Annotated in this window: 51 protein-coding genes and 1 tRNA gene (1 of these 52 only partly in view); 39 read left to right on the top strand and 13 right to left on the bottom strand. The window is 64.4% G+C overall.

From position 1 onward, the window contains the following. The 5 genes from tig to BEP01S_RS08530 all read left to right on the top strand — a co-directional run. Positions 1–36 carry the end of a trigger factor gene (tig, locus tag BEP01S_RS08510; RefSeq protein WP_039210727.1) on the top strand. It extends 1,326 nt beyond the left edge of the window, so the window shows 36 of its 1,362 coding nt (coding positions 1,327–1,362); its start codon lies off the left edge, out of view; the stop codon is at positions 34–36. 204 nt (positions 37–240) lie between these two features. Next, positions 241–837 (top strand): ATP-dependent Clp protease proteolytic subunit, encoded by a 597-nt coding sequence (locus BEP01S_RS08515; protein ID WP_039210730.1) that lies wholly within the window; start codon positions 241–243, stop codon positions 835–837. 26 nt (positions 838–863) lie between these two features. Next, on the top strand, positions 864–1,508 hold the full coding sequence (locus BEP01S_RS08520) for an ATP-dependent Clp protease proteolytic subunit (RefSeq protein ID WP_062242223.1): 645 nt from the start codon (positions 864–866) through the stop codon (positions 1,506–1,508). A gap of 196 nt (positions 1,509–1,704) precedes the next feature. Next, complete coding sequence (clpX, locus tag BEP01S_RS08525) at positions 1,705–2,988, top strand: ATP-dependent Clp protease ATP-binding subunit ClpX (protein ID WP_062242225.1); 1,284 nt, start codon at positions 1,705–1,707, stop codon at positions 2,986–2,988. Positions 2,989–2,999: 11 nt separating this feature from the next. Continuing rightward, positions 3,000–4,286 (top strand): MFS transporter, encoded by a 1,287-nt coding sequence (locus BEP01S_RS08530; protein ID WP_062242227.1) that lies wholly within the window; start codon positions 3,000–3,002, stop codon positions 4,284–4,286. Between the two features lie 54 nt (positions 4,287–4,340). Here BEP01S_RS08530 and BEP01S_RS08535 read toward each other — a convergent pair whose 3' ends face one another. The 3 genes from BEP01S_RS08535 to valS form a co-directional block, all read right to left on the bottom strand. Then, positions 4,341–4,757: an SRPBCC family protein gene (locus tag BEP01S_RS08535; RefSeq protein ID WP_062242229.1), complete on the bottom strand. Its 417-nt coding sequence runs from the start codon at positions 4,755–4,757 to the stop codon at positions 4,341–4,343. A 425-nt stretch (positions 4,758–5,182) separates the two neighbouring features. Continuing rightward, positions 5,183–5,875, bottom strand: a complete 693-nt coding sequence (locus BEP01S_RS08540) for an AIM24 family protein (RefSeq protein ID WP_062242231.1) — start codon at positions 5,873–5,875, stop codon at positions 5,183–5,185. 234 nt (positions 5,876–6,109) lie between these two features. Continuing rightward, on the bottom strand, positions 6,110–8,755 hold the full coding sequence (gene valS, locus BEP01S_RS08545; protein ID WP_062242233.1) for a valine--tRNA ligase: 2,646 nt from the start codon (positions 8,753–8,755) through the stop codon (positions 6,110–6,112). A gap of 186 nt (positions 8,756–8,941) precedes the next feature. Between valS and BEP01S_RS08550 the strand changes: the two genes are divergently transcribed. The 6 genes from BEP01S_RS08550 (at position 8,942) to ndk (ending at position 16,902) form a co-directional block, all read left to right on the top strand. Next, complete coding sequence (locus BEP01S_RS08550; protein WP_083532629.1) at positions 8,942–10,132, top strand: acyltransferase; 1,191 nt, start codon at positions 8,942–8,944, stop codon at positions 10,130–10,132. A 78-nt stretch (positions 10,133–10,210) separates the two neighbouring features. Further along, a complete protein-coding gene (locus tag BEP01S_RS08555) occupies positions 10,211–10,966 on the top strand; it encodes an SDR family oxidoreductase (protein WP_062242236.1) in 756 nt (251 codons plus the stop codon). A 312-nt stretch (positions 10,967–11,278) separates the two neighbouring features. Continuing rightward, complete coding sequence (gene ileS / locus BEP01S_RS08560) at positions 11,279–14,542, top strand: isoleucine--tRNA ligase (protein ID WP_062242239.1); 3,264 nt, start codon at positions 11,279–11,281, stop codon at positions 14,540–14,542. Beyond that, positions 14,539–16,038 (top strand): bifunctional folylpolyglutamate synthase/dihydrofolate synthase, encoded by a 1,500-nt coding sequence (locus BEP01S_RS08565; protein WP_082018990.1) that lies wholly within the window; start codon positions 14,539–14,541, stop codon positions 16,036–16,038. Before ileS ends, BEP01S_RS08565 begins: the two co-directional genes overlap by 4 nt. Continuing rightward, the gene (locus BEP01S_RS08570) at positions 16,035–16,400 is read left to right on the top strand and encodes a DUF4233 domain-containing protein (protein ID WP_039210748.1); all 366 of its coding nucleotides are present in this window, start codon (positions 16,035–16,037) and stop codon (positions 16,398–16,400) included. Before BEP01S_RS08565 ends, BEP01S_RS08570 begins: the two co-directional genes overlap by 4 nt. An 82-nt stretch (positions 16,401–16,482) precedes the next feature. After that, positions 16,483–16,902, top strand: a complete 420-nt coding sequence (gene ndk / locus BEP01S_RS08575; protein ID WP_039210750.1) for a nucleoside-diphosphate kinase — start codon at positions 16,483–16,485, stop codon at positions 16,900–16,902. A gap of 115 nt (positions 16,903–17,017) precedes the next feature. On the opposite strand, the gene BEP01S_RS08580 is transcribed toward ndk, so the two are convergent. Continuing rightward, entirely contained in the window at positions 17,018–17,665 is a 648-nt protein-coding gene (locus BEP01S_RS08580) for a vitamin K epoxide reductase family protein (RefSeq protein ID WP_062242241.1), read from the bottom strand. A gap of 299 nt (positions 17,666–17,964) precedes the next feature. On the opposite strand from BEP01S_RS08580, the gene BEP01S_RS08585 reads away from it, so the two are divergent. Continuing rightward, the gene (locus BEP01S_RS08585; RefSeq protein ID WP_062242332.1) at positions 17,965–20,943 is read left to right on the top strand and encodes an Rne/Rng family ribonuclease; all 2,979 of its coding nucleotides are present in this window, start codon (positions 17,965–17,967) and stop codon (positions 20,941–20,943) included. Between the two features lie 91 nt (positions 20,944–21,034). Here the strand turns inward: BEP01S_RS08585 and BEP01S_RS08590 are convergent, their stop codons facing one another. Then, entirely contained in the window at positions 21,035–21,928 is an 894-nt protein-coding gene (locus BEP01S_RS08590) for an SPFH domain-containing protein (protein WP_244882163.1), read from the bottom strand. 641 nt (positions 21,929–22,569) lie between these two features. Here BEP01S_RS08590 and BEP01S_RS08595 point away from each other — a divergent pair. From BEP01S_RS08595 to BEP01S_RS08645, 12 genes are all read left to right on the top strand, one after another. Beyond that, positions 22,570–24,099: an alanine/glycine:cation symporter family protein gene (locus tag BEP01S_RS08595; RefSeq protein WP_062242242.1), complete on the top strand. Its 1,530-nt coding sequence runs from the start codon at positions 22,570–22,572 to the stop codon at positions 24,097–24,099. A gap of 112 nt (positions 24,100–24,211) precedes the next feature. Beyond that, positions 24,212–24,529, top strand: a complete 318-nt coding sequence (locus BEP01S_RS08600; RefSeq protein WP_062242244.1) for a chorismate mutase — start codon at positions 24,212–24,214, stop codon at positions 24,527–24,529. 246 nt (positions 24,530–24,775) lie between these two features. Next, the gene (gene rplU / locus BEP01S_RS08605; RefSeq protein ID WP_025776790.1) at positions 24,776–25,084 is read left to right on the top strand and encodes a 50S ribosomal protein L21; all 309 of its coding nucleotides are present in this window, start codon (positions 24,776–24,778) and stop codon (positions 25,082–25,084) included. 15 nt (positions 25,085–25,099) lie between these two features. Then, positions 25,100–25,351: a 50S ribosomal protein L27 gene (gene rpmA / locus BEP01S_RS08610; protein WP_025776788.1), complete on the top strand. Its 252-nt coding sequence runs from the start codon at positions 25,100–25,102 to the stop codon at positions 25,349–25,351. A gap of 101 nt (positions 25,352–25,452) precedes the next feature. Continuing rightward, positions 25,453–27,018 carry a GTPase ObgE gene (obgE, locus tag BEP01S_RS08615; RefSeq protein ID WP_062242246.1) on the top strand — a complete coding sequence of 522 codons (1,566 nt, stop codon included), beginning with the start codon at positions 25,453–25,455 and terminating at the stop codon, positions 27,016–27,018. After that, positions 27,015–28,181 (top strand): glutamate 5-kinase, encoded by a 1,167-nt coding sequence (gene proB, locus BEP01S_RS08620; RefSeq protein ID WP_062242248.1) that lies wholly within the window; start codon positions 27,015–27,017, stop codon positions 28,179–28,181. The genes obgE and proB overlap by 4 nt, the downstream gene beginning before the upstream one ends. Positions 28,182–28,184: 3 nt before the next feature. Beyond that, positions 28,185–29,474 carry a glutamate-5-semialdehyde dehydrogenase gene (locus tag BEP01S_RS08625; RefSeq protein WP_062242252.1) on the top strand — a complete coding sequence of 430 codons (1,290 nt, stop codon included), beginning with the start codon at positions 28,185–28,187 and terminating at the stop codon, positions 29,472–29,474. 176 nt (positions 29,475–29,650) lie between these two features. Further along, positions 29,651–29,812 carry a hypothetical protein gene (locus tag BEP01S_RS16815; protein WP_155807341.1) on the top strand — a complete coding sequence of 54 codons (162 nt, stop codon included), beginning with the start codon at positions 29,651–29,653 and terminating at the stop codon, positions 29,810–29,812. A gap of 1 nt (position 29,813) precedes the next feature. Then, positions 29,814–30,419 (top strand): nicotinate-nucleotide adenylyltransferase, encoded by a 606-nt coding sequence (gene nadD / locus BEP01S_RS08630; RefSeq protein WP_035319614.1) that lies wholly within the window; start codon positions 29,814–29,816, stop codon positions 30,417–30,419. Continuing rightward, entirely contained in the window at positions 30,412–31,890 is a 1,479-nt protein-coding gene (locus BEP01S_RS08635; protein ID WP_062242253.1) for a hypothetical protein, read from the top strand. The genes nadD and BEP01S_RS08635 overlap by 8 nt, the downstream gene beginning before the upstream one ends. 52 nt (positions 31,891–31,942) lie before the next feature. Next, the gene (gene rsfS / locus BEP01S_RS08640) at positions 31,943–32,320 is read left to right on the top strand and encodes a ribosome silencing factor (protein ID WP_039210764.1); all 378 of its coding nucleotides are present in this window, start codon (positions 31,943–31,945) and stop codon (positions 32,318–32,320) included. Then, entirely contained in the window at positions 32,317–32,913 is a 597-nt protein-coding gene (locus BEP01S_RS08645) for a histidine phosphatase family protein (protein WP_062242255.1), read from the top strand. Before rsfS ends, BEP01S_RS08645 begins: the two co-directional genes overlap by 4 nt. A gap of 94 nt (positions 32,914–33,007) precedes the next feature. Here the strand turns inward: BEP01S_RS08645 and BEP01S_RS08650 are convergent, their stop codons facing one another. Next, positions 33,008–34,147, bottom strand: coding sequence for a glycosyltransferase family 4 protein (locus BEP01S_RS08650; protein ID WP_244882165.1), 1,140 nt, complete (start codon positions 34,145–34,147; stop codon positions 33,008–33,010). 122 nt (positions 34,148–34,269) lie between these two features. Between BEP01S_RS08650 and BEP01S_RS08655 the strand changes: the two genes are divergently transcribed. Genes BEP01S_RS08655 through BEP01S_RS08680 form a run of 6 tightly spaced genes read left to right on the top strand, consistent with a single transcriptional unit; the run spans position 34,270 to position 40,171 of the window. Beyond that, positions 34,270–37,308 (top strand): DUF4040 family protein, encoded by a 3,039-nt coding sequence (locus BEP01S_RS08655; RefSeq protein WP_062242257.1) that lies wholly within the window; start codon positions 34,270–34,272, stop codon positions 37,306–37,308. Beyond that, positions 37,305–37,637, top strand: coding sequence for a sodium:proton antiporter (locus BEP01S_RS08660; RefSeq protein WP_062242259.1), 333 nt, complete (start codon positions 37,305–37,307; stop codon positions 37,635–37,637). The genes BEP01S_RS08655 and BEP01S_RS08660 overlap by 4 nt, the downstream gene beginning before the upstream one ends. Beyond that, positions 37,634–39,151 (top strand): monovalent cation/H+ antiporter subunit D family protein, encoded by a 1,518-nt coding sequence (locus BEP01S_RS08665; protein ID WP_062242261.1) that lies wholly within the window; start codon positions 37,634–37,636, stop codon positions 39,149–39,151. Before BEP01S_RS08660 ends, BEP01S_RS08665 begins: the two co-directional genes overlap by 4 nt. Continuing rightward, complete coding sequence (locus BEP01S_RS08670) at positions 39,148–39,525, top strand: Na+/H+ antiporter subunit E (protein WP_306306259.1); 378 nt, start codon at positions 39,148–39,150, stop codon at positions 39,523–39,525. Before BEP01S_RS08665 ends, BEP01S_RS08670 begins: the two co-directional genes overlap by 4 nt. Continuing rightward, on the top strand, positions 39,522–39,782 hold the full coding sequence (locus tag BEP01S_RS08675) for a monovalent cation/H+ antiporter complex subunit F (protein ID WP_062242263.1): 261 nt from the start codon (positions 39,522–39,524) through the stop codon (positions 39,780–39,782). Before BEP01S_RS08670 ends, BEP01S_RS08675 begins: the two co-directional genes overlap by 4 nt. Continuing rightward, positions 39,782–40,171, top strand: coding sequence for a cation:proton antiporter (locus BEP01S_RS08680; RefSeq protein ID WP_062242264.1), 390 nt, complete (start codon positions 39,782–39,784; stop codon positions 40,169–40,171). Before BEP01S_RS08675 ends, BEP01S_RS08680 begins: the two co-directional genes overlap by 1 nt. 47 nt (positions 40,172–40,218) lie before the next feature. Here the strand turns inward: BEP01S_RS08680 and BEP01S_RS08685 are convergent, their stop codons facing one another. Together BEP01S_RS08685 and BEP01S_RS08690 are read right to left on the bottom strand one after the other, a co-directional pair. Continuing rightward, on the bottom strand, positions 40,219–40,941 hold the full coding sequence (locus BEP01S_RS08685; RefSeq protein WP_062242267.1) for an alpha-ketoglutarate-dependent dioxygenase AlkB family protein: 723 nt from the start codon (positions 40,939–40,941) through the stop codon (positions 40,219–40,221). A gap of 97 nt (positions 40,942–41,038) precedes the next feature. Next, positions 41,039–42,250, bottom strand: a complete 1,212-nt coding sequence (locus BEP01S_RS08690; protein WP_062242269.1) for an NAD(P)/FAD-dependent oxidoreductase — start codon at positions 42,248–42,250, stop codon at positions 41,039–41,041. A gap of 163 nt (positions 42,251–42,413) precedes the next feature. On the opposite strand from BEP01S_RS08690, the gene BEP01S_RS08695 reads away from it, so the two are divergent. The 3 genes from BEP01S_RS08695 to BEP01S_RS08705 all read left to right on the top strand — a co-directional run bounded on the left by BEP01S_RS08695 (position 42,414) and on the right by BEP01S_RS08705 (position 45,245). Then, positions 42,414–42,486 (top strand) — tRNA-Ala (locus BEP01S_RS08695). A gap of 120 nt (positions 42,487–42,606) precedes the next feature. Beyond that, entirely contained in the window at positions 42,607–43,959 is a 1,353-nt protein-coding gene (locus BEP01S_RS08700) for a GH1 family beta-glucosidase (RefSeq protein WP_082018992.1), read from the top strand. Continuing rightward, entirely contained in the window at positions 43,956–45,245 is a 1,290-nt protein-coding gene (locus tag BEP01S_RS08705) for an MFS transporter (RefSeq protein WP_083532631.1), read from the top strand. The genes BEP01S_RS08700 and BEP01S_RS08705 overlap by 4 nt, the downstream gene beginning before the upstream one ends. 59 nt (positions 45,246–45,304) lie before the next feature. On the opposite strand, the gene BEP01S_RS08710 is transcribed toward BEP01S_RS08705, so the two are convergent. From BEP01S_RS08710 to BEP01S_RS08725, 4 genes are all read right to left on the bottom strand, one after another. Beyond that, the gene (locus BEP01S_RS08710; RefSeq protein WP_039210787.1) at positions 45,305–45,847 is read right to left on the bottom strand and encodes a YdeI/OmpD-associated family protein; all 543 of its coding nucleotides are present in this window, start codon (positions 45,845–45,847) and stop codon (positions 45,305–45,307) included. A gap of 224 nt (positions 45,848–46,071) precedes the next feature. Beyond that, positions 46,072–47,586 carry a 3-hydroxyacyl-CoA dehydrogenase NAD-binding domain-containing protein gene (locus BEP01S_RS08715; protein ID WP_062242272.1) on the bottom strand — a complete coding sequence of 505 codons (1,515 nt, stop codon included), beginning with the start codon at positions 47,584–47,586 and terminating at the stop codon, positions 46,072–46,074. Continuing rightward, a complete protein-coding gene (locus BEP01S_RS08720; protein ID WP_062242274.1) occupies positions 47,583–48,494 on the bottom strand; it encodes a beta-keto acid cleavage family enzyme in 912 nt (303 codons plus the stop codon). Before BEP01S_RS08720 ends, BEP01S_RS08715 begins: the two co-directional genes overlap by 4 nt. Beyond that, positions 48,491–49,462 (bottom strand): TetR family transcriptional regulator C-terminal domain-containing protein, encoded by a 972-nt coding sequence (locus BEP01S_RS08725; protein ID WP_083532632.1) that lies wholly within the window; start codon positions 49,460–49,462, stop codon positions 48,491–48,493. The genes BEP01S_RS08720 and BEP01S_RS08725 overlap by 4 nt, the downstream gene beginning before the upstream one ends. Before the next feature lie 193 nt (positions 49,463–49,655). On the opposite strand from BEP01S_RS08725, the gene BEP01S_RS08730 reads away from it, so the two are divergent. After that, the gene (locus tag BEP01S_RS08730; RefSeq protein ID WP_062242276.1) at positions 49,656–51,029 is read left to right on the top strand and encodes a pyridoxal phosphate-dependent decarboxylase family protein; all 1,374 of its coding nucleotides are present in this window, start codon (positions 49,656–49,658) and stop codon (positions 51,027–51,029) included. A 59-nt stretch (positions 51,030–51,088) separates the two neighbouring features. Here BEP01S_RS08730 and yczE read toward each other — a convergent pair whose 3' ends face one another. Then, positions 51,089–51,775 carry a membrane protein YczE gene (gene yczE / locus BEP01S_RS08735; RefSeq protein ID WP_373277906.1) on the bottom strand — a complete coding sequence of 229 codons (687 nt, stop codon included), beginning with the start codon at positions 51,773–51,775 and terminating at the stop codon, positions 51,089–51,091. Between the two features lie 114 nt (positions 51,776–51,889). Between yczE and yczR the strand changes: the two genes are divergently transcribed. Genes yczR through BEP01S_RS08760 form a run of 5 tightly spaced genes read left to right on the top strand, consistent with a single transcriptional unit; the run spans position 51,890 to position 57,257 of the window. Further along, positions 51,890–53,380, top strand: coding sequence for a MocR-like transcription factor YczR (gene yczR / locus BEP01S_RS08740; protein ID WP_241897274.1), 1,491 nt, complete (start codon positions 51,890–51,892; stop codon positions 53,378–53,380). Between the two features lie 41 nt (positions 53,381–53,421). Next, on the top strand, positions 53,422–54,201 hold the full coding sequence (locus tag BEP01S_RS08745; protein WP_062242280.1) for a YggS family pyridoxal phosphate-dependent enzyme: 780 nt from the start codon (positions 53,422–53,424) through the stop codon (positions 54,199–54,201). Positions 54,202–54,218: 17 nt separating this feature from the next. Then, entirely contained in the window at positions 54,219–55,181 is a 963-nt protein-coding gene (locus BEP01S_RS08750; protein WP_062242282.1) for an arsenic resistance protein, read from the top strand. Positions 55,182–55,213: 32 nt separating this feature from the next. Further along, positions 55,214–56,677, top strand: coding sequence for an AlkA N-terminal domain-containing protein (locus BEP01S_RS08755; RefSeq protein WP_062242284.1), 1,464 nt, complete (start codon positions 55,214–55,216; stop codon positions 56,675–56,677). Position 56,678: 1 nt separating this feature from the next. Next, a complete protein-coding gene (locus BEP01S_RS08760) occupies positions 56,679–57,257 on the top strand; it encodes a methylated-DNA--[protein]-cysteine S-methyltransferase (protein ID WP_083532633.1) in 579 nt (192 codons plus the stop codon). The last annotated feature ends 47 nt before the right edge of the window (positions 57,258–57,304 follow it).

Genomic DNA, 57,304 nt, shown 5'->3' on the forward strand with positions numbered 1-57,304 from the left:
GACGAAGCACCTGCAGAAGCCGCCGAAGAGAACTGAGGACGAGCCGCCTCGGCGGTGGAATCCTGATGAGACGGTGGGTACGGATTGCGATCCGTACCCACCGTCTCTGCATCTGCGCAGGTCCCGATCACGCTGAGGGCGAACACAGGCCTCGCCGCGGACTAAAACCCGGGGGAGAGCGGTTAGAGTCCATAGCAAGCCATCCACAGAACACAGGAGTGAAACGTGAGCGCATACGACATGACAGCTCCCGTCGGCCTCGACGCCGGTGGGGGAATGGGTCTGGACGACCACATCTTCAATCGTCTTCTCAAGGAGCGCATCATCTGGCTCGGTTCGGAGGTGCGTGACGACAACGCCAACGCCATCTGCGCGCAGATGATGCTGCTTGCCGCCGAAGACCCCGAAGCGGACATCTCGCTCTACATCAACTCGCCCGGCGGATCCGTCACGGCCGGTATGGCCATCTACGACACGATGCAGTACATCAAGCCCGACGTCTCGACCGTGGCCATGGGCATGGCCGCCTCGATGGGTCAGTTCCTGCTGTCCTCGGGCACCCCGGGCAAGCGCTACGCCACTCCGCACGCTCGCATCCTCATGCACCAGCCTCTGGGCGGCATCGGCGGTACGGCCACGGACATCAAGATCCAGGCCGAACTGATCCTGCACATGAAGAAGCAGATGGCGGAGCTGACCGCTCAGCAGACCGGCAAGTCGCTCGAGCAGATCCTCAAGGACAACGACCGTGACCACTGGTTCACTGCCGAAGAAGCCCTCGAATACGGCTTCATCGACAAGATGGTCACCCGCGCGTCCGACGTCGAGAACAACTGAGCAGGAGTGAGGGAAGAATGAATTCAATGAACTTTATGCCGGGTTCGACGGCGTCGAACATGCCGCAGTCGCGTTATGTCATGCCGCAGTTCGAAGAGCGCACCCCCTATGGCTTCAAGCGCCAGGATCCCTACACCAAGCTGTTCGACGATCGTGTGGTGTTCCTCGGCGCTCAGGTCGATGACACGTCCGCCGACGATGTCATGGCTCAGCTGCTGGTCCTCGAATCGCAGGATCCGGACCGCGACATCACTCTCTACATCAACTCGCCGGGTGGTTCGTTCACTGCTATGACGGCCATCTACGACACGATGCAGTACATCAAGCCGGAGATCCAGACCGTCTGCCTCGGTCAGGCCGCCTCAGCCGCCGCTGTACTTCTGGCCGCGGGAACCCCCGGCAAGCGTTTGGCTCTGCCGAACGCTCGTGTGCTCATCCACCAGCCCGCGATGCAGGGGCAGGGTCAGGGGCAGGCTTCTGACCTTGAGATCCAGGCCGCTGAGGTGCTGCGGATGCGCGAATGGCTCGAGGGCACTCTGGCCAAGCACTCGAACAAGGAGGCCGCCCAGGTCTCGAACGACATCGAACGCGACCTCTTCCTCACGGCCGAGCAGGCCAAGGACTACGGTCTCGTCGACCAGGTGCTCTCTTCGCGCAAGAACGCGAACTGATCACCGCTCGGAGGACTGGGAAACGCTGAGAACGGGTTCGTGCGATTGCGATCGTGCGGACCCGTTCTCGGTTCCTACCTCCGACACACCGAGACGTGGCTGGGGGTTCGTGTCAGCCACGTATGGGAAGCTATTGAGGTACAGGAAACACGAGCGGTAGAGTTGGGGCCAAGCGTCCTGGCGAAAGGTTGTGACAGTGGCTCGCAGTGCGGACGGAGCAGACCTGCTCAAATGCAACTTCTGTGGGAAGTCTCAGAAGCAGGTTCGGAAACTCATCGCCGGACCTGGTGTTTACATCTGCGATGAATGCATCGGATTGTGCAATGAGATCATCGAAGAGGAGCTCAGCGAATCCAGTCCGGAGCAGGCCGAACTCGAGCTGCCCAAGCCTCGTGAGATCTTCGACTTCCTCCAGGAGTACGTGGTCGGTCAGGAACCGGCGAAGAAGGCACTGTCAGTAGCCGTCTACAACCACTACAAGCGCATCCGGTCCCTGCAGTCAGGTGACGAGAAGACCCTCGGCGGCAGCGACTCCGAGGTCGAGATTGCGAAGTCGAACATTCTGCTCGTCGGCCCTACCGGTTCGGGCAAGACCTACCTCGCCCAGTCGCTGGCCAAACGACTGAACGTTCCGTTCGCAGTCGCCGACGCCACAGCGCTGACCGAAGCAGGCTACGTCGGTGAAGACGTCGAGAACATCCTGCTCAAGCTCATCCAGGCCGCGGACTTCGACATCCAGCGTGCCGAACACGGAATCATCTACATCGACGAGATCGATAAGATCGCCCGCAAGTCGGAGAACCCGTCGATCACTCGTGACGTGTCCGGTGAGGGCGTGCAGCAGGCACTGTTGAAGATCCTCGAAGGCACTCAGGCATCGGTACCGCCGCAGGGCGGACGCAAACATCCGCACCAGGACTTCCTGCAGATCGACACGACCAATGTGCTCTTCATCGTCGCCGGCGCCTTCGCCGGGATGGAGGAGATCGTGGCCGGTCGCAAGGGCAAGCACGGCATCGGCTTCGGCGCCCTTCTGCAGTCGAAGAACGACGAAGAGGACCTCTACGCGGACATCCTGCCCGAAGATCTGCTCAAGTTCGGTCTCATCCCCGAATTCATCGGCCGTCTGCCGGTGCTGGCTACTGTGTCGAACCTCGACCGGGCCGCTCTCATGTCGATCCTCACCGAGCCGAAGAACGCACTGGTCAAGCAGTACCAGCGGATGTTCGAGTTCGACAATGTCTCGCTGACGTTCGAGACCGAGGCCCTCGAAGCTATCGCGGACCTCGCGCTGCTGCGCGGCACGGGAGCCCGTGGCCTGCGCTCGATCATGGAAGAGGTCCTGCAGCCGGTCATGTTCGATGTGCCCTCACGCGAGGACATCGCCGAGGTGGTCGTGACCAAGGATGTCGTCGAATCCAATGTCGCTCCGACCCTTGTGCCGAAGTCACGGAACAGGACGAATAAGAAGTCTGCCTGAGTCTCTGACTCATGGGACTGCTGGCTGACACGCGACCACTGCGCTATACGCCCTTCCGCAGGCTGTGGGTAGCCAACATCGTCACCGTCATCGGTGCGCAGATGACGGTTGTGGCGATTCCCGCCCAGATCTTCCACATCACCGGGTCCTCCGGCTATGTCGGGCTCGCCGGTGCGTTCGGCCTGGTCCCGCTCATCGTCTTCGGATTGTGGGGCGGTTCATTGGCCGACGTCTTCGATCGGCGAAAACTGCTTGTGATCTCGACCGTCGGGCTGATCATCACGAGCACGATTCTCGCGCTCCTTGCAGTGCTGAGCGTCGACAATGTCTGGTTGCTGCTGTCCGTGTTTTCGATGCAGCAGGCATTCTTCGGTCTGAATCAGCCTGCGAAGGGCGCTCTGATTCCTTCGATCGTCCCGCTCAACCTGCTGCCCGCCGCGAATTCGCTGAACATGACAGTGATGACCTTGGGTGCCGTGATCGGGCCTGTTCTCGGCGGCTCACTGATCCCGCTGTTCGGGTACCAGCTGCTCTACGTCATCGACGCCGTGTTCCTGTTCGCCACCCTCTATGCAGTGATTCGGCTTCCTTCGCTGCTGCCGCAGAAACAACCGGATACTCGCTCGGGGTTCAAAGGCATCGTTGACGGATTCCGGTATCTGCGGACGAACACCGTCGTCATGGTCTCGTTGCTGGTGGACATCATCGCGATGGTTTTCGGACTGCCGCGGGCTTTGTTCCCGCAGATCGCCGTCGAGACCTTCAACGGTCCGCCCGAGGGCGGAATCGTCTTCTCGCTGCTCTTCGCCGCTCTGGCCGCTGGGAGCGCATTGGCCGGGATCTTCTCGGGCTGGGTCTCACATGTGCAGCGTCAAGGACTCGCCGTCATCGTCGCCATTGCAGTCTGGGGCGCGGCGATGACGGTATTCGGACTCTCACTCGAGCTTGCGTCCGGTTTCTGGCTGACCGCGCTCGTCGTCGCACTGGCAGCGCTGGCGGTCGGCGGGGGAGCCGATATCGTCTCCGGCGCTTTCCGACAGACGATGCTGCAAGAAGCCGCGACCGATGCGATGCGTGGTCGGATGCAGGGAGTGTTCATCGTCGTCGTGGCCGGCGGGCCACGTGTTGCGGACGTCCTCCACGGCTCCGTCGCGGCCGTCACGAACACCACGGTCGCCGCGGTGGGCGGCGGCATAGCCGTCATCGTCCTCGTGCTCGCCTGCGCCGCGATCTTCCCGACATTTCGGAAGTACCGAGTCGAGCGCGACTACCGCGAGCACACCGTCCCCACAGTCTGACCTTCTGCCACCACGTCCGGGCGGGAAAGGCAGGGAGTCGTTCGGAGGCTCGGATCAGCGTATGTCGACGTTTTCGAGGGCCTGCTCCATCGCAGCCAGTATTCCTGGCCACCCCGATCCCATTCCCTTGAACGCCTGGAGTCCCATTGGAGTGTCGACGTCCAGCCCGGAATGAGCCAAGAACAAGCGTGTGCCCGTGCCCTCGGGGACAATCGTCCACGTCAGCGTCGAATCCAGGGTGCCTTCGGCAAATGTATAGGCGATGAGGCGCTGCGGATCGACCTTCGTGACGGTGCACGGCTGTTTCCCGAAGCCACCCATGTCGAGAGTGAAGGAATGTCCCACGACAGGGGAGATGTCACCTGCAGCCCACCATAGGGCCATGACATCCGGCTCGGTGAGCGCCCGCCAGACTGTGGCCGGGGAGTGGGAGAGGAACTGGTCGACTTCGATCGTGCGTTCGTCTGTCATGATCTGTGTCCTAGTCTGTGTCGTGATCGTTCGTGGATTCCGATTTTTCGAGGTCGTCGAGTGTCTGAGACAGATCACCGAGGCGGTCGCGCCAGCAGCGCTCGAAGGGATCGAGCCATTATCAACATTACGCACCGCTGCTCTCACCCCATCCTGCAAGCGGCAAAGCGCATCGAAAGTTTCGTATCCCTCACCCTGCGTGGCAAACCACCCCGTTGCAACTGGGCATTGAGAGATGGCTGGTGAGGGATGCGAGAATTGAGTGAGCGACCTTGGTCGGCGGATGGACCCGCTGAGACGACGACACCCCCCGGCTCGCTGCCATCGCAGCAGGTCGGGGGGTGTCACAGTGCCGTCCGGCAGCTCGGAGTTTGGGTGTCTGCCTGGTGGCCGGCGGGAGCGTCAGTCAGTGACTGACTCGTGCTTCAGCTGGTGGTGGCCGAGTAGACGGCGTTCTCCGCGGGCTGCACGACGACGAAGCCCGGGCCGTGGAAGGCCAGCTGCACGGACTCGCCGGAGCCGCGGCCGAAGAACGTACCGACGCTGACATCGGTCTTGATCTGCGGGGCCAGGGCCGACGACCAGCACACGGCTGCCTGCGGGTCGACGAAGGTCGGCTGCTGCGAGCAGTCGAGGACCATGGGCTCACCCTTGCAGCAGATGGCGGCGGTGCCCTGTCCGGCGAGTTCGAGGTTGAACAGTCCCGAACCGCTGACCATTGCCCCGACGCCGCCCTTGATGCGCTTGATCTCCCAGCTGAGGACATCGTCGAAGGCAAGCAGGTTCGAGGTGTTGACGGTCAGTGCGTCCTGCGGTCCCTCGAGCGCCATCATGAAGATGTTCGAGGCTTCCCGAGCGAAGAACACCTCTCCGTGTCCCTCCACGCGCATGACATTTCCGCCTTCGCCGGTGGCTGCCTTCTTCATGAACTGGCCGACCGACTTGGACCCCTGGTGGGTGAAATGGACATCACCCTGGTAGGCGACCATGGCCCCCTTGGTGGCGATCATCGGAGCGTTCGGCGTGACCACCGTACGCAGCATCTTGCTCGACTGGAGGGTCCACCGCTCCTGGTTCTGGATCTCGGCGTTGCGCTTGGAAAACAGTTCGCTTCTCACGGTTCTGGGGGCCTTTCGGTCGGGGAGAACTTCGGTACTTCTTCAGTGGTCGAGAACCATATTACGGGGGAGTGACCGCAGAACCGCGTCAATTCGTGTTTCCGTTCCGGAACATGCAAAGTGCCCCACGGCACCCGTTGCTCCGACTCTGCGAAGCAATGGCTGTCGTGGGGCTATGCGAGGACCGATCAGGTCTCGGGCCGGGCCGGACGCCAGAGGTCCGACCCGACGTCATCAGTCCTGTTCGACGAAGCTGATATCGGCGATGGTGATTTCCTCGCCGGCTTCCTCTGTCACCAGGGACTTGATGCGACCGGCGGCAGTGAGATCGCCTTCTGCTGCCTTGATCGCGGAGACGACGGAGGCCGGTGCCTGGATGGTCACCGAGGCGACCTCTGTCTTCTGCGAGACCTTGGCCTCGGTCTTCGTGCGGCGGATCTCGGTCAGGGCCGCAGCCACCGAAGCCAGCAGCTCGGGATCGACGGACGATCCCGGGTGGCTCAGTGCCTCATCGGCCGGCCACTGCGCACGGTGGACCGACCCGGTGCGCCACCAGGACCAGACCTCTTCGGTGACGAACGGCGTGAACGGCGCGAACAGGCGCAGCAGCACGTCCAGGGCGGTGGCCAGGGTGACGTGGGCCGACACCTGATCGTCGGTGCCCGAACCGCCATACGAGCGATCCTTGACCAGTTCGACGTAGTCGTCGGTGAACTCCCAGAAGAAGCTCTCGGTCACACGCAGAGCATGAGCGTAGTCGTAGGCGGCCATATGCGTTCCGGCCTGTTCGACGACGTCGGCCAGCTTCGCCAGCAGGGCCCGGTCGAGATCGTGCGTGACGGCTCCGAGCTGACCGATGAGGCCGGCATGCACGCCCTGAGCCAGAGCGAACTTCGACGCATTGAGCAGCTTCATCGCCAGACGGCGACCGATCTGCATCTGCGTGACGTCATAGGCGGTATCGGCGCCGAGTTTCGCACTGGCAGCCCAGTAGCGGACGGCGTCGGGACCGAATCCCGGCTTCGCCTCGCCGAGGATGTCCGAGGGCACGACCACGTTGCCCTTCGATTTCGACATCTTCTTCCGGTCCGGATCGAGGATCCAGCCCGAGAGTCCGGCATGCTTCCACGGGGCCGCATCATTGAGCGAGTTCGCCCGGACGACGGTGGAGAACAGCCAGGTGCGGATGATGTCGTGTCCCTGCGGACGCAGGTCGAACGGGAAGACCTTGTCGAAGAACTCCTCATCACGCGACCAGCCGCCGAGTAGCTGCGGAGTCAGCGACGACGTCGCCCAGGTGTCGAGCACGTCCGGGTCCGCGGTGAAGCCGCCTGGCACATCGCGCTGGTCGTCGGTGAAGCCGGCAGGCGCCTCGGCGATGGGGTCGCAGGGCAGCGATTCCGGAACGATCGGGTTCTCGTAGTCGGGCTGACCATCGGCGTCGAGGCGATACCACAGGGGGATCGGGACTCCGAAGAAACGCTGCCGGGAGACCAGCCAGTCGCCGTTGAGGTTCTCCACCCAGTTCTCGTAGCGGGAGCGCATGTACGCAGGGTGCCATTCGATCTCACGACCGCGGGCGATGAGCGCATCCCGCAGTTCGGCCGAGCGACCGCCGTTGCGGATGTACCACTGACGGCTGGTGACGACCTCCAGCGGTTTGTCGCCCTTCTCGTAGAACGGGACCGGGTGGGTGATCGGCTCGATCTCGCCGATGAGGTCACCGGAGTCGATGAGCATCTGCGCAATGTCCTTGCGGGCAGAGAACGTCGTCTTTCCCGCCAGGGCCTCGTAGTTGGCCTTCGCATCGGCCTTCGGTGATGCGGCGATCCACTCGGGCACCTCGAGATTGAGGCGGCCGCCGCGGTTGATCACCGCGCGGGTCGGCAGATCCAGTTCGCGCCACCAGGTCACGTCGGTGAGGTCACCGAAGGTGCAGACCATGGCGATGCCCGTGCCCTTGTCGGACTTCGCCAGCTCATGGGCGCGGACCTCGACGCTGACGCCGAAGAGCGGCGAAACGACGTTGGTGCCGAACAGGGAGGCGTAGCGTTCGTCATCGGGGTGGGCGACGAGCGCCACGACGGCGGGAATGAGCTCCGGGCGCGAGGTGAGGATGATGATCGGCTCCGCCGAGGTGTCGGCCAGGCCATCGGCGCCCTCGGGGAAGAACTTCACCTTGTGATAGGCGCCTTCCCGTTCCCGATCCTCGAGTTCGGCCTGCGCGACCGCAGTACCGAAGGTCACGTCCCACATGGTCGGGGCGTCCTGCGAATAGGCGTGCCCGTTCTTGAGGTCGGTGAGGAAGGCGCGCTGGCTCACGGCACGGGAATCGTCATCGATCGTGCGGTAGGTGTACTTCCAATCCACCGACAGTCCGGTGGAGCGGAAGAGGTCCTCGAACACCTTCTCGTCCTCGGCCGAGAGCTTCTCGCACAGCTCGATGAAGTTCTGGCGAGAGACCTTGACGAAGTCACGCGAATTCTTCGGCGCCTTCGCCGGCGGCTGGAAGTCCGGGTCATAGTGCTGGCTGGGATCGCAGGTGACGCCGTAGTAGTTCTGCACCCGGCGTTCGGTCGGAAGGCCGTTGTCGTCCCATCCCAGCGGGTAGAACACGTTCTTGCCGGTCATCCGCTGGTAGCGTGCGATGATGTCGGTCTGCGTGTACGAGAACACATGTCCCACGTGCAGCGACCCCGAAGCGGTCGGCGGGGGAGTGTCGATCGAGTAGACCTGCTCGCGATCGGTGTCGACGTCGAAGGCGTAGACGTTCTGCTCGCTCCACGCGGCGTCCCATTTGTCCCGCAGGCCCTCGAGGGCCGGCTTGTCGGGCAGGTTCACTGACTCGTGCGTCGAGTCCGAAAAGGCAGGTGTGTTCATAGTTGCTGATTTTCTCACTCGGTTCGCTTTCGGCCAAACCGGTTCGCGCCCGCTGACATGCGAATCCTCGACGGCGCGAGACGGCAGCGCACCTGCTCAGGCTCACCTTCGTCGGTCCGGTGGGGCGGCTCACACCCTGAAGGGGGAGTGAGACGGTTCTGTCGCAGGCAATGAGAATATGGACGCATGGCCCCTTTGGACCGAATTCCGACAGAGAATCCGCCGCCCACGTCGACCGCGTGGATGAATCCGGCACGGGCGTTCGCGATCATCGCCGTCGTCGCTATCCATTCCCTGGGCACCGTTGTCGAAGAGAACTTCGGCGGAATGGGCCCCGACTGGTGGTTGGCCAACGCCATCGACTCCGCCTGCCGGTGGTCGGTGCCCGTGTTCATCATGATCTCCGGCGCTCTGGCCCTCGACCCCGACCGGGGCAGCAAGCCACGGAAGTTCCTGTCGAAACGGGTCTGGCGAATCGGCATCCCCCTCGTGTTCTGGACCATTGTCTACGTGCTCTTCCGGCGCTTCTACCTGCAGCCGGACGACGAATCATGGAATCCGGGCATCGCGATTCTCACCGGTTCTCCCTTCGTCCAGCTCTACTTCCTCTACGTGCTGGCCGGGCTGACTCTGCTCACCCCGTTCTTCCGCCTCCTCAGCGTCCACGGTTCACGCCGACTGCAGTGGGGGACGGGTCTGACCTTCCTCGGCATCGGCATGGCCGACCAATGGGTGTCGATGATCTTCGACGTCGGAGAAGCGAATATCGCCACGCGGTTCCTTCCGATGGCAGGCTTCTACATCCTCGGCTGGGTGCTGCGAGATATCGTCCTCTCGGTTCGCGGTGCACTCGTCGCCTGGGCGACGCTGGCCGTCGCGATCGCCGGAACCGCAGTCTGGGCCGGCCTGGGCCCCGGTGAGAAACCATGGATGTTCCCGTACGAGTACCTCGCCCCCGGAGTCGTCATCGCTTCCATGGCCGCCTACCTGCTCCTGCACTTCCACATGCGCGAAGGATTCGGCCTGCTGCACCGCTTCTACCCGTATTCCTTCGGCGTGTTCCTCCTCCATCCGCTTCTGCTCTATCCGGTGCGCAATGCCATGGGACTGCCGGACACTGTGCCCGGCGTCCTCCTCCACGCCGTCATCATGCCGATCGCCTATGCGATCGTCTGCGCCGCGATCACCTGGGCAGCCGTGAAGATCCCCGGCGTCCGCACCGTCTTCGGCGAAGGCGGGCCACGAAATCCGCACTCCCGCCCGAGCACGTCGACACCTCCGACTGAAAACGCTCCACCCGACCCGACTCTAAGCAGCCCGATCGACGGCGATCTCGACGCCGGGGACACCGCCCCCGGACGGGAGCCGACTCCGTAGACTGAAACCCGAACAGGACGACTTCGCGACCGGAATCCCGACTCGCCACCCCAACCGACCCGTTAGAGGAGAACACAGATGGAAACTCTCAGAGCAGTAGTCACAGGAGCCAGCTCCGGAATCGGCGCCGCCACGGTCCGACAGCTGCGCGAGCAGGGCTGGGACGTCGTGGCAGTGGCCCGCCGAGAGGACAAGCTCAAGGCCCTCGCCGAGGAGACCGGAGCCGACTACATCGTCGCCGACCTCACCGATGACGCCGCCGTCGCATCCATGGCAGAGCAGGTGCTCGCCGGGGGAGTCGTCCATTCCCTCGTGGCCAATGCCGGTGCCGCCTTCGGAACCGACACCGTCGCCGAGGCGTCCATCGACGGATGGCGGGACATGTTCGACATTAACGTCCTCGGTGTCCTGCGCGTCGTCAAGGCCCTGCTGCCCGCCCTCATCGACTCCGGCCGCGGGGACATCGTCGTCATGTCCTCGACCGCGGGCCATCAGGCCTACGAAGGAGGCGGAGGCTACGTCGCCGCGAAGCACGGCACCCACTCGATGGCGGCGACCCTGCGACTCGAACTCGCCGGCGAACCCGTGCGGGTCATCGAGATCGCCCCCGGAATGGTCGCCACGGACGAATTCACCTACAAACGCGTCGGCGGTGACGAAGCGAAGGCCGCGAAGGTCTATGAAGGCGTCGAGAACCCGCTGACCGCTGACGACGTCGCCGACGCCGTCGTGTACACGCTGACCCGACCGCACCACTTCAATGTCGACCTCATGGTCATCCGACCGATCGCCCAGGCCGCCCAGCACAAAGTCGCCCGCAACCGCGGACTCTGAGCGTGCACGGCTCCTGCCCGGGGCCGCCTCGGCGAAGTGACTGAGATGTCCTGTCGAGTGGTCTCGGGCGGAGTCGACGGTATACGATTGTCTTGCGTCGATCCGGCTATCACCGGGGAGCATCCGGAAGAACGGAGCCAGCGTGCACAGCGCTGTGTTCTCAGTAGACCCGGACGGGTGGACCCGTCATCGTCTTAGTCAATGAGCGATCTGCTGACTGACCGGAACCGGTCGGAGAGCGGATAAGCGAGGTGGTACCGCGGCAGACTGTCGTCCTCGTGACAGTGACCGCAGTGACCCAGAAGGACGCTCATGACTCAGCCTCTTTATCCCAAGGTTTCTACCTCGACGTTCGGACTCTCCAGTGCCCCGAACTTCCCTGCCATCGAAGACGCTGTGCTGCGCTACTGGCAGGAGGACGACACCTTCAAAGCCTCGATCGCTCAGCGCGACGCCGGCGAGAACGGCGAGAACGAGTTCGTCTTCTACGACGGCCCTCCCTTCGCCAACGGCCTGCCCCACTACGGTCACCTGCTCACCGGCTACGTCAAGGACGTCGTTCCGCGTTTCCAGACCATGCGGGGCAAGAAGGTCGACCGGCGATTCGGCTGGGACACTCATGGCCTGCCGGCCGAGCTCGAGGCCGAGCGTCAGCTGGGCATCACCGACAAGTCCGAGATCGGCCGCATGGGGCTGGCCGCCTTCAACGACGCCTGCCGTTCCTCGGTCCTGCGCTACACCCAGGAATGGGAAGAGTATGTGACCCGTCAGGGTCGTTGGGTCGACTTCGACAACGACTACAAGACGCTCAATGTCGAATACATGGAAAGCGTCATCTGGGCGTTCAAGCAGCTCTGGGACAAAGGCCTGGTCTACGAGGGCTACCGCGTCCTCCCGTACTGCTGGAAGGACGAAACGCCGCTGTCGAACCATGAGCTGCGCATGGATGACGACGTATACAAGATGCGTCAGGATCCGGCCGTGACCATCGGCTACAAGCTCAAGGATTCCGACGAGTGGGTCCTCATCTGGACCACGACACCGTGGACGGTTCCGTCGAACCAGGCCGTGGCCGTCAACCCGGAGATCCCCCTGGTCGCCGTGGTGCCCGGTGAGGACGGGGCCGAGGAGCTCCAGGGCAAGACCCTCATCCTCGCCGAGGCGCGCCTCGGCGCCTATGCACGTGAACTCGGCGAAGACCCGCAGGTTCTGCGGACCTTCCCCGGCAGCGAACTCGTCGGTGCAGCCTACGAACCTCCGTTCCCTTATTTCGAGGGACGCCAGGAGGAATTCGGCGAGCGGATGCACACGATCCTCGCCGCCGACTTCGTCACCGTCGAAGACGGCACCGGAATCGTCCACCAGTCGCCGGCCTTCGGTGAAGAGGACAAGGAGCTCACGGACTCCTACGGAATCACCGCCGCCCGTCCCGTCGACGACGCCGGTCGCTTCGACTCGACCGTCCCCGACTACGCCGGCGAGCAGGTATTCGACGCGAACAAGGCGATCATCAAGGACCTGCGCAACCACACGGGGCCGATGGACGGCCGTTCCGCGCTGCTGGTCCGCCACGAATCCTACGAACACTCCTACCCGCACTGCTGGCGCTGCCGGAACCCGCTGATCTACCGTGCCGTGTCCTCCTGGTTCGTCCGCGTCACCGAGTTCAAGGACCGCATGGTCGAACTCAACGAGCAGATCAACTGGGTGCCCGACAACGTCAAGCACGGACAGTTCGGCAAATGGCTCGAGAACGCCCGTGACTGGTCGATCTCGCGCAACCGCTTCTGGGGTTCGCCGATCCCCGTCTGGATCTCCTCCGACCCGGCTTACCCGCGCACCGACGTGTACGGGTCGCTTGACGAGATCGAAGCCGACTTCGGCCGCCTGCCGCGCAATGACTCCGGCGAAGTCGATCTACACCGCCCGTGGGTCGACGATCTGACCCGCCCGAACCCGGACGACCCGACCGGAAAGTCGGTGATGCAGCGCATCCCGGAGATCTTCGACGTGTGGTTCGACTCCGGATCGATGAGCTACGCCCAGGTGCACTACCCGTTCGAGAACTCCGAATGGTTCGACAACCACTTCCCGGCGGACTTCATCGTCGAATACGTGGGACAGACCCGCGGCTGGTTCTACCTGCTGCACGTGCTGGCCACTGCGATCTTCGACCGGCCCGCATTCACCAACTGCATCTCCCACGGCATCGTGCTGGGCTCCGACGGGCAGAAGATGTCGAAGTCTCTGCGCAACTACCCCGATGTCAACGAGGTCTTCAACCGCGACGGCTCGGATGCCATGCGCTGGTTCCTCATGGCTTCGTCGATCCTGCGCGGCGGCAACCTCGTCGTCACCGAACAGGGCATCCGCGACGGTGTCCGCCAGGTCGTGCTCCCGCTGTGGAACACGTGGCAGTTCTTCGCCACCTACTCCAATGCCGCCGACGGTCCGGCTGGTGAGAAGACCGGATACCAGGCGCAGACCCGGTACGACTCGTCTCAGGTCCTCGACCGCTACCTGCTGGCCAAGACCCATGACCTCATCACCGAATTCGGCGTGGCCATGGACGGCCTGGACATCTGGGCGGCCTGCGAGCTCGTCCGCAGCTACCTCGACATGCTCACGAACTGGTATGTGCGCCGCTCGCGCCGCCGGTTCTGGGACGGCGGCGCCGACACCCATGAGTCCTTCGACGTGTTCTTCACCTGCCTGGAAGCATTCTGCCGGGTGGCGGCACCCCTGCTGCCGTTCACGGTCGAAGAGATCTACCGCGGGCTGACTGGTGAACGGTCGGTGCACTTGGCCGACTACCCGGACGCTGACGCGTTCCCCGCCGATGACGACCTCGTTGCGGCAATGGACCTCACCCGAGACATCTGCTCGACGGCTTCCTCGGTGCGCAAGGCCAATCAGCTGCGCGTGCGCCTGCCGCTGTCGCAGCTGACCGTCGCCACCGACACGGACCTGAGCTTCGATTTCACCGAGATCATCGCCGATGAGCTCAACGTGCGGTCCGTCGAGGTCCTCGATGTCGCCGAGGCGGAAGCCGCCGGATTTTCCCTGTCCCAGAATCTCGTGGTCAACGCCCGTGCCGCCGGTCCCCGTCTGGGCAAGCAGGTCCAGCAGGTCATCAAGGCCTCGAAGACCGGCGACTGGTCCGTCACCGACGGCACCGTGGTCAGCGGCGGAATCGAACTCGTCGAAGGCGAATACACGCTCGAATCCGTCGCCGAGTCCGGCACCGACGGTATGGAGCTCGCAGCCCTCGACTCCGGCTTCCTCGCTCTCGACACTCGGGTCACACCGGAACTCGAGGCCGAAGGCATGGCCCGCGATGCCGTTCGCGCCATCCAGGGCATCCGCAAGCAGCTCGACCTCGACATCTCCGACCGGATCGCCGTGACCATCGAAGCCGGCACCGAGGTGACCGCCGCGCTCGAGCCTCACGCCGACCTCATCGCCGGTGAGACCCTGACGACATCACTGACCTTCGGGACAGCCGATGCCGACGCCGAGGCCTTCACCCCGGAGGAGCTGCCCGGCGGCACCCGTCTGGTGGTGAAGCGGGCATGAGCGACGATAACACCCCAGCCGAGGATCCGGTGTCCGAGGCTGAGGAGCTGCTGGCCGCTGTCGAAGATCCGCAGACCGCGGATGAAGCGGAACCGGAGCCGCTGCCGGAACCCGTCGTCGATGAGGCGACGCGAGCCGAACTCGCCCGCGTCTATGCCTTGCTGCTGGCGCGGGCGGGGGAGACGCAGATCGAACTGCGCCTCGACGCGACCCGGTGGGCGTGTGAGGTCCTCGGTGACATCCACACGGCTGCCCCGACGATCACGATCACAGGCACGAACGGGAAGACATCGACGGCGCGGATGATCGATTCGCTCATCACGGCTCACGACCTCCGCGTCGGCCGGTTCACCAGTCCCCACCTGCACTCGGTGACCGAACGGATCTCGGTGGACGGGTCTCCCGTGTCCGCACGGACCTTCGTGCGCATCTATGACGAGATCGCCCCGTACCTCGAGATCGTCGATGGACAGCTCGAGGCCGAAGGCCGCGCGAAGCTGACCTACTTCGAAGCACTGACCGTCCTGGCCTTCGCCGTGTTCGCCGATGCCCCCGTCGATGTCGTCGTCACTGAGGTCGGCATGGGCGGAGCGTGGGATTCGACGAACGTCGCCGACGCTCAGGTGTGCGTGTTCACGAAGATCGGCCTCGACCATCAGGCGTTCCTCGGTGACACCATCGAGGAGATCGCTGCGACGAAGGCCGGAATCCTCGACCGCAGCGTCGAGGACAGCCCGGCCCCGAAACCTGTCGCCGTGACTGCCGTCCAGGACGAAGCCGCCCAGGCTGTCCTCGACGAAGAAGCCGCCCGCCGCGAGGTTCCGCTGGCCACCGAGGAACGCGACTTCCGCCTCCTCGATCGGCAGCGGGCCGTCGACGGCCAGCTCATCACCGTTCAAGGTCGGCGAGACGTCTACTCCGACCTGTTCCTGCCTCTGCACGGAGTCCACCAGGCACACAATGCGACGGTCGCGATCGTCGCAGCCGAGGCCTTCCTCGGTGCCGAAGACAAACCGCTCGACCAAGAGACCGTGGCCGAGGGGCTGGCGCGTGTGACCTCACCGGGTCGCGCCGAACTCGTGCGCACCGGGCCCAGCGTCGTCGTCGACGGCGCCCACAACCCGGATGCCGCGCATGTGCTCGCCGAGACCCTCACCGAGGCGTTCGACTTCGACTACGTCGTCATGGTGCTGGCGATGCTGGCCGACAAGGACAGCGACGGCGTCATCGAAGAGCTCCACCGCAGTGCCGACGTGTTCGTCGTCAGCGAGAACCTGAACTCCCGTGCGCTGCCGGTCGACGACCTCGCCGAGGTGGCCCGGGAGTGGGTCGACGAAGATTCCGTCATTGTCGCCTCCGACCTCAACGCCGCCCTGATGAAGGCCATCGACCTGGCCAACAGCGTCGATGCGAAGAGCCCGGGGATCGTCGTCACCGGTTCCATCTACACCGTGGCCGAGGCCCGCCTGCTGCTCGGACGAGGGGAGGAGCGATGAAATCGAAGTACCCCGTCCTGTGCGGCTCGATCCTCATCTGCGAACTCGTCGTCGTCTACTTCGCCGTGCTCACGACCTTCGGCCTGTCGGTGAAATCGGCCCAGACTCTGACTCTGGCCCAGCTGCTCATCGGAGCTTCGGTCATCGCCGTGCTCGCGATCGTCGCAGTCATTCTGCTGCCCCGCCGGATCGGGGAGAGGCGTCCCGGCGTGATCCTCGGTTGGGTCGTCCAGGTGCTGCTGCTGGCCTCGGGCTTCGTGCTCACCTCGATGTTCTTCGTCGCAGCGCTCTTCATCGCCCTGTGGGCCGTGGCCGTGTACTGGTCGGCCCGCATCGATCGTGAGGTCGCCGCGCGCGACTGAACGTCTTCAACGTCGGTACGGGACCGCCTCGGCGCCCGGGTAGACTGTGGACCGACGTCCACACGAAATTGGAAGGACCGGAATGGAACGTACGCTCATTCTCATCAAGCCCGACGGAGTCGCTCGCGGACTCGTCGGACAGATCGTGGCCCGAATCGAAGCCAAGGGCTATGCGATCGACGCCCTGGATCTCCGTTCGGCCACCGCCGCCGAACTGGCAGCCCACTACGCCGAGCACGAAGGCAAGCCCTTCTACCAGCCGCTCGTCGACTTCATGTCCGAAGGACCGATCGTCTCGATCATCGCCTCCGGACAGGGCGTCATCCCCGGCTTCCGGTCCCTGGCCGGCGCCACCGACCCGACGGCAGCTGCTCCGGGCACGATCCGCGGCGACCTCGGCCGCGACTGGGGTGAGAAGGTGCAGAAGAACCTCGTCCACGGATCCGACTCCACCGAATCCGCCGAACGCGAGATCGGAATCTGGTACCCGGCCGAAGGCTGATCGCCGACCGGAGACCGAGCACGGCCGACGACTGAGTCGTGCCGATCGAATCAGTGAGGGCGCCCCACCAAACGGTGGGGCGCCCTCACTGCATTCAGCAGGTCAGATGAGAAGATCAGAACAGGTTGGAGAAGAACGCCCAGAACTGCACGACGATGCAGGCGAGGATGATGAGCAGCCACAGCACCGACAGGACGATGTTCTCCTTGGCCAGGACCCGCAGCACGGCATTGTCGGCGGCTCGCTGGCCGAACGCTCCGGTGAGGAGGTTGCGGGCGGTGACGCTCATGAACATCGGAATCGTCACGGTCCATACGATGATGCACCACGGGCAGCCGACGCCGATCTTGTAGATCGAAACGTAGAACAGGAACATCACCAGCGCCACACCGCAGGCCAACCCGATATTCAGCCCCAGCATCACCCATCGGGGCAGTCGAGTGCCGGACAGGATGAGCACACCGAGAAGCAGCGGGAAGACGAAGGCGGCAATACCCAAGAGCTGATTGGGGAAGCCCAGAAGCTCGGCTTCGGCATGCTCCATGACCGAACCGCAGGAGAAGAACGGGTTGAGGTCGCAGGAGAGCACGACGTCCGGGTTCGCGAGCTTCTCGTATTTCTCCGCCGACAGCGAGAAAGAGGCGAGGAAGCCGATGACGGAGGCGATGATGAGGAAGACGCCGAACGGGGCCGATCTGAGCACCCACGACGAAGTGGTATCAGCGGTCTCGAGGTCATCGGAGTGAGTCAGTGTGGTGTTCACTCCTCAAGAATGCCTGCCTGCGTCCCGTGCGGCAAACTCCGCACCCTGGGAAACCTCAGTGCAAGGCACTTCTGTGACATAATGGTCGGACGGATACCTGTTCTCACACCGAGCAGGAGAAGTGCCTCCACCGAGTCGAGGGTATGACCTCGCAGGTCGACAACAAGATGAGGCAACACGGAAGGCCTACGCGCTGAGCGCGAGCCGGACGTGCCATCCACAGGTTTCGGTCCATTGCGGACCATGCAAGGATCCGAAGATCCGTACGGTGTGGACGGCGTCTTCGGATGGGAGAACTGATGAACGATACCGACGGTACAGAGTCGACAGATCCGACCGAAGGCATTCTCGCGGACCTCGCGAATCTGCAGCAGTCGGCCAACGCCACGAATGCCGAACACGAGGATGTCGACGACAGCGTGCGCGCACGGCTTGACGACATCGCCGAGGCGGCCGAATCTCTGCGCATCGGCGACGCCGATGACAATGACGACGAAGAGGACGAACCCGCCCCTCGCCGAGGCGGCCCGAAATCAGCACGCGACGCCGTGGCCAATCGGGGACTCGTCTTCGAAGAGTTCGTCCGCGGAGACTCGGATGACGACGGCGATGACGATGATTCCGATGCCGGCGACGACGCTGATTCCGACGACTCCGATGACGAGTCGACGGCTGCGCAGGCTGCGCCGAGCTTCGACCCGCGCAACCCCTTTGCCGCGCCCGCTCCTGCCGCTTCCGCACCCGAACCCCGCGCGGCCCCTGCAGTGCCCTACGACGGCGGCCTGATCTTCCAGGTGCCGAAGGCCGAACTCGCCGAGGTCGTCAAGGTCGAGGACGAGTCCGACGACTGGGACGATTCCGACGACACCGATGACGACACCTCGTCCTCGCAGGAGAACCGCCACAACGACAGTGACGAGGACGAGAACTCGAACGGTCCGCGTCGCCGGCGGGGCGGCCGCGGCCGTCGCTCGCGCAATCGCGACGACTCCCACGACGATTCCTCGGACTCCGCTGACGATGCGAAGGACTCCGAGGACGACTCCTCGGACTCTGCCGACAGCAACGACTCGAAGTCCTCGAAGCGGGGATCGCGATCGAACAATCGCGGTTCGAAGCAGAACTCGGATTCGGACAATGAGGACTCACACTCGAAGTCGGACCACAAGGACTCCGACCACAAGGACTCCGACGATTCGGACGATGGTGACGACGACTCCGACAGCGGCTCACGCCGTCGCCGCCGTCGCCGGTCCCGCACCCGCAGCACCGACCGTGACGAGGTCACCTCGCTCAAGGGTTCGACTCGCCTCGAAGCCAAGCGCCAGCGTCGCAAGGAAGGCCGCGAAGCCGGACGTCGTCGCCCCATCATCACCGAGGCCGAGTTCCTCGCCCGGCGGGAGTCCGTCGAGCGCACCATGCTGGTGCGTGAGAGCGGCGACCAGACACAGCTCGTCGTCGTCGAAGACGGAATCGCGGTCGAGCACTACCTCAAGGAGAACCGTCAGCAGTCCTCGCTCATCGGCAACGTCTACCTGGGCAAGGTCCAGAACGTGCTGCCGAGCATGGAAGCGGCATTCATCGACATCGGCAAGGGCCGCAATGCCGTGCTCTACGCCGGTGAAGTCAACTGGGATGCACTCGGCATGGACGGCAAGGCGCGCCGCATCGAAACCGCGCTGAGCCCCGGGGATGCCGTTCTCGTGCAGGTGACGAAGGACCCGATCGGGCACAAGGGCGCCCGCCTGACCAGTCAGATCTCTCTGCCCGGACGATTCCTCGTCTACGTGCCCGGCAACTCGATGACCGGTATCTCGCGGAAGCTGCCCGACAATGAACGAGCACGCCTGAAGAAGCTGCTCAAGCAGCTTGTCGGCGACTCGAACGGTGTCATCGTGCGCACCGCCGCCGAGGGTGCCACCGACACCGACCTCTCGCGTGACGTCGAACGTCTTGCCAAGCGGTGGGAGACGATCGAGAAGAAGTCCAAGTCGACGAAGGTGCTGGCTCCGCAGCTTCTCTACAGCGAGCCGGACATGATCGTGCGCATCATCCGCGATGTCTTCAACGAGGACTTCAACTCGCTCGTCATCGACGGCGACGGTGCATGGAACACGATCCACGAGTATGTCGAATCCGTTGCCCCGGACCTGCTCGACCGTGTGCACAGCTACAACGAGGACGAGGACATCTTCGATCACTACCGGATCGAAGAGCAGATTCAGAAGGCGCTCCAGCGTACGGTGAATCTGCCCTCGGGCGGTTCGCTCGTCATCGACCGCACCGAAGCGATGACGGTCGTCGACGTCAACACCGGCAAGTTCACCGGCTCCGGAGGCAATCTCGAGGAGACGGTGACCCGCAACAACCTCGAAGCCGCCGAGGAGGTCATCCGCCAGATCCGTCTGCGTGACATCGGCGGAATCATCGTCGTCGACTTCATCGACATGGTGCTCGAATCCAACCGCGATCTCGTGGTGCGCCGCCTCGTCGAATGTCTGGGCCGTGACCGGACGAAGCATCAGGTCGCCGAGGTGACTTCACTGGGACTCGTGCAGATGACGCGCAAGCGCATCGGCACCGGACTCGCCGAATCCCTCGTCAGCGCTGGTGAGGACCTCACCGGCCGGGGACTGCTGCTGCCCGGCTCGGAAGAAGACGGCTCGAAGGCCCACCGCGGCAACCGGTCGTCGAACCACGACAACCGACGTGACCGCAAGCGTCGGGGTGACTCCGGCTCGAAGTCCAAGCACAACGAGTCCGAGACGACAGAGGAGAACGTGTCCTCGGACGCGTCACGGTCGGCCGTCGCCGCGATCGCGAAGGCCACTCTGAAGAAGGACGACGCGGAACCGACCGAGTCGAAGTCCGACGCTCAGACTGATAGTGCGGACTCTGCGAACAACGACGAAGGCGGAAAGCCCCGATCGCGTTCACGCAACGGGCGGCGCCGTTCTCGTTCGAACCGCAACGACGAATCGCAGACGGAGACGTCAGACGAGAAGTCGAGCAGGGACGAGCAGTCGTCGGCTGCGGAAGAGAAGCCTGCGGCCGAACAGAAGCCCGCAGCCGAGCAGAAGCCTGCAGCGGAAGAGAAGCCGGCTGCCGACGAGCCGAAGGACCTGCCATTGATGATCGGCACGGACAGCGAGACGAAGGTCGCCGCTGCCGCACCCGTCAAGCGCGCCCCGGCGAAGAAGAGCGAACCGGCGAAGAAGGCTCCTGCACCCAAGCAGGAACAGCTGCCGACTTCGTTCGTCATCATCGGCGAGGACTGAGCACCACACCCTCGTTGAGACACGACAGCGCCCCGCCGACGGATAACGTCGACGGGGCGCTGTCGTGTCAGGCGATCCTCTTACCGGATAGTCAGCCTGCCGACTGCTGATTGCGCGTGGTGCTGATGGTGGGCTGCGCCGCCTGATCGCCGCAGAGCACGATCATCAGGTTCGACACGAGATCGCTGCGTTCGGTCTGCCCGAGTGTGACGATCCGTCGACCTTCGATCTCCTCGATCGCCGTCTCCACCATTCCGACAGCTCCTTCGACGATGAGCTGACGAGCAGCGACGACGGCCGTGGCCTGCTGGCGTTGGAGCATGGCACGGGCGATCTCCGGAGCATAGGCCAATTGGGTGATGCGCGATTCGATGACCGTGACGCCGGCGGCCATGACCCGGGCGGCGACCTCATCGGAGAGTCGCGAGGTGATCTCGTCGGCGTTGTCACGCAGCGACATGCGGCGCGGATCCGAGGAATCGTAGGCGTAGGAGTTCGCGATGTGCCGAACAGCGGTCTCGGCCTGGATTGCGACGAACTCTTCGAAGTCATCGACCTCGAACATCGCCTGTGCAGTGTCCCTGACCTGCCAGACGACCACGGCGCCGATCTCGATCGGATTGCCGTCGAGGTCGTTGACCTTCAGAGTCGAGGTCTCATGATTGCGGATGCGCGTCGAGATCTGGTCCTTCGTATAGAAGGGATTGACGAATCGCAGTCCCGATTGTCTGACCGTGCCGACGTACTTGCCGTAGAGCTGGAGGACGACGGCGTGTCCGGGCGCCACCGAGGTGCATCCTCTGAACAGGAACATCGAGGCGATGAAGCACAGCACGGCGACGATGAAGAGGACGACGCCGACGGCGACCTGGGCGAAGCTCATGACGAAGCCGATGATGCCCATGAGCACAGCGGCGAGGAGCAGGGCGATGGCACCGACGATAGCGAAATAGCCGGAGACCCCGCCGGCCGGCTTCTCGCGCACGCGTTCACCGTCGGGGGAGACAATGCGCGTGGGGGCCGAGTTGGGCTGTCCTGGCCCTGAGGGAGGCCGACCGGAGTCCGGCGCCTGCACAGGTGAGCGTCGGGGCCCGCGGGCCGGTGCCGGCGATGCGGCGGGTCCAGCGCCGGAATTCGGCCCCGGACCTGAACCAAGACCCTGTTCCGGGTGTCGACTCCGTCGTGCCGGCGGCAGAGGTGAGCCTTCACCGTGGTGCGGCGGGGCACCGGTGTTCGCTTGAGCTCCAGCGGGCGGACCATACTGTGCCGTCGACTCCGAACCTCCGATCGACCCGGACTGAGCGCCCTGGGACCCATAGTGCCCGTTGGGATTCGTCACAGCCTCCGCACCGGGGTATGCCGAAGGCTGACCGTGGCCGGATTGGATGTGAGTGCTCGGATCTCCGCTGGGAATCGGGCCTCGATCGGCGGATGAGTTGGGGGTTCGAGGCGGCCGCTGACCTGGTTGCTGAGGGTTCTGAGTCATGTTCCCAGTTTAGGCCAGTTGATGAGACACGAATCTCAAATGGCCGCAGAGCCCCCTGTTTCGTAACGGTTCGATAACTGAAAGCGTTCCATAAGCTGGAACGCTTGAATGTGACACAAGTCTCAGTAAGTTGTCTCACTATGAACAATCTTCATATCTCAGCAGCGCCGGTCTCTCCGGTCGACGATGCCATCAACTCATGGTTCGAACCGATCGCGACGTGGTTCGGCAGCGTCATCTTCTTTCCGATCACCATCGGATCGATCTCGTTTCCCTTCGTCGTCCTGTGGCTGATCTTCGCGGCCGGGGTCTTCACCGTCTACTTCGGCTTCATCCAAGCTCGAGGGGCGAAACTGTCGCTCGAGATCATCCGCGGCAAATTCTCCTCGAAGTCCGACCCGGGCGAAGTCACTCACTTCCAGGCTCTCGCCTCCGCGCTGTCGGGTACCGTCGGTCTCGGCAATATCGCCGGTGTCGGTGTGGCTATCGCCCTCGGCGGTCCAGGTGCGACCTTCTGGATGATCATCGCCGGTCTCTTGGGCATGTGCACGAAGTTCGTCGAATGCACCCTCGGAGTGAAATACCGTGAGATCGACGAGAACGGGGTGGTCCACGGCGGACCATTCAAGTATCTCCCTGTGGCCTTCCGCCGCTTCTCCAAGCCGGTGGCCACGGTGCTCACCGGACTGTTCGCCATCGCCATCCTCATCTTCGGCATCGTCGGCGGCGGCATGTTCCAGGCCAATCAGACCTTTGCCCAGGTCCGCACGGCCACGGGCGGCGACGACGGGATCCTCGCCGGGCCCTTCGCCTCGCTCATCTTCGGAATCATCTTCGCAGCGCTCGTCGCCCTGGTCATCCTCGGCGGGATCCGTTCGATCGCGAAGGTCACCGACAAGCTCGTTCCCGGTATGGCCATCTTCTACGTCATCTCATGTCTCCTCGTGCTCGGGCTCAACTTCTCGAACATCCCGGCCGCTATCGGTGAGATCTTCGCCGGGGCGTTCAACCCGCAGGGTGTGGCCGGCGGCATTGTCGGAGTCATGATCATCGGCTTCCAGCGTTCGGCGTTCTCCAACGAGGCCGGCATCGGATCGGCACCGATCGCCCACTCGGCGGTCAAGACCCGCCGTCCGATCTCGGAGGGATTCGTAGCACTCCTCGAGCCCTTCATCGATACGGTCGTCGTCTGCACCATGACGGCGCTGACGATCATCGTCGCCAATCAGGCCTCCTACCGAGAGGACCTCGGCGCCGGTGAGATCGGGGGCGTGGCCCTGACTTCGGACGCCTTCTCGACCGTCGCCTCGTGGTACCCGGTCCTGCTGGCCATCGCTGTCGCGCTGTTCGCCTTCTCGACCCTCATCACCTGGGCGTACTACGGAGAGCAGGCATGGAGCTACCTGTTCGGCAATGCGAAGGCCAGCGTCACCGTCTTCCGCACACTGGTCTGCCTCTTCGTCGTCGTCGGCTGTGTGGCGACCTTCTCGAAGGTCGTCGAGTTCGCGGACGCCGCACTCTTCATGTGTGCCTTCATCAACATCCTCGGCCTCTACATGCTCATGCCGGTGGTCAAGAAGGAGATGAAGAAGTACCTCGCCGACCGCAAGGCCGGAACATTGAACGACCCGGACACGACCGACGCGGTCCCGGTCGACCAGCCCGCCTGAGTCTCAATCTCCTCTTCGAGGTGAGGGGGGCAGCCACTATCAAGGAACACTGTGCGCCGCGGCCATTCGGACGCGGCGCACAGGTGTATTCGAGCATCGCTAGACTGGGTGCGTGGATGAGAACAGATACGACAGAACACGCGCAGTCGAATGGCTGCAGGAGCTGCGGGGCAGCATCGACAACATCGATGCCTCCCTCGTCCATCTTCTGGCCGAGCGCTTCAAACTCACCGAACGCGTCGGCGAGCTCAAAGCCGACCATGGTCTGCCTCCAGCCGATGAGTCCCGGGAGGCCCGGCAGGTCGCCCGGCTGCGGGAACTCGCCGAGGAGTCCCACCTGGATCCCGAGTTCGCGGAGAAGTTCCTGGCGTTCATCGTCGCCGAGGTCATCCGTCGGCACGAACGCATCGCGGAGTCGCGCGAGAGCTGAGCGGGAGCGCTGTGGAGCTCGCATTCTCCGCAGGTGAACGAGAGATGGCTCACAATCTGCAGATCGGCCGCCGAACATGGGAGATGGGTTTGCCGATGGTGTGTTCTCTCGATTAGAATTGATCGTCGGTGCGCGTGAAGCACCACGGCTGGTGATTCCTCTCAATGGGATGTCTGCAGGATCCGTTCTGCGGCAGCCAAGGGACAACCGCCGTTCGTTTGTTTTCAACAGAAAGAGGGTTCGACCATGGTCTACGCCATCGTCCGCGCCGGAGGCCACCAGGAAAAGGTGAGCGTCGGCGACATCATCACAGTCAACCGAATGAAGGCGAAGGCTGGAGACAGCGTCGAACTCGATGCCGTACTTCTTGTCGACGGTGAGACGGTCACGACCGATCCCGACGCTCTGGCGAAGGTCTCGGTCAGCGCTGAGGTCGCCGGTGAACTCCGCGGTCCCAAGATTGTGATCCAGAAGTACAAGAACAAGACCGGGTACAAGAAGCGTCAGGGCCACCGCCAGGACCTCACCCGTCTGAAGATCACGAACATCAAGTAAGAGGAGACTTCTCACATGGCAAGCAAAAAGGGAGTCAGCTCGACCCGCAACGGTCGCGACTCGAACCCACAGTACCTCGGCGTGAAGCGCTTCGGCGGCCAGGCCGTCAAGGCCGGCGAGATCATCGTCCGCCAGCGCGGAACCAAGTTCCACCCCGGAGCCAACGTCGGCCGTGGAGGAGACGATACCCTCTTCGCTCTGACTGCCGGCGCCGTGGAATTCGGCACCCGCAACGGTCGCAAGATCGTCAACATCGTCGGAGCCTGATCCTTTCCGGATCCGTTCCGTCGTCAATATGATCTCTCCCTGAACGAGGGAGCATGAAGGGTGAGTCGAACGACTCACCCTTCATCTGATATAAGGACATTATGGCCACCGAGTTCGTAGACCGTGTCACCGTTCACCTCGCCGCAGGCGCAGGTGGGAACGGGTGTGCCTCGATCAGGCGTGAGAAGTTCAAACCGCTCGGCGGTCCCGACGGCGCCGACGGCGGCAACGGCGGGAACATCATCTTCCGCGTCGACCGTCAGACCACGACGCTGCTTCCTCTCCATCACCGTCCGCATGTGCGTGCCGACGACGGGGGAATCGGCAAGGGCGATCTGCGGCACGGCGCCGATGGACGAGACCTCATCGTCGACGTGCCCGAAGGCACGGTCGTGAAGAACACCAACGGCGATGTCATCGCCGACCTCATCGAGGACGGTACCGAGTTCACCGCCGCTGCCGGAGGCCGCGGCGGACTCGGCAATGCCGCGCTGGCATCGACGAAGCGCAAGGCCCCCGGCTTCGCGCTCCTCGGGGAGCCAGGGCAGAGCCTCAGCCTCGTCCTCGAACTCAAGACGATCGCCGATATCGCCCTCGTGGGTTACCCATCGGCGGGCAAATCAAGCCTCATTGCCGCGCTTTCTGCCGCGAAGCCGAAGATCGCCGACTACCCGTTCACGACGCTCGTGCCCAACCTCGGGGTCGTCCAGGCCGGGGACACGCGCTACACGGTCGCTGATGTTCCGGGACTCATTCCCGGCGCATCGGAGGGCAAGGGACTCGGCCTCGAGTTCCTCCGCCACGTCGAACGCTGCGCCGGTCTCGTCCATGTCATCGACATGGCCACCTGGGAGCCCGGACGCGATCCCGTCTCCGACCTCACGATCATCGAATCCGAGCTCGCCGCCTATGCCGTCGACCTCGATGACGGCAGCGGACTCCTGCCGCTCTCCGATCGCCCGAAACTCGTGGCGCTGAACAAGGTCGATATTCCCGACGGCCGAGATCTCGCCGATATCGTCCGTCCCGACCTCGAAGCCGCCGGCTATCGGGTCTTCGAGATCTCAGCCGTCAGCCATGCCGGTCTCCGGGAGCTCTCGTTCGCCATGGCCGAACTCGTGCTCGCCGAACGGGAACGTCGCGCCGAGCTCGAAGCGACACCGCAGCGCATCGTCATCCGTCCGAAGGCCGTCGACGATCGCGGCTTCGAAGTCCGTTCCGAACGATCCTCCGACGGACCGCTGTTCCGAGTCCTCGGCGACAAGCCTCGGCGATGGGTGCAGCAGACGGACTTCGGCAACGACGAAGCAGTCGGCTACCTGGCCGACCGGCTCGAACACCTCGGCGTCGAAGAGGCGCTGTTCAAGGCCGGTGCCAAACCCGGTGACACGATCGTCGTCGGCGGAGACGACGGTGTCGTCTTCGACTGGGACCCCACGACCGTCGGCGGTGCCGAGCTGCTGGGCTCCCGCGGATCGGACGCCCGACTCGACGAGGATGCGCGAGCCACACGCAAGGAGCGCAAGGCGGCCTATCACGAGAAGATGGACGCGAAGGCCGCGACGCGGGCCGAGTTCGAACAGGAGCGCTTGGCCGAACGCTCTCACCGCGAGAGCAGCCAGGGTGCGCCCGCGACGCGGTCTGCTGAGGGAGCCGAAGAGGAGTGAGCCCCGCGGTTCAGGCGGGCTCCTCCGCAGCGTCTGTGCGTGACGACATCGCCCACGCCCGCCGTGTCGTCGTCAAGGTCGGTTCGTCCTCTCTGACGACGATCGACGGCGGACTCGACGAGGCCAAACTCATCGCCCTGACCGATGTCATCGGGGCTCACCGGTCGGCCGGTCACGAAGTCATCCTCGTATCCTCCGGAGCGATCGCGGCGGGGCTGGAGCCGATGGGGCTGAAGAAGCGTCCCCGTGATCTGGCCAGCCAGCAGGCAGCCGCCGGGGTCGGTCAGGGACTGCTCATGGCCGCATACACGCGCGCTCTCGGTCGCTTCGACCTCGTCCCCGGTCAGGTCCTGCTCAGCGCCGATGACCTGATCCGTCGGACTCGGTACAAGAACGCCCAGCGTGCCATCGACAAACTCCTGGCCCTGGGCACCCTGCCCATCGTCAACGAGAACGACGCCGTAGCCACCGAGGAGATCCGTTTCGGAGACAACGACCGCCTGGCCGCGCTCGTCGCTCACTTGGCGCACGCCGATGCGCTCGTGCTGCTGTCCGACGTCGATGCGCTCTACTCCGGGCCTCCGGATCTGCCCGGTTCACGGCTGATCGACCGCGTGCACGGACCCAGCGACCTCGACGAGCTCGCCATCGGCGGCGTCGGGACGGCAGGCACCGGCACCGGCGGAATGGCCACGAAGGTCGATGCCGCCATCATGGTCGCCGATTCGGGAATCCCTGCTGTTCTGACCTCGGCTCCGCAAGCCGCCTCGGCGCTGGCCGGGGAGGGCGTCGGCACGTACTTCGCGGTCACTCACAAGCGTCGGGGCACCCGCCTGCTGTGGCTGCGCCATCTGGCCCGGACGTTCGGCACGGTCACGATAGACCGAGGCGCCGAGACCGCAGTGCTCTCGCGCGGAACCTCACTGCTCGCCGCCGGCGTCACCGCCTGCAGCGGGAACTTCGAGGCGGGTGACCCGGTCGAGATCCGCAATCTCGACGATGAGGTCATCGCGCGCGGAATGACGAACTTCTCCTCGGACGAGCTGCCGCTGATGTTCCGCGCCACGACGGAGGAACTTGGCACCCGTCTGGGAAGTGACTACCGTAAAGAGGTCATCCATCGAAACGATCTCGTTCTCACACAGGTGAGCGGGGGGAGATAGCCCATGACAGCAGCAGCCGAGATCCACCCGAAGACCGTCCGCGGAGTCACCCGCATCGTGCGCAACGCGAAGGCAGCCTCGAGTCTGCTGGCGACGACTTCGACCGCGGAGAAGAACGCGGCGCTCGGTGCCATCGCCGAGGCCCTGCGCAGCAACACCGACCGCATCGTCAAAGCCAATGACGCCGACATCGCCGCCGGCACCGAGAACGGGATGAGCGAGTCACTGCTCGACCGTCTGCGCCTCGACGCCGATCGCATCGCAGCGATCGCCGATTCCGTCGAGGACGTCATCGACCTCGCCGATCCGGTCGGCAACGTCGTCGTCGGACGCACCCTGCCCAACGGCATCCGACTCACCCAGAACCGGGTGCCGATGGGCGTGATCGGCGCGATCTACGAAGCTCGTCCGAACGTCACCGTCGATATCGCCGTCCTCGCACTCAAATCCGGCAACTCCTCGGTCCTGCGCGGCGGTTCGGCCGCACAGAACTCGAATACGGAGATCATCTCCATCCTCCGCAGGGCCGTCGAATCGGCGGGCCTGCCGGTCGACTCGATCAGCGGCATCGACCAATACGGACGGGAAGGCGCGCACGTGCTCATGCACGCCCGCGACTACGTCGATCTGCTCATTCCCCGAGGCGGCGCCGACCTCATCAACATGGTCGTGCAGGAATCGATCGTGCCCGTCATCGAAACCGGTGTGGGCAATGTGCACATGTTCATCGACTCCACCGCCACGGTGAAGACCGCCGTCGACCTCGTCCTCAACTCGAAGACGCACCGCCCGAGCGTGTGCAACTCGCTGGAGACGCTGCTCGTCCATGAGAAGGCGGCGAAGCGTGTGCTGCCGAAGATCCTCGAACGCCTCGACGGTGCCGGAGTCATCGTCCATGCCGACTCCGACGTCTCAGCACTGGCGCCGGCGGGGATGAAGGTCCGACGAGTGTCCAGGCGCGACTGGGCCAAGGAGTACCTGGGACTGGAGATCGCCATCAAGCTCGTCTCCGGGATCGAAGAGGCCATCGACCATATCCGCGCCTACAGTTCCGGCCACACCGAGGTGATCGTGACGAAGGACCTCGACAACGCGGACACCTTCGTCACCGCCATCGATGCTGCAGCTGTGGGAGTCAACGTCTCCACACGATTCACCGACGGGGGAGAGCTGGGCTTCGGTGCGGAAGTGGGCATCTCCACGCAGAAGCTTCATGCTCGCGGTCCGATGGGACTCGAGCAGCTGACCACCACGAAGTGGGTGATGATGGGCAACGGCCAAGTCCGTTCCTGAGTCAGAATCGGCTCCGAGACTCCATGATCCGGGCATGAACAGCCCGACCAGGGGAGATATCGGAGGAGGAAGAAGTCATGTCGATGCCGGATTCCCCGGTCGTTCATGAGAAACTGAGAAGGTAATGACCCCGATGCGCTTCATGCGCCTCGGATCACTGAGTAAGGAGAAATGACGTGAACGCAGCCATTATGGCCGCCGCAGCCGAAGGCGGGGAGCACGCAGCCCACGTCGAGCTGCCGATGGATCCGATCTGGTACGGACTCATCACCCTGGCGATCTTCATCACGATGGGCCTTGTGTCCCGGTCGTGGAAGGGCATCTCGCACCGCCACTGATATGGCAGAGCACAGACGCAGAGTCGGTGTCATGGGCGGCACCTTCGACCCCGTCCACAACGGCCACCTCGTCGCGGCAAGTGAGGTTCAGGCGACCTTCGACCTCGACGAGGTGGTTTTCGTCCCCACGGGACGGCCGTATCAGAAGGACGTCGAAGAGGTCAGCAGCGCCGAACACCGGTACCTGATGACAGTCATCGCCACGGCATCGAACCCGCGGTTCACTGTCTCCCGCGCCGATGTCGACCGCCCCGGCCCGACCTACACGATCGATACGCTGCGTGACCTTGCCCGCAGCTACGGTCCCGACACCGAGTTGTTCTTCATCACCGGCGCGGACGCTTTGGCTCAGATCTTGACGTGGAAGAATGTGGATGAGCTGTTTTCCCTGGCCCACTTCGTCGGGGTCAGTCGGCCCGGTCACGAACTCCACGGTGAGGGACTGCCCGTTGATCGACTGAGTCTCGTGCAGATCCCTGCGCTGGCGATATCGTCCACGGATTGCAGACAACGGGTGATGGATGGTGCACCCGTCTGGTACCTCGTACCGGACGGCGTAGTGCAGTACATCGCGAAATACGAGTTGTACAGGAGTGAGAATGGCTGAGGAGCAGTTCACGTCACGTCGAGCACGGCGAGAAGCCGAGAGGCTGGCGGCGGAACAGGCGTTCGAAGCACGAGAGGTTCCTGAGCAGCCGAAGGAGGCTCCGAACTCTCGCGCCGGACTCCTCAGTCCGCTGCCCCCGAAGAAGCCCGATGCAAAGCCCGTTGCCGAGAGCAGTGATGACACCACCTCGCGCATCGACCCCGAACCTTCGCCGCGGACCAGCCACGAACGCGGTGCTCTGGCATCGGACCACCCGCAGGAGTCTCGGCCGCCGGTGCATGCCGAGGATCGTCTCGACCCGACGCGGGACCCGCTGCCGCACTTCCAGACACGTGCTGAGAAGAAGCGGTATCTGCGCGAACACGGACTCTCGCTGTACGGCGATCTGTCCACCGGCGCACTGCCGGTTGTGGCCGATGAGAAGGAACTGGCCGAACGCCAGGCTGCGGCCGAAGGTCGCCTGACCGGACCGATTCCGGAAGTCTCGGATTCGGGATCCGCGGACTCGACCTCGGATTCCGCGAAGTCGGAATCAGACGCCGTTGACGCGAAGGCCTCGGCCAAGACTCCGGACACATCGTCGTCCGATTCGAAGCCGGATGCGAAGACCGTCGGGACCGAGCACGAGTCCTATGACACCGCCGGTTTCGGTGGAGCCACCGAAGAGGTCGCGGCCCGCGACTTCGAAGCCCCTGTCACTCCTTCCTCGGCTCCGCGTCCGACGACACTGGACAGCGAACCCTATGACGCGCTGTCGATGCCGTACTCGGCCCTTGACGGTGACGCTCCGGCACTCGGCACCGAAGCTTCCGAGAAGCAGCCTGCAGAGTCCGGCGAGAAGTCTGCACCTGCCGGTCGCGCTGATGCTGAGAAGCCTGCCGAGCCTGCTGAGAAAGAGAAACCTGCCGTCCAGGCTGATGAAGACAAGCAGGCCGACAGCGCTGACGATGTCAAGTCCTCCGACAAGACCGGAGAGACCGACCCCGCTGACGATGCCGAGCCGACGTCCCGGTCGCGTCGGATGCCGATCGTGCAGCCGCCCTCGACGTCCGGAGTCCGTGTCGTCACCGCCGCTTCGGCACAGATCCCCGAAGTCGATGAGACGCGCAAGGCAGATGCCAGTGGTTCGCAGACGCCGGACTCCGGTCGTGTGGACGAGACTCGCTCCGGCGGTGCCGACGAAGCGGCCGGTGAAGAAGGCTCCGATGATGCGGCACGTGCCCTGGCGGCCAACCCGGAGACCCGGCCGATGGACGCAGTTCCCGAGGCCTGGTCGCTGCCGAACGCCGACTACGAAGAAGAGGAGACCGTGAACCCTCCCGGTTCACGCATCCGCGCCAGCTCGGTGACCGGGCACGACGGGCAGATCCTCATGGGCGAAGAGCCCTCGAAGATGCCCTATATCGTCCTCGGCGTCGCAGCGTTCTTCGCGCTGGCACTCATCGTCATCGCCCTCGTCATGTTCATGTGAGCATCACTTGGTGCCCACCACCTCCACAACCGCATCCATGCGAAAGGATCTTGTGAGCGAGATCGCCGAATCCACCCAACTGCTTCGAACCGCCGCCAAAGCCGCGGACGAGAAGCTCGGAACCGACATCATCGGCCTCGATGTGAGCTCCACGCTCTACATCACCGACGCGTTCCTCATCGTCTCCGCCGACAACGAACGCCAGATCGGTTCGATCATCGACGCGATCGAACAAGAGGTGCAGCTAGTCCACGACCGCACCCCTCTGCGCCGCGAAGGTCGAGGAGGGGACTGGGTGCTGCTCGACTTCGGAGAGATCGTCGTCCACGTCTTCTCCGCCGAACAGCGCGAATACTATGCCCTCGAGCGGCTGTGGAAGGACGTCCCGGTCATCGATCTGCAGCTGCCCGAACCCGGTTCGGACGCATGACGAAGACCGTTCTGTTCTGGCGTCACGGACAGACGGACTTCAACGTCGCAGGTCGCTTCCAGGGACAGTCCGACGTCCCCCTCAACGACACGGGCCGAGCACAGGCCGAGCAGGCCGCGCATCGCCTTGCCGAACTCGGACCGGAACTCATCGTCTCCTCGGATCTTTCGCGCGCCGCTGCGACCGCCGACAGCCTGGCAGCTGTCGTCGGTCTCGAACCCCTTCGCGACGAACGGCTGCGTGAGACCGCCTTCGGTGAGTGGGAAGGCTCCACCCGCGCCGAGGTGGCCGAAACCTGGCCGGACGAACTCGCCGAATGGGCCTCCGGAGCCGATATCGCACCGCCCGGCGGTGAGTCCCGTTCCCAATCGGGCAGCCGAGTCGCAGCCGCCATCACCGACATCGTCGAGTCCGCCGAAGCATCGACGATCGCGATCGTCGCCCATGGTGCGGTGCTGCGTGGTGCCGCCGAGATGCTCCTGGAGATGAATGGGACCGGACGCCTCGGCGTCCTCGGCAACTGCGGACACGGAGAGCTCGGCTACACCGGCGACCAATGGGTTCTGCGCAGTTGGGGCACGCTCTCCCACTGAGTTGTTCGGTCGCACCGCTGCGGGCTCGGCCATCGGCTGAACGCGCCCTTGCGGAACCCGAGGCGGTCACCCGTGCATCAGTGTCCGCTCGGACTCAGCCGTCGCTCTTGCGGTCGGCAGCGACTGATCTGATGAGGTCGACCAGCGAGTCTGCCGACTTCGCCCAATCGAAGACCTGTGACTGACGCCTGCCGGCTACGGACTGTTCGGCCCACCTGTCGGCATCGGTGAGCCGCTCGATCGCGTGCGCGATCGAGCGCGGATCTTCCGGGTCGAAGTATTCGGCCGCCTCAGCGGCGATCTCTCGGAAGATCGGAATGTCCGACACGGCCACGGGCACTCCCTTGGCCATCGCTTCGATGACGGGCAGACCGAAGCCCTCCTCCCGCGAGGCCGTGACGAGGGCCGTCGATTCGTCGAGTAGTCGTGCATACTCCTCATCGCTGATCCCCCGATGGAAGACGACCTTCGCCCGGTCGGGAATGAGGGCTCGCAGCTGAGCTTCCCTCCGGCCTTCGATGCGGCTGGCGATGTGCAGGGTCCACCCCGGCAGGTGCTCGAGCGCGCGGATGAGGGATTCGACGTTCTTGTACGGCAGGAACGCGCCCATGTAGATGAGTGTCTTCGCATCGTGCCGGTTCACGGTCCGCGCCGGCGCTGCGACCGCCTCGGCGGCATTGGACACGACCTGCACCGGTCGATCCGTCAGCCGGTGGGCGGCGATGAGGTCCTTCGTCGTCTCGGACACAGCCGCAACGGCATCGGCGCGGTTGAGCAGCAGCCGCTGCGGGGCGAAGCTCAGGTGATACGCCCGCCACAGCAGTCGGACCGGCAGCGGCAGGTCGCCGGGCGGCTTCGGATGGGAGTAGTAGATGAGGTCGTGGATGGTGAGGATGAGCCCGTACCTGCGACCGAACGAACCCATCGTCTGCATCGTCGAGAACACGACATCGGCTCCCAGCGCATTGAGCTTTCCGGCGATGGCCACCTCGGCGGGCGAGGTGGGATCGTTCAGCTCAACCCACGAACATTCGGGAAGCAGCGCCAGCTGTGCCTGATCGCTGATGATCACGGTGACGTCGATCTCGGTGCCCTCCACGGCTCGCAGCAGGGCGGAAAGCAGACACGAACCGTACCGGGAGATCCCATCGTGATGGGTCGTGCGGGTGAAGCGTGCGTCGAAGAAGACCGACAGCCTCGGGCAGGGGCGAAGGCTCTTTGTGCTTTTGCTCATGGAACTCCGAGTCGATAGTCTGAAACTTCGAAAGTCTGTGTCTGTCAGTATGCGCATTGTTCGATGAAGGATCAGTGAGTGAAGGAATCATCACCTGTGCCCGCGGCCGTTGAGGCCCGGTCATGATCTTAACGCTGATCGCTCTGGCAGCACTCGTCATCCTCACCCCTTTTCTCACCCGTTTTGTAGGCAGGGAGAGCGGCTGGCCGCTCGCCGTCGCCTATCTGGGCGTGGCAGCACTGTTCACCCCCACCGCCGCCGAGGTGATGGCCGGGAAGAATCCCGAGATGTCGTATCCGTGGATTCCCAGCCTCGGTGTGGATCTGGCACTGCGAGCCGACGGCATCGGCGTCGTGTTCACCTATATCGCCCTGATCATCGGGGCCGTCGTGTTCGTCTATTCGACCCGATACCTCAGCCCCGGACGCAACACGAGCTTCTACTGGCTGATGGTGATCTTCACCTTCTCCATGGTCGCGCTCGTGCTCACCAACGATGTGCTCGTCCTGTTCGTGTGCTGGGAGCTGACCTCCCTGGCATCGTTCTTCCTCATCGCCCGATCCGGTTCCCCCGGGCAGGCACCGGCCCTGCGAACGATGTTCTTCACCTTCATCGGCGGCCTCAGCCTACTGGTGGCCACCGGAGTCATCATCGCTGTGACCGGGACGACGAACCTCGCCGAGGCGATCAGCTCCCCGGTGTGGGCGGGCCAACCCGAGGTCACGACGCTTGTGGCTGTGCTCGTCGGCGTCGCAGCCATGACGAAGTCCGCTCAATTCCCGTTCCACCCGTGGCTGCCAGATGCGATGGCAGCCGCCACCCCCGTGTCGGCTTATCTGCATGCTGCCGCCGTCGTCAAAGCCGGCATCTTCCTCATGCTCCGGTTCTCTCCGACGTTCCACGCCACACCGGCATGGAACGTGTTGCTCATGACGGCGGGACTCCTCACTGCCTGCCTAGGCGGCTGGTTCGCGCTCAACCAACATGACGTGAAGAAGCTCATGGCCTATTCGACGGTGTCCCAGCTGGGTCTCATCACCGCCGTCATCGGTGTCGGCACCGAGGCCGCGATCGCCGCCGCCACGCTCCACGTCATCGCACACGCACTGTTCAAGTCCGGTCTGTTCATGATGGTCGGAGTCGTCGACCACCTTGCCGGCACCCGCGACCTGGCGCGGATTCCGAAGCTCATGCGCACCGCCCCGGCGGCGTTCACGGTGATGATCATCGGCTGTGCCTCCATGGCCGGTATCCCGCCGCTGTTGGGCTTCGCATCCAAGGAGGCCCTGTTCACTGCGCTGGGGGAGACCCCGGGCGGGCCTTGGACCGGTTGGGTGACTCTGCTCGTCGCCGTCGGCGCATCCGTGCTCACCTTCGCCTACTGCGCGAAGACCGTCTGGGGCAGCTTCATCGACGGCCGCGAACCCGAACCACGTCGCATCCATCGCGGTTCACCCGTCATGCTCATCGCAGCGGCCCTGCCGATCCTGGCCTCGATTCCGCTGAGCTTCGTTCTCTTCCTCTTCGACACTCCGCTCGACCACGTGGTGCGAGCGGCGGTGCCCAAGGCCGCGGAGCCCGTCCACCTGGCGCTGTGGCATGGTTTCAACGTCGAACTGCTTGCCTCGGGGCTCATCATCGCCGTCGGCATCCTCATCGTCTTCCGTCGGTCCCGCGTCTTCGTCTTCTTCCACAAGGCCACCCTTCCCTTCGACGGTTCCGACGTCATCGATGGTCTGAACGCGGGACTCAAGAGGCTGGGACATGCCCTGTCCGCCTTCGTCCGTCCGATGAACTCCGGACCCTACCTCGCGCTGTCCCTGGGCGGGCTGAGCGTGCTCGCCATCGGAGCGATTCCCGTCGTCTTCGCCGATCTGCCCCCGCTGCAGGAGAACCTCAGCCGTCCCGTGGATATCGTCCTGCTCATCCTCATCACCGTGGCGGTGCTCGTTCTGTGCACCTCGCATTCGCGACTGACCACTGTGGTGGCGCTGTCTGCCATCGGCATCCTCGCCACTGTGCAGATCCTCGCTCTCGGCGCCCCCGACGTCACGCTGACGCAGCTGCTCGTCGAAGCGATGACGATCATCGTCATCATGCTCGTGCTCCAGAAGCTGCCCCGTTCGTTCTGGAAGTACCCGAAGCGCAAGCAGACACCGCGTGTGATCCTCGCGATCATCGTCGGCGCGAGCGTCACCGGACTCACTCTGGCGCTCAACGGCCGCCGGGAGCGCTCGGACCTCGGACAGTACTACCTCGACCATGCACCGGAGATCAGCGGCGGCAAGAACATCGTCAACACCATCCTCGTCGAGTTCCGTGCCCTTGACACGCTCGGCGAGCTCACGGTGCTCGGTATGGCCGGAATCGCGATCGTTGCGGTGATGTCGACGGTCAAGGACAAATTCCTCGACCCGCCCGCAGAGAACATTCCCGAGCCGCCGCGCCCGCCGTGGGTCTCCATCCGGCCCAAGGGCACGACCGCATACCGTGCCGTGCACGAAGCCTGGCCGAATGTCATCCCGCTGCAGCTGACCCTGAAGGTCCTCGGCCCACTGCTCGCGATCAGTTCTCTGCTCATCTTCTGGCGCGGCCACAACTCTCCCGGCGGCGGATTCATCGCCGCCCTAGTCGGAGCGGCCGTCATCGGACTGGCCTATCTGTCGACCCCGAAGGACCGGGCGATCGGACCGCCGCGAGCACCCTTGTACCTCATCGGTTCGGGCGTCGCCACGGCGGTGGTCACGGGTATCATCGGCCTGCTGTTCGCCGGTTCGTTCCTGCAGCCGATGCACGCCGAATTCGCCGGCCAGCACTGGACGACGTCGATGCTCTTCGACGTCGGCGTGTACCTGGCTGTGCTCGGGCTCATGCTGCTCTCCTTCAACCTCCTCGGCGTCTCCGATTCGGCCGCGACTCCGGCCGGTGATGATGTGCTCACCAACGGCATCATCCGCCGCGATGTCGAACGCACCCGCGAACGAGCCGATGAGCTGCTCTACGGTGAGCTCAGCGGGCCGATGGAAGCCATCCGCGGGGAACGCCCGAACCCCAGTCGCCGCCTCACCGCTGAGGAAGCCAAAGAAGCGAAGGTGCGGGCGAACTCGACGCACATCCTCTATGGGGACCCACCAGCCGACGGAGACGAGGAGGAAGCATGATTCTGGCACTGACCATCGGCGTCCTCACCGCCGGCGGCGTCTACCTGATGATGCAGCGGTCCATGGTCCGCGCGGTCTTCGGACTCACGCTCATCTCCCATGCCGCGAACTTCATCCTGCTCTCAGCCGGTGTCGGCGCGTGGAGAGGCGAACCTCTCGCCGGGAGCGGGGATCTCGCCGAGGCGGCCGATCCGCTGCCTCAGGCCTTCGTCCTCACCGCGATCGTCATCACCCTGGCGGTGACGATCTTCATGCTCGCCTTGGCCGTCCTCGGCCATGACGACGACCAGAAACGACATCCCGAGACAGGGGAGGAGCGCGACTCATGATCTCAGCCCTGCTCCTGCTGCTCATCGGCATTCCGCTCCTGGCCTCGGCCCTGAGCGTGCTCATCACCTCACGCACCTTCGACCGTCTGCTGCTGTTGGCTGTGCCCGTCCTCGTCGGCGGCAGCGGCATCGCTCTGCTCGGCGTGCACAGCAGCACACCGGTGATCGCCCATTCGGTCGGCGACTATGTTCCGGGACTGGCGATCGTGTTCGTTTCGGACACGTTCACCGCACTCATGCTGGTGCTCACCTCTCTCGTGGCCTTCGTCAGCAGCCTGTTCCTGATCTCCACCGGCGAGGACCAGTACCGGTTCGTCCCTGCGCTCATCCTCATGATGCTCACCGGAGTCTACGGTGCTCTGCTGACAGGGGATCTGTTCAACTTCTTCGTCTTCGTCGAAGTCATGATGCTGCCCGCCTACGCCCTCATCGCCGTCACGGGCACGTGGCGCAGGCTCGGCATCGGCCGTCTCTACGTGATGGTCAACCTGCTCACCTCGACGATGCTGCTCATCGGCGTCGGCTTCGTCTACGGTGCGACCGGCACCGTCAACCTCGCCGTCCTCGCCGATCAGGGGCGTCCGACCGGTCAGGCGGCGATCGCCCTCGGAGTGGTTCTGCTCTCGCTGATCATCAAGGCCGGCGGCGCACCGTTCCACGGTTGGCTGGTCCGCAGCTACCCGAACACCTCGGCGGGCATGATGTCGCTGTTCTCAGGCCTGCATTCGAAGGTCGGCCTCTACGCGATCTACCGCATCTACACCACTGTTTACGGGGACCCCGCGCCTTGGGCCACCGTCATCCTCACCATCGCCGTGGCCAGCATCCTCATCGGTGCGATCTCCGGCTTCGGGCAGGCCAGAGTGCGCAATGTGCTCGGTTTCCAGATGACAGCCGGAGTCGGCCATATCCTCCTCGGCGTCACCCTCCTGACCTCAGCCGCCCTCGGTGCTGGTGCCTTCTACATGATCCACCACATGATCACGATGTCAGGGCTGCTGCTCATCATGGGCGCGGTCGAACAGGCCTACGGCACCGGTTCGTTCCACAGGCTGTCCGGACTGGCCTCCCGCGAGCGTTGGGCGACCATCCTGATGATCCTCGGACTCTTCTCGCTCGTCGGTCTGCCGCCCACCTCGGGACTGTGGGGCAAGGTCGGCCTCATCACCGCCGCCACAGACACCGGCGGCGGCTTCGGCTGGATCCTGGTCGCCGCGATCGTGGTGGGAGCGATCATCAGCCTGCTGGCCCTGCAGCGCACGTGGCGCAACACCTTCTGGGGACCGCCGATGCAGACGTACCGTCCGGATTCCGCCGAGACCGGCCGAGCTCCGGCCGAGCCGATCACGCGCAGCGTGCGCATCCCCGCCCGACTGCTCGTGCCTGCCACCGTGATGATCGGAGTCTCCGTCGCGCTCTTCGCCTATCCTGAACCGCTGCTCGAACTCACCCACCGCGCAGCCGACGGTCTGCTCGACCACAGTGACTACATCCAGGCGGTGATGACGCCATGATGCGTCTCATCCACGGCATCTCCTACCTGTTCTTCATCATCTGGGCGATCATCACCGGTTCAGCGACCATCGTCGCGCGACTCTTCCGCCCAGATTATGCGGAGCCGATGATCGTCGAACTTCCGCTGCGGTGCGCCACGGATCTCGAGGTCACTCTCTTCGCCTCATCCATCACCATCACGCCCGGCACCCTGGTCACTGCGATCGCCGCCGGCACGTCGACGACTCCACCGGTGATCTTCGTCCATGCTCTGTTCGAAGACTCCGAGGAATCGGCGTTGGCCGGGCTCATCGACATGGAATCGCGCCTGCTGTCCATGACCCGTGGTCGGGCCCCCGGACCGCATGCCGAATCGTCAGGAGGTCGCTCATGATCGTCGTCGTCAGCATCTGCGCGGTCATCCTCGCCGCGGCCATCATCATCGGACTCGTCCGCGTGCTCACCGCACGCGATCAGGGCTCACGCGCAGTGGTCTCTGATCTCATCTACTTCTCGGCCATCGCCATTGTGACGATGCTCGGCATCGCCGTGTCTTCGTCGATCGTCCTCGACGTGATCTTCCTGTCCTCGATGGTCGGCATCCTCGCGACGATCGCCCTGTCGCGCATCCTTACGAGGGGGCACCGCTGATGAACGAAACCTTGGCCACGATCCTCGTCGGGATCTTCGGCATCACCGGGTCCCTGCTGCTTCTCGCCTCCGCCCTGGCGATGTTCCGCGTGCGGGATGCGCTGTCGAGGATCAATGTGTTCTCTCCGGCCACGGGGCTGGGGATGCCGCTCATCGTCATGGCCGCCTACGTCTTCGACCTCTACTCGTCCGGGTTTTCCTGGGTCTCGTTGATCATGGCGATCATCGCCGTGCTGTGCCTGATCATCGTCTCGTCCGTCGCGAGTAACACCCTTGCCCGGTCGGCGCTGCTGTCCGGACAACCGGTGTACCGCAAGACCTCACCGAACCGACTGGCAACGCCCCCGGAGGGTGTCGTCGACGTCGATCCCGACGCACAGGATTCCTGAGCCGGCCATGTCAGCTGGGTCCGCCGGGCGATATGGATCGCTTGAGGTCAGTCCCGTCCGGTCGTGCGCATCGTGATGTTGATCCTGCCCCCGCCGAGGTGGTCCAGCCGTCCCGCATCCGGTGCGGTTCCCGGTTGGATCGACTTCACCCCGTGATAAGCGAACCGGGCAGGTCCGCCGAAGACGAAGGCATCACCTGACGCCAGTCGCAGATCCTCGAAGGGACGGTTGCGGGTCTCCGTGTTGCCGAACCGGAAGAGGCACGTATCGCCCAATGACAGGGACACGACGGGGGCAGGATCGAATTCGTCTTTGTCCTGGTGCATGCCCATCTTCGCGTGATCGTCGTAGTAGTTCACGAGCGCCACATCGGGGTGGTAGCCGGCAGGATCGAAACCCCAAGCGGCAGCGGTTCCCGGGGCGAAATCAGCACTGTCGTCGACGACCGTGACCGCGGACTGCAGCACCTGCCGACCCAGACGGGTCATCCAATCGGGGAAGGGCAGCACCACCTTGTCGTTGACGTCGACGGCGCGTCGATCGTAGCGACCGGGCTGCCAATGCCAGCCCAGACCGATCGTCGTCACACTCATCGGATGGCCCGCGATCGTCGTGGCATGGGGTGGAATCGGGCCGGACTGCCAATCGGCGTAGCGGGCGATGATCCACTGCTGTGCCTCGGCGGTGAGGAAGCCCGGCACCCAAACAGCGCCGGGCGCGACGATTCTCGGTCGGCGGTCGAAGGCCTCATCGGCGAAGAGCGAATCCATGTCTACCAGGATGCCAGAGCAACACAGAAACCGCGGGGCCGGTGACAGTCTGTCACCGACCCCGCGGAGGCATCGTTCGAGGGCTGATCGACGAGGTTCAGAGTTCGCCGACAGGCACCTGTTCGTTTGCGAGGCGATCGGCGGAGACCTCCTTGCCGACGAGGGCACGGAGCTCGTCGCCGTAGTCCCAGACATTGACGTTCATCGCCGCGGAGACCTTGCCGTCGCGGAGCCAAAACACGATGAACTCGCCGCTGGACTTATCCCCGCGGATGACGACGTCGTCCTCAGGACCGCCGCGACCGACGTATTCCATCCCGAGGTCGAACTGGTCGGTGTAGAAGTAGGGCTGCCAGTCGTAGGTCTTGGTTCCGCCGCTGATCGTCGAGGCCGCGACCTCGGCCTGGCGCACTGAGTTGTCCCAGTGCTCGACGCGCAGACGTTCGCCGCGCAGAGTGTTCTGCGCATTCGCGATATCGCCGATCGCCAGCACATTGCCGTCCGAGGTGCGCATCTGCTCGTCGACGACCACACCGTTCTCAGTCGTCAGTCCCGCAGAGGAGGCGAGATCAACGGCGGGACCTGCGCCGATGCCGACCACCACGAGATCGGCTGGGACGCTTCCGGCAGACGTTTCGACAGCCTCGACCGCTGAATCACCGGTGAACGCGGTGGTGTTCGCGTTCTTGAGGAAGTTCACTCCGTTCTTGCGGTGCAGATCCTCGAAGTATTCTCCGAGCTCCTGTCCGAGGACGGCAGAGAGCGGGGGAGCGTCGGTGTTGAGGATGACCGTGACATCGCAGCCGTTGGACTTGGCCGCTGCCGCGACCTCGAGGCCGATCCAGCCGCCGCCGATGACCGCGACCTTCTTGCCGTCGCCGAACTGGGACCGGATGGCCACTGCATCTCCGGCATCGCGGAGAGTGTGGATGTTGCCAAGCTGAGCGCCAGGGACATCGAGCGTGCGGGGTACCGCTCCGGTGGCGAGGATCGCCTGGCCGTAGGACAGCTCCTGACCGTCATCGAGGGTGACCTTCTGCGCACTTGTGTCAAGGGCGGTCACCGAGGTGCCGAAGTAGGTCGAGACGTCTTGAGCGGAGTACCAATCTTCGCCTCGGAGAGCTGATTCCGCAGGATCCGAACCCTCGATCATCACCTTCTTCGACAGGTCCGGCCGATAGTACGGAGCCGCAGGGTCGGCGCCGACGAGTGCGATCTTCGCCGTGTAGCCGGCGTCGCGCAGCGATTCGACCACTGTGCCTCCTGCGAGGCCTGCGCCGATGACGACTGTTCCGAATTCTTCTGCCATTGTCGGTCCTTTCGTAGAGGGGGACTCACTTTCGACTGTACTCGCGAAGATCGAGGGTCTCCACCGGACCCGTCCCAGGTGACATGCTGTGCCGATGGCAACATGTCTGCGGGCCGCGATTTTGATCGAGACCCGGGTGGAGGCGTAAGCTGAAACCGGAAGAGGGGCTATAGCTCAGTTGGTAGAGCGCTTCGTTCGCAATGAAGAGGTCAGGGGTTCAATTCCCCTTAGCTCCACGTATGAGGCTCGGAACCGTGAGGTTCCGAGCCTCTTCTCTGCATACGAGCTTCTGGCTACCCGGGCTGACCAGGAACTGAACTGTTGCAGGCCCTCACCATCCGTGACATATTCGGTTCATGGTGGGGAAACTTCCAAACGACGCCGACGCTTTGGCCGGAATGCACTTCTCCGCGGCCACAGCAGCATTCCAGATCGAAGGGGCACGCACCGCAGCCGGTCGCGGACGCAGCATCTGGGATGACTTCGTCGATGCACCGGGCAATGTCATCGACGGCAGCCCTGCCGAACCGGGCCCCGACAGCTTCCACCGCTTCGACGAGGACATCGCACTGCTCGCCGGCCTCGGCGTCGATCGGTACCGCTTCTCTATCTCCTGGACCCGAGTCATCCCGAACGTCGGCACAGACGCCTCGGTCAACCCTGCCGGACTCGATTACTACGACCGCCTCGTCGACGGACTGCTCGCCGCCGGGATCACTCCGGAACCGACTCTCTACCATTGGGACCTGCCGGTCGCACTCGAAGCCAGCGGCGGGTGGCTAAACCGCGATACGGTCCACCGCTTCGGTGACTATACGGAGGTCGTGGCCGACCGCCTCGGCGATCGTGTCCGCCACTGGTACACGATCAACGAACCCGCTTCGACATCACTGCAGGGATACGCCCTGGGGGAGCTGGCCCCCGGACAGACTCTGCTCTTCGAAGCCCTGCCCACCGTCCACCACCAGCTGCTGGCACACGGGATCGCCGCACCCATCCTGCGGGAGAACGGCGCGGTGCAGGCTGCCCCGACGCTCAACCACAGTCTCATCCTTCCTGCCTCCGAAGCCGCCGACGACCAAGCCGCGGCAGGCCTGCTCGACGTAATCCACAACCGGCTCTTCACCGACCCGCTGCTGCTGGGAACCTATCCCGACCTCAGCGCCTTCGGCGTCGAACTGCCCATCGAGGACGGTGATATGGAGCTGATCTCTGCACCGAATGAGGTCTATGGCTTCAACTACTACAACCCCACCACGGTCCGCGCCTCTGAAGGACCACTGCCGTTCGAGATGGTGCCCACGCCCGGAGCGCCCGTCACCGGGTTCGGTCCCATGTGGCCGATCCGCCCGGATACGATGCGCGACTTCCTCATCGACATGGCTCGGCGCTACGAATCCGCATTGCCGCCGATCATCATCACCGAGAACGGGGCCTCGTTCCCCGAACCGGACACCACGGACACGGAGATCAGCGATTCCGATCGGATCGACTATCTGCGCGACCACCTCGGCGCGGTGATCGAGGCGAAAGAAGCGGGTGTGCGCATCGACGGATACACCGTCTGGTCGCTGTTGGACAATTTCGAATGGGCCGACGGGTGGAGCCAGCGCTTCGGCCTCGTCCACGTCGATATGCGCACAGGAACGCGGACGCCCAAGGCGTCCTTTCGCTGGTATCGGGACCTCATCTCCGCGGCGCGATCATGAGCACAGTCAGCCCTCCACCTCACCGAGGCGGCCCCGCCGCTCGAGCACGAGTCTCGGTCGGGTGGATGGTGTGGTTCACCCTCGCCTGGCTGGCGATCTGGACGGTTCAGCTGACACCGATCCAACTCCTCCTGCCGCTCCAACTCGACACTCAGAGCGGACACTGGATCGACGGAGTCGTCTGGTCAGGGCTCGTGCTCTCCGCCGGAGGATTGGCCGGAATCATCGCAGCACCCATGGCCGGAAGGCTCTCCGACCGCACCCGGTCCCGCTTCGGCAGGAGGCGTCCCTGGGCGATCGGGGGATCGGTGCTCGCCGCACTCGGTCTCGTCCTCACCGGCAGCGCAGAAGGGCCGGTGCTGGTCGGTGCCGCCTGGCTGGTCACCTCGGTAGGAGTTTCCGTAGCATCGTCGGCGCTGACCGCACTCATCGCCGACCAGCTCGATGACCAGCGCGGTGCGGCGTCGGCCGCGGCAAGCTCGGCCCAAGCTGTCGGAGTCGTCGTCGGTGTTGCCGCGATCGTGCTGTTGGGTCTGAGCACGGGCGCGTCCTACACGGTGCTCGCCGGGTTCATCTTCGTCGTCGGCACTCTCACCGCGATCCTGCTGCCCGATCCGCCGCTGCCCCATGAAGCCGTGCTCGAGTTCCACGCCCGTCGTGAACTCATCCGGCCGCGAGTCTCCTCACTTCTCGACCCGAGCTTCACTCGTCTGCTCGTCAGCCGCTTCATCGTCAACGTCGGCAATGCCTTCGGCACGTCGCTGCTGCTGTTCTTCCTGCTCTACGGCATCATGATCCCCGCCGCCGACGCCGAGAACAGTCTGCTCATCCTCATCGTCATCTACACCGTCTTCGTGGTGACCGCCTCGATCCTCGTCGGCATGGTCACGGACAGACGAGGAAGCCGACGACTCTGGACAGCCGTGTCGGCGCTCGTCCAGGCCTGCTCCGGAGTCATCATCCTCATCAGCCCGAACTTCACCACAACAGCGGTGGCAGCCGGAGTCATGGGCGCCGGATACGGCGCGTATATGGCCGTCAGCCTCGCACTCGCCACCGACCTGCTGCTCGACCCGGACGATCACGCCCGTGACCTCAGCCTCGTCAACAGCTCCGCGAATCTCGGACAGCTGATCGGTCCGCTCCTGGGCGCCGGACTCGTCGCCCTGGTCGGCGGGTTCTGGCTGATCTTCGCAGCGGCCGCAGCCGTCTCCGTGCTCGGGGCCGGACTCACACTGACCGTGCACCCCTCACGTGCGGTGCTGCGAGCGCCGCAACCAGACTGACGGATCACGACACAGTGATGAGAATTCTGCTCCGGCGTCGCGATCCGACGTGTGCCGGGTCAGGACAGGCCCAGGAGCTTTCCGCTCTTCGACAGCTCTGGGTCCGTGCATGAGGACAGGTCGAAGCAGCAGGGGCGACGTTTGCCGGATTCGAGCTTCGAGATCGCGACCTCGACTCGACGTGCACGCGTATCGGCGTTCTTCGTCGCCTTGATCCAGCGCACCCATTCCCAGCGCGCCATCGGCGTCAGGCCGGACCACACGTCGTCGAGGTCGCCAGCAGCATCGAGAGCCGTGCGGAGGTCCGAGGGAACCGTCACCTCCGGCCAGTTCTTCGTCGGAGTCAGGCCGACCTCGACCTCAGCTCCCTCTTTCGCCCCTAGCGCCTCCCACTGGTCGTCATCGAGACTGATCCAATGGCCGCGACGACCGTCGGGTTCGATGACAGTGCTGAATTCGGTGCCATCAAGAGTGCCGTTCACGGCGACCTGTCCACGGGAGGGCAGCTGATCGCTGGCATCCTGCGGCAGGCGCAGAATCGGGCGGGCGCCCAGCAGCTCGGCGTTCGCAGTGAACGTGATGTCGGCTGTTGTGGTGGTCATGGTGACTCCTCATGGAACGGATGTGGCAGCACGGATGCGCGCGTCGGGATACTCGGCTTCTATTGAAGCGATGGCTTTCAGAATAGCGGCCCGAGCCTGGGCTGACTTCTCGATTCCTGATGCGTTCGCCCACCGTGAGTGCGAAGCGGACCGGCAGCTGTCGTCACTGCCGGTCCGCTCAGGCCGCTGAAGTATCGGTTGTCTCCGCAACCGAGGGTGAAGGTTCAGCCGATCGAGCGACCGACCCAATCCGGACGCTGTGCGTCGATCTGAGCGATCCGTTCCGCCACGGTGTCCGGGAACGGTACGACTCGGTCCGAAGTCTGATCGACATGGAGGGCCATGATCTCCTCAGTAGACACGAGCCGATCCCCGACGTACATCTCATAGGCGAGATGCAGCTTCTTCTCCCCGGCACTGACAAGGTGAGGGACGACGGTGAGTCGGTCGCCCAGGGCCGCCTCGTCGAGGTAGCGGATATGGGATTCGACCGTATACAGGGACGCCTTCTCCGATTCTCGATAGGCGGCGTCGAGGCCGAGCTGGTCCATCACCTGATCGGTGGCGAAGCCGAAGACGAGGACGTAGAAGGCTTCGGACATGTGCCCGTTGTAGTCGATCCACTCGGGCACGACCTCGGTGGTGTAAGTACCCAGTGTCGAAGCCGAGGCGGTCGTCGACGTCGCAGCGCTGGACGAAGGAGCAGGTGCGGCAGCGGGGGATGCCGCAGACGCCGAAACGCCGTCTGCAGACTGACCGGCACCGGAGTCCGCCGAGGAGGTGGCCAACTGGTCGGTGAGCCGACGCAGTGCGATGATCCCGGCATCACGGTGGGCCACGAGGTCGGCGATGGAGCGTTCACCGGCTTCGATGTCGCAGCCGGCCACGACGTCATCGCGCAGCTGCTGGCTGAGCTCAGGGGCAGTCAGGCGCGTCCACGGGGACTTGAGCGAGGGACCGAAATGATCGAGCATATGCGCCATTCCGCCCTCGCCACCGGCGAGGTGGAAGGTGAGCATCGGTCCCTGAAACGGCCACCGCAGACCGGGACCGTCGGTGATCGAGCGGTCGATCTGCTCGACGGTGGCCTCACCCTGCTCGACCATGTACAGGGCCTCCCGCCACTGGGCCTCCTGCAGCCGGTTGGCGATGAAGCCGGGGACCTCACGGTCCATGCGGATGACGGATTTGCCGATATGGGTGAAGAAGTCTGCGGCCCAGTCGAAAGCGGCAGTTGATGTGGACTGACCGCCCACGACCTCGACCAAAGGGATGAGGTAGGGCGGGTTGAACGGATGGCCGACGACGAGTCGTTCGGGGTGGGCCGCCTCGGTGGCCATTTCGGTCATGCTGTAACCCGAGGTCGACGAGCTGATGACGATATTCGGTGGGCAGGCCTCGTCGATCTGGGCGAGGAGACCGCGCTTGAGCGCGAGATCTTCGGGAGCGGACTCCTGGACGAACCCGGTGCCGGCGACCGCCTCGGCGAGGTCAGTGTGGATCGACCACGCTATCCGATCGGCTCCGACGACCATGTCGAGTTCGGCCAGGGCCGGCCAGGCTGCGTCGAGGAGGCGCGAGAATTTCTCGCCGGCGTCCGGCGCCGGGTCCCAGATCCTCACCCGGTAGCCCTGAGCGAGGAAGTACGCGGCCCAGCCGCCGCCGATCGTTCCGGCGCCGACGCAGGTGATGGTGTCGATCGCATCGAAGTCGGGGAATGCAGAGGTGGAGTCGTTCACAGATCGCCTCCAGAGATGGTCGGGGTCTGCACGCGCAGATCGAGGATCTCGCGGGCCTCTTCGGGGGTGGCCACGGACGAGCCGAGGCTGGTGATGATCTCGACGGCACGAGCGGTGAGGTCCGCGTTCGTGGCCTTGACGCCCTTGGACATGTAGAGGTTGTCCTCGAGTCCGACGCGGGCGTGACCGCCGGCGAGCACGGAGTGGGCCACCCACGGCAGCTGGTTGGCGCCGATGGCAAACGACGTGAACTGTGCGCCCTTGGGCAGCATGTTCACCATCGCAGCCAGCAGGCCCGGATCGGCGGGCGCACCGTAGGGGATGCCCATGCACAGCTGGTACAGCGGCGGGGCGTCGATGAGCCCCTCTTCGACGAGGACATTGGCGAACCACAGATTGCCGGTATCGAAGATCTCCATCTCGGGACGCACACCCAGAGTCTGGATGCGCTTCGATCCTTCGCGGAGCATATCGGGGGTCGAGACGTAGAGGTTCGATCCCTCACCGAAGTTGAGGCTGCCGCAATCGATCGTGCAGATCTCGGGCAGCAGCTCCTCGACGTGGGGGAGTCGGTCCAGGGCGTTGATGAGGTCCGTGCCGGGCATCGTAGTCAGCGGATCCTGTGGGTCGATGATGAGGTCGCCGCCCATTCCGGCAGTGAGGTTGATGACCGGGTCGACGTCGGAGGCGCGGATGCGGCGGACGACCTCACGGTAGTAGGAGACCTCGCGTGAACCCTGTTTGGTCTCGAGGTCGCGGACGTGGATGTGGACGACCGATGCTCCGGCGCGGGCAGCTGCGATGGCATCGTTCGCGATCTCTTCGGGGCTGACGGGAACGTGCTCGCTCTTGCCGGTGGTGTCCCCGGCTCCCGTGACGGCACAGGTGAGGATGACCTTGCGGTTCATGATGACTCCTTCAGTCGATCGGTGGACGTATCGGTTGTGCGTTCTGTGGTGGTTGGTGCGGTGGTCGTGGTCGCAGCTGCCGCTGCCGGGTGCATGATGGCGCGGTCGAGGTAGGAGCGCAGACGCAGTGAGAGGGTCTCGGCATCCATCACTCCGGTGAGCACCTTGATGCCGAGGCCGTCGAGCAGAGAAGTGAGCTCATCGGCCATGGCCCGCGGGTCGCCGGCTTGGAAGCAGCCGGTCCGCTGACCATCCTCGATCGTCGTTTGGACGGTGCGCGACCAGCGTTCGTAGCTGCGCGGATAGTTCGACAATGTCGAGCCCTCGAGCGCCATTCGGGTCCAGGTCTGCAGCCAGATCGACCATTCGCCGCGTTCCGTGCGACCCAACGGTGACTGCAGCTTCAGCAGCCGTTCGAGGCGCTCTGCTGGGTTCGCGATGTCATCGAGCCACGCGATCTGACGGTCGAAGGCGAGCTTGACCGAATAGTCGAGGGCGGCATCGAAGAGTTCGGATTTGTTCGCGAAGTAGTAGTGGATGCTCGGCGCGGACACTCCCGAGGCGGCGGCGATATCGGCGATGCGCACGGAATCGAAGCCGTGTCGGCCGAACAGGGTCCAGGCCGCCTCCGCGATGCTGCGCTTGGGAGTCGCGTCCTCGTCGGTGTCTGCGACGTTCGCTGAGTTCGGCGGAGCCGCAGAGACCTGTGACTCGTCGCCGAGCAGCCAGCGCACTGTCACGCCGGTGACGGTGGCCACGCCGAGGAGCTCATCGGCCGTGAATCGGCGGCGACCGGACAGAGCCTTGGACAGTTTCGTCTCGTCGATTCCGATCGCTTCGGCGACCTTGCGCTGCTTGAGTCCCGAGCGCCGGATGGCTTCCCGGACGCGGAGTCCGGTGGCCTCGGAACTCGGGCCGTCCTCGCGATGGGAATGATCCCCGGTGTCGGACGTCTGCGCACCACTCATGAGGCCGAACCTACCTCAGCATCGAGACCGTTCGCAAGGAAATGTGAATAGAAGTCAGAACTTGCGATTTGCGGTCCCGAAAAGAAATCCGCGCCTATCCGCACCGTCCGACCCACCACAAATCGGTTCTATGACGTTAGTCTCGTTATCGGTGGGCGATCCCCATCACCATCGACCGCGCCGAGGAGCATCCATGACCGAGTCCCTTCACTCCCGCATGCACGTCGTCTCCGACGAGACGCGCAACCTCGTCAACCTCGTGCTCGAATACTCCCGTCGTCGCACCCTGGCTGAAGACACGCCGCTCGACCACCCGACCTCGGAAGCGGAGCTGCGCCGGTTGGCCGGCCCCACCGTCACTGAGGAGGGACTGGGATCCGCGCGGGCGCTGGCGATCTTCGAGCACATCTTCGCTCCCGCCTGCATTTCCACCGACCACCCGAAGTACCTGTCCTTCATCCCCAGCGCCCCGACGAAAGCCGCCGTCGCCTTCGACCTCGTCGTCTCCGCCAGCGCCCTCTACGGCGGATCGTGGCTCGAAGGCGCAGGAGTCGTCCACGCCGAGAACGAAGTCCTGCGGTGGCTGGCCGGGGAGTTCGGACTGCCCGCCGGGGCCGGGGGCGTCTTCGTCCAAGGCGGGACGATCGGCAATCTCTCAGCCCTCGTCGCCGCCCGCAACGCGAAGAAGGAGAAGCTCGGGGACGCTCGCCCCGGTCGGTGGGTCATCGTCTGCAGTGCCGAGGCTCACTCATCGGTCGCCTCAGCGGCTGAAGTCATGGACGTCGACATCGCACCCGTGGCCACCGGTGAGGACGGGATCCTGCGCCCCGACGGGGTACGCGAGGCTCTGGCCGAACACGGTGATGCCGTGATCGCGGTGGTGGCCACCTCGGGGACGACGAACTTCGGCACCATCGACGATATCGCGGGCATCGCAGCGCTGAAGGAGGAGTTCGACTTCTGGCTCCACATCGACGGGGCCTACGGTCTGGCGGCCATGCTCTCGCCGCAGGCCCGACACAAGTTCGCCGGCGTCGAGGCGGCCGACTCCCTCATCGTCGACCCGCACAAATGGCTCTTCGCCCCCTTCGATGCGTGCGCGCTCATCTACCGTGACCCGAGTCTGGGACGGCGAGCGCACACGCAGAAGGCCGAATACCTCGATACGCTCACCGATGCTCAGGATTGGAGCCCATCGGACTTCGCGATCCAGCTCACCCGGCGTCCGCGCGGTCTGCCGCTGTGGTATTCGCTGGCCAGCTACGGTGCCGAGACCTATCGGGAGGCGATCGGTCATTCGATCGACCTGGCGCGGGAGATCGCCACGGAGATCAAGCGGCGGGAGAACCTGCGGCTGGTGCGCGAACCTGAACTCTCCGTCGTCGTGTTCGAACGCGATGGGTGGGAGCGGGCTGACTACGATGCGTGGTCGGATCGGCTGCTCGAGGATCAGCGCGCCTTTGTGGTGCCGAGTTCGCACAAGGGTCGGCCGAACGCCAGGTTCGCCATCGTCAACCCGCTGACGACCTTCGACGATCTCACCGACATCCTCGACTCGATGGAGTGACGGTTGCGTCTGGGGTCGATCTCACCCTGAACTGAGCCTCATTTGGGGGACACGGTGCCTCATTCCTCGGGGGCATCCTCGGCGGCGTTGGTCGAGGTGGGGCGGGGACGGAGTTCGACGGTGAACGTCGGCAGCAGGAGTTGGGTGATCGGGCCGATGCCCAGTGCATAGAGGACCGTGCCGATGCCGACGACCCCGCCGAGCAGCCAGCCGACGGCGACGACGGTGACTTCGATGAGGGTCCGCACCAGTCGGATCGAGCGGCCGGTGACCCGGGAGATCCCAGTCATCAGACCGTCGCGGGGACCCGGTCCGAATTGGGAGCCGATGTACATCGCCGAGGCGACCCCGTTGAGGACGACGCCGGTGACCATGAGCACGATGTTCCAGCCGAGCTCCTCCGGTTGGGGCAGGAACAGGCGGGTGAGGTCGAGGGAGGGTCCGATGAGGAGGGCGTTGAGGATCGTGCCGATGCCGGGCTGCTGGCGCAGGGGGATCCAGATGAGGAGGACGAGGAACGCGAGGATGGTGATGATGGTGCCGAAGGACAGCGGCACATGGTTCTTGATGCCTGAGTGGAGGACGTCCCAGGGCATCATGCCCAGTCCCGCGTTGACCATCATGGCCATCGAGGCACCGAAGAGGTAGAGGCCGAGGAGCAGCTGGGGGAGGCGTATCCAGAGTCGTCCGCCGCGCAGCTGCGCGATGGGGCCGACATTGGCCAGCTGACGTTTCGGTGCTCTCATCGTGGTCATCCGGTGGCTTTCTGTGCTCTGAGGTAGTGGTCCTCTCATTCTGACCGAAATTGGTCTTGCGTGAAATAGCCACTTGCAGGAAAGTGGTCCTATGGAGGTCGGATCATGAGCACAGTGGCCCTCGGAGCGAAACGTCTGGCCAGTGTCATCGGGGACGGCCCGTGGAAGACACCGGCCTTCGAATCCCTGGCGGCGGCCGTGGCCGCAGCGATCACGGACGGACGTCTGCCGGTCGGTGCCAGACTGCCGAGCGAACGGGAGCTTGCCGTGGCCGTGGGCGTGTCCCGGACGACGACGGGCCGGGCCTATGCCCACCTGCGAGAACAGGAATTCATCGTCACCCGACGCGGTTCCGGCAGCATCGTCCAGCTGCCCAGTGTCCCCGGCGGCCGCATCGACCACCTGCTCTCACCATCCGGTGCCGATGAGACCGAGATCGACCTCACCTGCACAGCGCCCGTCGCAGCCCCTGAGATCCTCGACGCCTATGAACGCGCACTCTCGCGTCTGGGCGCCTACCTGCCCGGGACCGGCTACTATCCGTCCGGACTGCCGGTGCTGCGTGAACTCATCGCCGAGCGCTACACCAGTCGCGGTGCACCGACGGATCCCGACCAGATCCTCATCACCTCCGGTGCCTTCGGGGCGGCCGCCATCGCTGTGCGCGCGCTCCTCGACGTCGAACCGCATGAGGCCAGGAATCGCGGTGCGGCGCGGTCGACATCGCGGGTGCTCATCGAAAGCCCGACCTACCCGAATGCGATCGCCACCTTGGAAGGCGCCGGGGCCTCTCTGGTGACGTACCCACTCGAATTCGGTGCCAACGGCCATCATTGGGATGTCGACGCATTGGAGCAGCTGATCCGCCAGACCCGGCCGCGCAGCGCCTACCTCATCCCCGACTTCCACAATCCGACAGGCTCACTGCTGCCTGAGGACCAGCGCCCGCAGCTGGCCGATGCGCTCAGTCGGCACCGCGTGGTCCCTGTCTTCGACGAATCGCTCATCGACCTCGGGCTGGAGGAGGATTCGCCTCCGACGCCGATGGCGTCGCTCGTTCCCGATTCGGTGACGGTGGGCAGCGTGAGCAAGATCTGCTGGGGCGGACTGCGCATCGGCTGGATGCGCATTCCCCGGCACCGCGTCGATCACTTCGCCTCTTCCCGCCTCGGACTCGACCTTGGCGCCCCGGTCCTCGAACAGCTGGTGACTGTCGAACTCATGGGCAGCCACGAGGCCATCGTCGCAGAGGCGCGGTCCCGCCTGCGGGCTGCGCGGGACAGTCTGGCCGCGCAGGTCAGAGAGTGGCTGCCGGACTGGAAGCTCGTGATCCCACCAGGCGGTATGGCGTTGTGGGCCGAACTTCCCGAGGCACGGTCCGGGGTGCTCTCGATCGCTGCGAGGAACCACGGACTCGGTCTGGTCGCGGGGCCGAACTTCGCCCCGGCGGGCGGACTCGATCGGTGGATCCGCCTGCCGTATACGGTTCCGGATGCTGAACTCGACCAGGTCGGTCCGCGGCTGGCTGCTGCGTGGAACGATGCGAAGTCGATGGCCGGACGGGGACCGTTGGGGCGGGCTCGCATCGTCGCGTGAGCATGTCCTGCAGGAAATCTGCTGCTGAGTACGATGGCACTATGGCAGACAACAGCGGACTCAATCACGATGAACAGTATGCGACGGCGATGACCGTCGAGGACTTCCGGACCAATATCGCCGAGGTGGAGCGCCGTATCGCTGCCGCGGCGGAACGCTCCGGTCGGGACCGCGCCGAGATCGAACTGCTGCCCGTGAGCAAGACCGTGCCCGAAGAGCGCATCCGACTCGCCGCAGCCGCTGGGTGTGCGAAATTGGGAGAGAACAAGGTCCAAGAGGCTCACCGGAAATCTGAGGAGATGGCCGACCTCGACATCGACTGGGCGGTGATCGGTCACCTGCAGTCGAACAAAGCCAAGTTCGTGGCGCAGTTCGCCAGCGAATTCCAAGCCCTCGACCGGCTCAAGGTCGCCAGAGCACTCGACCGCAGGCTCGAAGCCGAAGGACGCAGCCTCGACGTGTATGTGCAGGTCAACACTTCGGCCGAGGACTCGAAGTTCGGAATGCCGCCGGAAGAGCTGCCTGCGTTCCTCAAAGAGGTCCAGGCCTTCGAGACGCTCAAGGTGCAGGGTCTGATGACCCTGGCGATCTTCTCCGCCGACATCGACCGCGTCCGGCCCTGTTTTCAGACGCTGCGCACACTGCGTGACCAGGTCCGCGACACCGATCCTGACCTGCTGGGCCCAGGGCGTCTGTCGATGGGCATGTCCGGTGACTTCGAAGTCGCCATCGAAGAGGGCGCGAACTGTGTGCGCGTCGGCCAGGCGATCTTCGGCAAGCGCTCCCTGCCGGATTCCTACTACTGGCCCGACGCTCACTGACTCTCAGGGGCCGATAAGTGCACAGTTCGACCCTGCAGGTGCTGGTGTGGTTCGCCGGAGCGGTGCTCGGGGGCATTCTCGGTGTTGGGATCACCGGCTTCGCCGGCCTCGCCGAAGCGGCACTGACCCCGTGCCTCATCGCACTGCTCTTCCTCACGTTCTTGGAGCTTCCGTTCGACTCGGGTCTGCGTGCTCTTCGTGATCGTCGTTTCCTCGCACTTGTGGCCGGGATGAACTTCGTCGTCGTTCCCGCGGTCGTCGCTGGTCTCATCGCGGTCTTCGACATTGCTGATCCGATCGTGCCCGCAGTGCTCATCGTTCTGCTGTGCCCGTGCATCGACTACGTCATCGCGTTCACCCGAGCCGCCGGAGGCGCCGCCGACCAGCTGCTGATGCTCACCCCGATGCTGATGATCGCTCAGCTGCTGTTGCTGCCGGTCCTGCTGTGGGCGATCACCGGTGGGCGAATGAGCATCGATCTGCCGATTCGACCCTTGGGCGAAGCGCTGCTGCTGTTCATCGTCATTCCGCTCATCGCCGCCGTCCTGGCTCGCACCCTAGCCCGCAGACAGCCCCGGGCGGGCCGCATCGTCGAATCAGCCGCACAGCTGATGGACCCGGTGATGGCTCTGACTCTGCTAGTCATCACTGCCTCGGTCATTCCGGTGATCGCTGATTCTGCTGGGCAATTGGGCACTGCGGCGTTAGCCTTCGCAGTCTTCGCAGGCGTGATGACGGCCGCCGGGTGGATCCTCACACGCGCGACGCAGATGGCTGCAGACCAATCCCGAGCGATGATCCTGTCCGGGGTGACGCGCAATTCACTCGTCATGCTTCCCCTCGTTCGGGCGATCACCGGAGAGGGGAGCGGCCCCGCCGCAGTCGTGACCCAGACCCTCGTGGAACTGATCGTCCTGCTCATCCTCGTCCGCATTCTGCCTCGGCTGGTTCCCGCGACTGCCGTGTCCGAAAACCGCTAGTATTCCTGCGCTTCACGGCGGAGAATGGGACTATGTTCACGTTCGACCAGTGCTATCAGGCAGTCACCTCGCGTGACCGCCGGTTCGATGGCATGTTCTTCACCGCGGTGCGCACCACCGGGATCTTCTGCCGTCCCTCGTGCCCGGCGAAGACACCGAAGCGGGAGAACGTCGACTTCTTCGTCACAGCAGCTGCGGCCGCCGATGCCGGATTCCGAGCCTGCCGGCGGTGCCGCCCGGACGCCAGCCCGAATTCCCCAGAGTGGGACACTCGAGGTGACATTGTGGCTCGGGCCGTAAGGCTCATCCGTGACGGTGCCGTCGACCGCGGGGGAGTCGAAACACTGGCCGCCGAACTCGGATACAGCACACGTCAGCTCGGACGCCTCATCCATGCCGAACTCGGCGCAGGGCCTTTGGCTTTGGCCCGCACTGAACGCGTTCGGACTGCCCGAACACTTATCGAAGTCACATCGATGCCGATGAGCGACATCGCCTTCGCCGCCGGATTCTCCAGCATCCGACAGTTCAACGACACTTTCCGCGAAATGTACTCGATCAGTCCCCGTCAGCTGCGCAGCCCCGGAACCGACCAACCCGTGGCCGATGAGCTCAACCTGAGACTGGCCTATCGTCCGCCGTTCGACTTCCCACATCTGCTCGAGTACTTCGCTGTCCGAGCCGTGCCCGGGATCGAAACGGTCGCGGACGGGGCGTACACCCGTTCGCTGCGACTGCCCCATGGCCCGGCAGTGATCACCGTGCGACAAGGAGCCGGGGATTTCGTCGATTGTCGCCTCCGCCTGGCCGATACCAGAGACCTCGGCAGCGCTGTAGCCCGGACTCGCCGAACCTTCGACCTCGATGCCGACCCCGCGGCGGTGGCAGAGACTCTGCGATCCGCAGGCTTGGCCCGCCTCGTCGACGACTGGCCCGGAATCCGTTCGCCAGGGCACAGCGACCCTGTCGAACTGGCCCTGCGCACCGTACTCGGGCAGCAGATTTCGTTGGCCGCGGCGAGTACTCACTTGGGGCGACTCGTAGCAGGAGCCGGAGAACCGCTGCCGCCGGAACTTGTAGTCAACGGCGTGGACAGACTGTTCCCCACCGCCGAGGCGATCGCTGCTGTCCCCGCATCGGACTGGGCTCTGCCAGAGAGCAGGATCCGCACAATTGCAGCTCTGTCGTCGGCTTTGGCAGATGGAAGCGTGGACTTGGGGGCTGGGGCCGACCGGAATGAAGCAAGCCGGAATCTGTTGGCACTGCCGGGGATCGGCCCCTGGAGCAACGGCTATATCCGGATGCGCGCACTTGGCGACCCCGATGTCTTCGTGGACTCCGACCTCGGCGTCAAGAAGGCGATCGCCGAACTCAATGAGACCTCAGATTTCATCGGGGACTGGAAAGAGCTCTCGAAGAACTGCAGCCCGTGGCGTTCGTACCTCACCCATCTGCTGTGGGCCCATCACTCCCGCCGTGTCGAAAGGACACCCTGATATGACGACCTCGACGAACACGTCGTCTCACACTGATCCGACAACGGAACCGAGCGGAACCATCGGACTGCCGGTCGCCTCGGCGCCGGTGTATTCGACCATCATCGACACGGAGATCGGACCGGTTCTCCTCACCTCGGACGGAACCCACCTCACCGGTCTCTACCTCGACGTTTCCGAGGCGATCGATGCGCGCCTGCACAAGACGTTCGGCGTCGATCCGACACCGGCCGACGACCTCGAGATCTTCGAGCGCACGAAGGCCCAGCTGGGGGAGTACTTCGCCGGTGAGCGCACCCGGTTCGATCTGCCGTTGGCGGCGAAGGGCACCGAATTCCAGCGGCAGGTGTGGGAGGCGCTGACCCACATCCCCTTTGGCGGCACCGCCGGCTACGGAGAACTCGCCGAAATGCTGGGCCGACCCGGCGCTGCGCGAGCAGTGGGCGCGGCGAACGGCAAGAATCCGATCAGCATCATCGTCCCCTGTCACCGTGTCATCGGCGCGGACGGCTCCATGACCGGCTACGCCTGGGGCGAGGCCAACAAGCGACACCTGCTCACCCTAGAAAACTCCCTCTAATTACTACCTGACGGCGGCCCAGCAACCTCGCGCGAGGTTGCTGGGCC

The organism is Brevibacterium epidermidis NBRC 14811 (assembly GCF_001570805.1).
GTDB lineage: Bacteria > Actinomycetota > Actinomycetes > Actinomycetales > Brevibacteriaceae > Brevibacterium > Brevibacterium epidermidis.

What these genes read in the sequence shown, in the direction of transcription:
- BEP01S_RS08515 (WP_039210730.1), top strand. Translation starts at nt 241, where the DNA reads ATGACAGCTCCCGTCGGCCTCGACGCCGGTGGGGGAATGGGTCTGGAC.
- BEP01S_RS08520 (WP_062242223.1), top strand. Translation starts at nt 864, where the DNA reads ATGAACTTTATGCCGGGTTCGACGGCGTCGAACATGCCGCAGTCGCGT.
- BEP01S_RS08530 (WP_062242227.1), top strand. Translation starts at nt 3,000, where the DNA reads ATGGGACTGCTGGCTGACACGCGACCACTGCGCTATACGCCCTTCCGC.
- BEP01S_RS08535 (WP_062242229.1), bottom strand. Translation starts at nt 4,757, where the DNA reads ATGACAGACGAACGCACGATCGAAGTCGACCAGTTCCTCTCCCACTCC.
- valS (WP_062242233.1), bottom strand. Translation starts at nt 8,755, where the DNA reads ATGAACACACCTGCCTTTTCGGACTCGACGCACGAGTCAGTGAACCTG.
- BEP01S_RS08550 (WP_083532629.1), top strand. Translation starts at nt 8,942, where the DNA reads ATGGCCCCTTTGGACCGAATTCCGACAGAGAATCCGCCGCCCACGTCG.
- BEP01S_RS08555 (WP_062242236.1), top strand. Translation starts at nt 10,211, where the DNA reads ATGGAAACTCTCAGAGCAGTAGTCACAGGAGCCAGCTCCGGAATCGGC.
- ileS (WP_062242239.1), top strand. Translation starts at nt 11,279, where the DNA reads ATGACTCAGCCTCTTTATCCCAAGGTTTCTACCTCGACGTTCGGACTC.
- BEP01S_RS08565 (WP_082018990.1), top strand. Translation starts at nt 14,539, where the DNA reads ATGAGCGACGATAACACCCCAGCCGAGGATCCGGTGTCCGAGGCTGAG.
- BEP01S_RS08570 (WP_039210748.1), top strand. Translation starts at nt 16,035, where the DNA reads ATGAAATCGAAGTACCCCGTCCTGTGCGGCTCGATCCTCATCTGCGAA.
- ndk (WP_039210750.1), top strand. Translation starts at nt 16,483, where the DNA reads ATGGAACGTACGCTCATTCTCATCAAGCCCGACGGAGTCGCTCGCGGA.
- BEP01S_RS08585 (WP_062242332.1), top strand. Translation starts at nt 17,965, where the DNA reads ATGAACGATACCGACGGTACAGAGTCGACAGATCCGACCGAAGGCATT.
- BEP01S_RS08595 (WP_062242242.1), top strand. Translation starts at nt 22,570, where the DNA reads ATGAACAATCTTCATATCTCAGCAGCGCCGGTCTCTCCGGTCGACGAT.
- rplU (WP_025776790.1), top strand. Translation starts at nt 24,776, where the DNA reads ATGGTCTACGCCATCGTCCGCGCCGGAGGCCACCAGGAAAAGGTGAGC.
- rpmA (WP_025776788.1), top strand. Translation starts at nt 25,100, where the DNA reads ATGGCAAGCAAAAAGGGAGTCAGCTCGACCCGCAACGGTCGCGACTCG.
- obgE (WP_062242246.1), top strand. Translation starts at nt 25,453, where the DNA reads ATGGCCACCGAGTTCGTAGACCGTGTCACCGTTCACCTCGCCGCAGGC.
- BEP01S_RS08625 (WP_062242252.1), top strand. Translation starts at nt 28,185, where the DNA reads ATGACAGCAGCAGCCGAGATCCACCCGAAGACCGTCCGCGGAGTCACC.
- nadD (WP_035319614.1), top strand. Translation starts at nt 29,814, where the DNA reads ATGGCAGAGCACAGACGCAGAGTCGGTGTCATGGGCGGCACCTTCGAC.
- BEP01S_RS08635 (WP_062242253.1), top strand. Translation starts at nt 30,412, where the DNA reads ATGGCTGAGGAGCAGTTCACGTCACGTCGAGCACGGCGAGAAGCCGAG.
- BEP01S_RS08645 (WP_062242255.1), top strand. Translation starts at nt 32,317, where the DNA reads ATGACGAAGACCGTTCTGTTCTGGCGTCACGGACAGACGGACTTCAAC.
- BEP01S_RS08650 (WP_244882165.1), bottom strand. Translation starts at nt 34,147, where the DNA reads ATGAGCAAAAGCACAAAGAGCCTTCGCCCCTGCCCGAGGCTGTCGGTC.
- BEP01S_RS08655 (WP_062242257.1), top strand. Translation starts at nt 34,270, where the DNA reads ATGATCTTAACGCTGATCGCTCTGGCAGCACTCGTCATCCTCACCCCT.
- BEP01S_RS08660 (WP_062242259.1), top strand. Translation starts at nt 37,305, where the DNA reads ATGATTCTGGCACTGACCATCGGCGTCCTCACCGCCGGCGGCGTCTAC.
- BEP01S_RS08665 (WP_062242261.1), top strand. Translation starts at nt 37,634, where the DNA reads ATGATCTCAGCCCTGCTCCTGCTGCTCATCGGCATTCCGCTCCTGGCC.
- BEP01S_RS08670 (WP_306306259.1), top strand. Translation starts at nt 39,148, where the DNA reads ATGATGCGTCTCATCCACGGCATCTCCTACCTGTTCTTCATCATCTGG.
- BEP01S_RS08675 (WP_062242263.1), top strand. Translation starts at nt 39,522, where the DNA reads ATGATCGTCGTCGTCAGCATCTGCGCGGTCATCCTCGCCGCGGCCATC.
- BEP01S_RS08680 (WP_062242264.1), top strand. Translation starts at nt 39,782, where the DNA reads ATGAACGAAACCTTGGCCACGATCCTCGTCGGGATCTTCGGCATCACC.
- BEP01S_RS08685 (WP_062242267.1), bottom strand. Translation starts at nt 40,941, where the DNA reads ATGGATTCGCTCTTCGCCGATGAGGCCTTCGACCGCCGACCGAGAATC.
- BEP01S_RS08690 (WP_062242269.1), bottom strand. Translation starts at nt 42,250, where the DNA reads ATGGCAGAAGAATTCGGAACAGTCGTCATCGGCGCAGGCCTCGCAGGA.
- BEP01S_RS08700 (WP_082018992.1), top strand. Translation starts at nt 42,607, where the DNA reads ATGGTGGGGAAACTTCCAAACGACGCCGACGCTTTGGCCGGAATGCAC.
- BEP01S_RS08705 (WP_083532631.1), top strand. Translation starts at nt 43,956, where the DNA reads ATGAGCACAGTCAGCCCTCCACCTCACCGAGGCGGCCCCGCCGCTCGA.
- BEP01S_RS08710 (WP_039210787.1), bottom strand. Translation starts at nt 45,847, where the DNA reads ATGACCACCACAACAGCCGACATCACGTTCACTGCGAACGCCGAGCTG.
- BEP01S_RS08720 (WP_062242274.1), bottom strand. Translation starts at nt 48,494, where the DNA reads ATGAACCGCAAGGTCATCCTCACCTGTGCCGTCACGGGAGCCGGGGAC.
- BEP01S_RS08725 (WP_083532632.1), bottom strand. Translation starts at nt 49,462, where the DNA reads ATGAGTGGTGCGCAGACGTCCGACACCGGGGATCATTCCCATCGCGAG.
- BEP01S_RS08730 (WP_062242276.1), top strand. Translation starts at nt 49,656, where the DNA reads ATGACCGAGTCCCTTCACTCCCGCATGCACGTCGTCTCCGACGAGACG.
- yczE (WP_373277906.1), bottom strand. Translation starts at nt 51,775, where the DNA reads ATGAGAGCACCGAAACGTCAGCTGGCCAATGTCGGCCCCATCGCGCAG.
- yczR (WP_241897274.1), top strand. Translation starts at nt 51,890, where the DNA reads ATGAGCACAGTGGCCCTCGGAGCGAAACGTCTGGCCAGTGTCATCGGG.
- BEP01S_RS08745 (WP_062242280.1), top strand. Translation starts at nt 53,422, where the DNA reads ATGGCAGACAACAGCGGACTCAATCACGATGAACAGTATGCGACGGCG.
- BEP01S_RS08755 (WP_062242284.1), top strand. Translation starts at nt 55,214, where the DNA reads ATGTTCACGTTCGACCAGTGCTATCAGGCAGTCACCTCGCGTGACCGC.
- BEP01S_RS08760 (WP_083532633.1), top strand. Translation starts at nt 56,679, where the DNA reads ATGACGACCTCGACGAACACGTCGTCTCACACTGATCCGACAACGGAA.